Genomic DNA, 56,432 nt, shown 5'->3' on the forward strand with positions numbered 1-56,432 from the left:
GAGATAAAGATGGTCTATTTAATCATAGGGATACTCTTATTACTACTCTATGTATTTGCGACACCCCAAAGTATCAAAGGAACAGTCAACATCGTTATCTTGGTCTTTGTAGTTGTTGCACTCTTGATTTTGCTGATGTTGTCCATCTTGCAAATCTTCCAATTACCGACAGAATTCTTTGTCACAATCGCCATGCTTGCCCTTGCCTACTTTAGCTTGAGAGATATTACACTCATGCCTGTAAAAAAGGGTAAAAGAAGATAAATAGAAAGAGAGCTGCGGCTCTCTTTTTCGATTTAAAATAAGATTTTTAAGACTTTCCTTAGGTGATTACGGACGGTAGCGACTTTCTTCGAAATTCCATACCTAAACTTTGAGCCTATAGTCTCAAAGTTTCCGAATGCCTGAAATCTATTGTTTTCAGGCATTTTTATCACAACGGAAAGTCTAAGATTCCGTTTCTTGCAAAAAGGAATAAACCTAAAAATATTTTGTTCAAGTGAGTTTTTTTCCACATTTTAAGAGCTCTATATTGTTATAGAAGTTTAAAAAGTTAGTCCAAAAAAATATAATTATATTTTGCTAAAATCTATTGACAATTTATCATAATGGTAATAAATTTGCGATAATAGAAACCGATTTCATACTCTGAAATCTTACCTCCTGAAATCAATTTTCACCACAAGGAGTCTACTATGAAGAAACTATTCATATTATTATCAACTTTTTTTCTCAGCTTCTTCCTTGCTTGGATTATTGTCCTACGTGCGCCACAATATTTATATGCAAGCTATGATTCCGTTTCTTTGCTTCGTGTCAAAAAAGATATTCAGGAACCGACGCGTGAGGTATTTGAACAGGAATTGGAGAAGTTTGTAAACTCAGAACAGAGTTTAATAGCTAGAAGAATCGTAGAGCCGAGTAAGGATGGGACGACTCACTTTACTTATGCAACTTATGGTAAGGGAACATTACCAAAAGAATTCCAAGAAGCTAGCCAAGAAAGTCGTGAACGTAGTGATCCACTAAATAGTTATCTCATTTTATCAGGCTCCTTGACGAAAGAAAAGCTAGCCGATAAATTAGGAGATTTGGGTTATAAAGCAATTCCTGACCGAAAGACACCGCCCTATACTCTTGCTTTTAGAATGTTACTAATTCCCCTTATTTTAATTAGTTTAGCGATATTTGGCTTATCTTTCTTTGCTCTGGTGATTATTACTCGGATTAAGGAAATGAGAGCAGCAGGTATAAAACTCTTTTCTGGTCAGACTCTCTTATCCATCATGGGGCATTCTTTATCTACTGATATCAAATGGCTCCTTCTATCAGCCCTCCTTTCCTTCCTAGGTGGGGGAGTCGTTCTTTTTAGTCAAGGTTTGTTTTATCCTATCTTGTTAGCTACCTATGGTTTTGGGATTAGTTTCTATCTGTTGTTTTTATTGGCGATTTCAATTTTACTAATGCTTCTTTATCTAATGAGTTTGAGTTACAAAACATTAGTTCCTGTTATTAAGGGAAGATTACCCCTTAAACGCTTGATGACTTTAACCCTATTGTGTCAGTTAGTAGCTGTTTTTACAGTAGGCTACGCTGTTAAGACAGGTTTGACGTCTTACCAACGATTGAAAGAACTTGAAATTTCAAAACAAGCATGGAAGGATAGAGCAGACTATTACCAGATTTCTTTTGGCTTAGGTGATAGAGTAAAAGATACAGAAAATCAGAGCAAGTGGTATGCCTTTGCCAAGGAAGCAATCGAAGAAGAACAGGCTCTATTTGTAAAAGATAATCTCATTCATTTTGCAAATCCTCAAGGAAAAAATGAAAAAGGGGAAACACTGGATACCTATAGTCCAGATGCTAATGTTCTCTATGTCAGTCCAAGTTATTTGGACAAGGAAAATGTGTCTGTCAATAATGAGACTAGACAGAAACTAGCTCATCTTCAAAAAGGGGAATTTGGACTCTTATTACCAGAATCTCTTCGTTCACAGGAAGCAGAACTTAAGAAAGTTTTTGAAGAAAGTTTGAACTACTACGGAAAATCAAGCGAGGACCAAGACGCTCCTTTAGAGTATGAAATGAGAGCGATTGTTAGCTATCTTCCAACAGGAGAAAAGCGGTTTGTTTATAATAACGGTGAAAGTCCAGTATCCGTCCAGTACTTAACCGATCCGATTTTAGTTGTGTTCACTCCTACATCTACAGGTGATAGTTTCATTTCAAAATCTGTTTGGTCTATTAATGCTGGAAATCGACTCTTTATCAAAGGATATGAGAGTGGACTAGCTCTCTTGAAGGAAGCTGGAATTTATGAGCAAGTATCCTATCTTAAAGAAGGAAGAAGTGTTTATCTAACTCGTTATAATGAAGTGCAAACTGAAACAGCAACTTTAATCTTAGGAGCTATTGTGGGGATAGCCAGTTCCTTGTTACTCTTTTATTCTGTCAATCTTCTATATTTCGAGCAATTCCGTCGAGATATCTTGATTAAACGAATTTCAGGTTTACGATTTTTTGAAACGCATGCTCAGTATATGGTTAGTCAATTTGCCAGTTTTGTATTTGGTGCTAGTCTCTTTATTTTACGCAGCAGAGACTGGGTAATTGGCTTGCTCACTTTATTAGTCTTTCTAGTTAGTGCAGTTCTGACGCTTTACCGTCAAGCGCAGAAAGAATCTCGTGTTTCTATGACAATTATGAAAGGAAAATAGGATGATTGAACTAAAGAATATATCTAAAAAATTTGGAAGCCGTCAGCTATTTTCAGATACTAATCTTCATTTTGAAGGTGGGAAAATTTATGCCTTAATCGGTACAAGTGGCTGTGGTAAGACAACACTCTTGAATATGATTGGACGATTAGAGCCATATGACAAAGGGCAAATCATCTATGATGGCACCTCTCTTAAAGACATTAAGCCCTCTGTTTTCTTTAGAGATTACTTGGGATATTTATTTCAAGATTTTGGCTTAATTGAAAGCCAAACGGTTAAAGAGAATCTCAATCTGGGTTTAGTTGGTAAAAAGTTGAAAGAAAAAGAGAAAATCTCTTTGATGAAACAAGCTCTAAACCGTGTAAACCTATCCTATTTGGACTTAAAGCAACCTATATTTGAGTTATCAGGAGGAGAAGCACAACGTGTTGCACTAGCGAAGATAATTTTAAAGGATCCACCTTTGATTCTCGCAGATGAACCAACCGCTTCCTTAGACCCCAAAAACTCTGAGAAATTACTTTCTATCCTAGAATCTTTAAAAAATCCGAATCGAACTATTATTATTGCGACCCACAATCCTCTGATTTGGGAACAAGTGGACCAAGTTATTCGAGTTACCGATTTATCACATAGATGATAAAAGAATATTAAGTTAGAAGAAAGAGCCACAAATACACTTTGTGGCTTTTTTATTTCCATAAAAATGGTAAAATAGTAGAAGTAGAAATGGAGTTTGAGACATGAAAGTAATCGATCAATTTAAAAATAAGAAAGTACTTGTTTTAGGTTTGGCTAAGTCTGGTGAGTCTGCAGCCCGTTTATTGGACAAGCTAGGTGCCATTGTGACAGTAAATGACAGCAAACCTTTTGAGGAAAATCCTGCTGCTCAAAGCTTGCTAGAAGAGGGAATCAAGGTTGTCACTGGTGGGCATCCTTTGGAATTGTTGGATGAAGATTTCGCTCTGATGGTGAAAAATCCAGGTATTCCGTATAGCAATCCCATGATTGAAAAGGCATTGGCAAAGGGAATTCCAGTCTTGACTGAGGTGGAGTTGGCTTACTTGATCTCGGAAGCGTCAATTATCGGTATCACAGGTTCAAATGGGAAAACAACCACAACGACTATGATTGGGGAAGTTTTGACTGCTGCCGGTCAACATGGTCTCTTGTCAGGGAACATCGGCTATCCTGCCAGTCAAGTGGCTCAAACTGCAACAGCCAAGGACACACTTGTCATGGAACTTTCTTCTTTCCAACTGATGGGTGTTCAAGAATTTCATCCTGAGATTGCGGTTATTACCAACCTCATGCCCACTCATATCGACTACCATGGTTCTTTTGAGGCCTATGTGGCAGCTAAGTGGAATATCCAAAATAATATGACAGCAGCTGATTTCCTTGTCTTGAACTTTAACCAAGACTTGGCAAAAGAATTGGCTACCAAAACACAGGCTACTGTTGTACCATTTTCAACAAAGGAAAAGGTTGATGGGGCCTATTTGGAAAATGGTCAACTCTACTTCCGTGGGGAAGTGGTCATGACAGCTAGTGAAATCGGTGTTCCAGGTAGCCACAATGTGGAAAATGCCCTTGCGACCATTGCAGTAGCCAAGCTACGTGGTGTAGATAACCAAATCATCAAGGAAACTCTTTCAGCCTTTGGTGGTGTCAAGCACCGTCTCCAGTTTGTGGATGAAATCAAGGGGGTCAAATTCTATAACGATAGCAAGTCAACCAATATCTTAGCGACTCAAAAAGCCTTGTCAGGATTTGACAATAGTAAGGTCATCTTAATTGCAGGTGGTTTGGACCGTGGGAATGAGTTTGATGAATTGGTGCCAGATATTATTGGACTCAAGAAGATGGTCATCCTTGGTCAATCTGCTGAGCGTGTCAAACGGGCAGCGGATAAGGCTGGTGTGACTTATGTAGATGCGACAGATATTGCTGATGCGACCTGCAAGGCCTATGAGCTTGCGACTCAAGGAGATGTAGTCCTTCTCAGTCCTGCAAATGCTAGCTGGGATATGTATGCTAACTTTGAAGTACGTGGAGACCTCTTTATCGACACAGTAGCGGAGTTAAAGGAATAATATGAAAAAAATTGTCTTTACAGGCGGGGGGACGGTTGGGCATGTCACCCTCAACCTTTTGTTAATGCCTAAGTTCATCGAAGACGGCTGGGAAGTTCACTACATTGGTGATAAACACGGAATCGAACACCAAGAAATCCTCAAGTCAGGTTTGGATGTTACTTTCCATTCTATTGCGACTGGGAAGTTGCGTCGCTATTTTTCTTGGCAAAATATGCTGGATGTCTTCAAAGTTGGTTGGGGAATTGTCCAATCCCTCTTTATCATGTTACGACTGCGTCCACAGGCTCTTTTTTCTAAGGGAGGATTTGTCTCAGTACCGCCGGTTATCGCAGCGCGTGTGTCAGGAGTACCTGTCTTTATTCACGAATCGGACCTATCTATGGGTTTGGCTAATAAAATTGCCTACAAATTCGCAACCAAGATGTATTCAACATTTGAGCAGGCTGCTGGTCTCGCAAAAGTCGAGCATGTGGGAGCAGTAACAAAGGTTTCGGAGCAAAAAACTTCAGAACCAGATGAATTGGTCGATATCCAAACCCACTTTGATCTTAAATTGCCAACCGTATTGTTTGTTGGTGGTTCTGCAGGAGCTCGTGTTTTTAACCAATTGGTGACTGACCATAAGAAAGAACTGACAGAGCGCTACAACATTATTAATCTCACTGGAGATTCAAGCCTCAATGAATTGAGTCAAAATCTCTTTCGTGTTGACTATGTGACGGATCTCTATCAACCCTTGATGGAGATGGCAGATGTGGTGGTGACGCGTGGCGGTGCCAATACGATTTTTGAGCTCTTAGCCATGGCGAAACTCCATCTCATCGTACCATTGGGTCGTGAAGCAAGTCGAGGAGACCAGATTGAAAATGCAGCCTACTTTGTTAAGAAAGGCTATGCAGAAGAACTTCAAGAAAGTGACTTGACCTTGGAAAGCTTGGAGGCGAAACTCAGTCACTTGCTTAGTCACAAGGATCAGTACCAAGCTAGCATGAAAGCTTCGACTGAATTGAAATCTCTTGCAGATTTTTACGATTTACTAAGAAAAGACCTATCATAAGGAATATCAATGTCAAAGGATAAGAAAAAAGAATCAAACCAGAAGCAAGAATTGTCTGAATGGCAGAAACGAAACCAGGAATACCTGAAAAAAAAAGCTGAGGAAGAAGCTGCCCTAGCTGAGGAGAAGGAAAAGGAAAAACAAGCTCGAATGGGGAAAAACTCTAAGTCGTTAGAGGAAAGTAAGAAGTCATCAAGTGATTCCGACCAGAACGAAACTGTTCCAGACGAAGAATCATCCGAAAAAGAAGAAAAATCTAAAAAAGATGATCCTAAAGTCAAAGAAGAAAAAGAAAAGAAGAAACAAGAAAAACCAGAGAAACCAGCCAAACCTAAAATTGCGCCTGTTCATATTTGGCGAGCTGTGAGTATCTTGGTACCCAGTGTCCTAGTCCTCCTTTTTTCAGTCTATCTGTTGACTCCACTTTCGACCATCAAAAATATCGAGGTTAAGGGAAATAGTAACACGCAGGCGGATGACATCAAACAGGCTTCTGGAATTCAAGATAGTGACTATACTTTAGCTCTATTGTTGGATAAGGAAACATACGCTGAGCGAATCAAGTCCAACCATTGGATAGAATCAGCGAAGATTAACTATCAATTTCCGACTAACTTTACGATTGAGGTTAAGGAGTTTGATATTGTCGGTTATTATGTGTCTGGTGAAGAGTATTATCCAATTCTTTCTAGTGGTGCGGTTGAGTCAACTCCTGTAAATCGCTTAAACTTGCCTGAGACTTATCTGACAGTTACCTTTAATGATGAGCAGCAGGTGAAAGAGCTGATCACAGGATTATCTACTATCAGTGAGGATATCAAGAGTCAAATCCAGAAAATCGAATTAGCGCCAAGCAAGGCAACAGCAGATCTTTTAAAAATTACTATGCTGGACACAGATGAGATTTTGGTTCCCTTGTCAGAATTGAGCAAGAAATTGCCTTATTACAGCAAAATCAAGCCCCAATTGACAGAGCCGAGTGTAGTCGATATGGAAGCTGGAGTATACAGCTATACGATAGCGGATAAATTGATAGAAGAGGCTGAGGAAAAAGCCAAACAAGAGGCTAAGGAAGCTGAGAAGAAAAAACAGGAAGAAGAAAAGAAAAAACAAGAAGAACAGGGAAATCAAAGCCAAACGAACCAGCAATCACAGAGTCGTTAGACTAACTTTTCCTCTTGATTTTGAATGGTATAGAAGTCCAGTTTCGAGTTTTTGCTTGACAAGTCCTACTATAAATAATAGAATAGAAAAAAACCTTTAAAGCAGTCCAGAGAGGCAGCTAAGGTTAGACGGTGAAAGGGTGGAGACTACCCATTTTTCGTGGAACCTTGCTGTTGGCAGGTTCCTTTTTTCGTGGTTTGTTTTTGACCATACTCTCTTGCTCGCAAAGGTAAAAGGAGAAAAGTATGCGTGAACATCGTCCAGTTATTGCTCTTGATTTTCCTAGTTTTGAGGCAGTCAAGGAATTTTTAACTCTCTTCCCGGCAGAAGAAAGCCTTTATCTAAAAGTGGGAATGGAGCTTTATTATGCGGAGGGTCCGGGAGTTGTCCTTTATTTGAAGTCATTGGGGCATAGTGTCTTTCTGGATCTCAAGCTACATGACATTCCAAATACAGTCAAATCTGCCATGAAGGTCTTGTCTCAGCTTGGTGTGGACATGACCAATGTTCATGCTGCAGGTGGTGTGGAGATGATGAAGGCTGCGCGTGAAGGTCTTGGAAGTCAAGCCAAATTGATTGCTGTCACTCAGCTCACATCAACATCAGAAGCTCAGATGCAGGATTTTCAAAATATCCAAACCAGCCTGCAAGAGTCTGTGATTCACTATGCCAAGAAGACAGCTGAAGCGGGCTTGGATGGTGTCGTTTGCTCGGCTCAGGAAGTGCAACTCATCAAGCAGGCCACCAATCCAGATTTTATCTGTCTGACACCAGGAATTCGTCCAGCGGGAGCTGCGGTTGGAGACCAAAAACGTGTCATGACACCTGCTGACGCCTATCAAATCGGTAGTGACTATATCGTAGTGGGACGTCCCATTACCCAAGCTGAGGATCCTGTTGCAGCTTATCATGCTATCAAAGATGAATGGAACCAAGACTGAAATGAAAGAAATAGATTATAAAAACAAAAGGAGAATACTATGACACTTGCTAAAGATATCGCTAGCCACCTCTTGAAAATCCAAGCCGTTTACCTCAAACCAGAGGAGCCTTTCACTTGGGCATCTGGTATCAAGTCACCGATTTATACTGACAACCGTGTGACGCTTGCCTATCCAGAAACTCGTAGCTTGATTGAGAATGGTTTTGTGGAAGCTATTAAAGCAGAATTTCCAGAAGTAGAAGTGATTGCAGGAACTGCGACAGCAGGAATTCCACACGGAGCTATCATCGCTGACAAGATGAACTTGCCATTTGCCTACATCCGTAGCAAACCAAAAGACCACGGAGCTGGTAATCAAATCGAAGGCCGCGTAGCTCAGGGTCAAAAAATGGTAGTGGTTGAAGACCTTATTTCAACAGGTGGTTCTGTTCTTGAAGCAGTAGCAGCTGCTAAACGAGAAGGAGCAGATGTGCTTGGAGTTGTAGCGATTTTCAGTTACCAATTGCCAAAAGCAGATAAGAACTTCTCAGACGCAGGTGTCAAACTTGTGACGCTTTCTAACTACAGTGAACTCATTCACCTAGCCCAAGAAGAAGGATATATCACACCAGAAGGACTCGACCTTCTAAAACGCTTTAAAGAAGACCAAGAAAATTGGCAAAACGCTTAAAACATAGAAAATCAGGTAGTCGCTAGGATTACCTGATTTTGTTTTTAATACTAAAGTTGAGCGATAACTTCCTCAGTTGTCAAAACTTGGTTGGCAATGTAGCCATAGTTTGTCAGGGCAGCTTGGTAGGCTTCTTCACCTGGAGCACCGACAGCATCGTTAACAACAATGACATTGTAGCCTAATTCTATGAGTTCACGCATATGTGAATCCACGCAGAGATTAGCATTCATACCAGCCAAGATGACGGTGTCGATACCATTTTTGCGGAGTTGAAGGTTAAGGTCGTTGCTTTCTGGGCCAAAGATTTTATGTCCGTTGACAACAATAGTATCTTCATCCAAAAATGGTTTAATCTCTTCAATCATATCTGCTCCAGAGCCTTCTGGAATTGCTGAATACTGGCTATCACGCCAAAACATTTCGTTTTCAATCATCATCGTTTCACCAGCAGCTTTAAATTGCCACTTGTGATCGTGTGGATAGAAGTAGTGCGGTGAGATAAAACGCTTGTAGCCACGCTCTTGAGCAAGAGCGAAAAGCTTTGTCAGATTTTCAATAGTATTAACTTTTTCAAGAACGTCTTTAGTTGCTCCGAATCCTTTACCAGTATGTTTTAGGAATTCAACTTGTGGGTCTGTGATAACAAATGCGACATTTTTCTGATTGAACATGAGGTTCCTCCTAATATGATTTGATTAACAGCCAATAGGAATTTAGACTGTTAGTTTGATGATTTTCCAAATGGTAGTTTTAGTTATATACTGACCATTCGGTACAATTATAATAACATCTAAAATTGAATTTGTAAATTAATTTGCTCAGAACAAAAATTTTAATGATAAAACAGTGGCAAAAGGAGGTGGTTTCAATTGTTTGGTTTCAGGCTCTGAATCTGCTATAATAGGAAAAAGAGAGGTGAGCAGATGAGTGTTAAAGAGCGTATTTTACAAAGTGCTGAGAAATTGATTTATCAGAAGGGTTATGTGGCCACCTCCATCAGTGACATCATGGAGGCAGCTGATGTTGGCAAGGGGCAGCTTTATTATTATTTCAAATCTAAGAAGGAAATTGGTTTGACGGTCATTCAAGATATTTTAGCAAATTGGCGAAAAGAGCTTTTTGAAGATATTTTTGAAGCAGACAAGTCTGACAGTGACAAGTTTTCGGATATGATTGACTGGGTTTGTCAATTTCATGAAAGTCAGACGGTCTTTTATGGTTGCCCAATTGGTAATCTGATTGTGGAATTGTCCACAGAAGATGAGAACTTCCGCTTTCCTCTCAATGATTTTATGACCCAGTGGACAGAGAAGTTAGCCAGCCTCTTGCAAGACCTGCATGCTGACTGGTCAGAAGAGCGGGCGCAGTTGCAGGCCCGTCAAGTCATCTCCAGTATTCAAGGAAGCATTGTCATTCTCAAAGTCAGCCAAGACATCCAAGTTTTGGAAAATAATATGACGGATTTGAAAAAGAATTATTGTTAATTTTTAGCCGAAGAATTAAAAGTATGTTAATTTATGGATTGTGGTTAAGAGGTAAGAATGACAACAGATATTAAAACTGAAATTGGTCATAGAGTAAGACAGGAACATGAACGTCACAAATTGACGAGAGAAGAGGTCTGTGGACAGAAGCTGACTTAATAATCAAACAGCTGATGCGTACTGAGCTTGGGCAATCCTTGCCAACAATTACTAAGTTACAATATTTATCTAAGCGATTAGAAGTTCCGATAGATACTTTTCTTGAAAATAAAGAACTAGCTCTTCCTGAGGAAGAGTTGCTGAGTCTAGACTTGATTGAAAGAATATTAGACTTGATAAGGACAGGGACAGGTAGTTTCGCTGAAGATATTTTTGATGATTATTTTAAGCAAGTAACACTAAAGCAAGTTTACACATTCAATGATTTACTATTAATTGATTATTTTGCTATGCAATGTCAAGACTTGATTTATAGAAGAGAGCATTAGATGATTTTCGGATTAAGTTGTTGAAACAGCAATTAGTTAGTGATGAAATGTATAATGTAGAGCTACTATCAGTTCTTTGTGCCATAGCGGGTGTTTATGTTGTTCATAGTGACTATAAGCATATGATATCTCTAGTAAAAAAGATGAATGAAATTTTATCAGTAACAATGTTGCAAGTCTATAAATCTGGAATTTCAGTATTTGAAGCTAAGTGCTATCTTTATTTTGAAAATGATAAAAATAAAGCAAAGGAACTTTATCACTCAGCAACTATACTAGTTGAACAATTTGATGATAAAGTATTAGAAAATGAAAAGATTATTTGAATTTCCATAACTTAAGAAAGTTCATCATTTTTAATTATCTCTGTAAAATGATTGAAAGCATGAAATTTCCAAACAAAATATTTGAAAAATTTTGAAAAAAGAGTTAGAATATTTTTTGTAATATACAAAGTAAACGCTTACTTATCAAGGAGGACATTTTATGTCATACAAAACAAGCAATGCAGAAGGTCATGTAGATTTCATCAATACCTATGATTTGGAGCCAATGGCGCAACAAGTTATTCCTAAAGCAGCATTTGGCTATATCGCTAGTGGGGCGGAGGATACTTTCACTTTGCGTGAGAATATTCGTGCCTTTAACCACAAACTCATCGTTCCTCATACACTTTGCAATGTAGAAAATCCAAGTACAGAGATTGAATTTGCAGGCGAAAAATTGTCTTCACCAATCATTATGGCGCCTGTTGCGGCTCATAAATTGGCAAATGAACAGGGTGAAGTGGCGACTGCGCGTGGTGTGCATGAGTTTGGTTCTCTCTATACAACCAGCTCTTACTCTACTGTCGACCTTCCAGAAATTACGGAAGCCCTTCAAGGGACACCTCATTGGTTCCAGTTTTACTTTAGTAAAGATGATGGTATCAATCGCCACATCATGGACCGTGTGAAGGCTGAAGGTTATAAAGCGATTGTCTTGACGGCTGATGCTACGGTAGGGGGCAATCGTGAGGTCGATAAGCGTAATGGTTTTGTCTTCCCAGTTGGCATGCCGATTGTTGAAGAATACCTGCCAGAAGGTGCTGGTAAATCAATGGACTTTGTTTACAAATCAGCTAAACAGCGCCTATCTCCACGAGATGTAGAATTTATCGCTGAATACTCAGGACTTCCTGTTTATGTCAAGGGGCCACAATGCCGTGAGGACGTTGAACGTTCGCTTGCTGCTGGAGCTTCTGGTATCTGGGTAACCAACCATGGTGGCCGTCAAATCGACGGTGGGCCAGCTGCCTTTGACTCACTTCAAGAAGTAGCAGAAGCAGTTGATAAACGTGTGCCAATTGTCTTTGACTCTGGTGTTCGTCGCGGTCAACACGTCTTTAAAGCCTTGGCTTCAGGAGCAGACTTGGTAGCTATTGGTCGCCCTGTGATCTATGGTTTGGCTCTCGGCGGTAGTGTTGGTGTGCGTCAAGTCTTTGAACACTTGAATGCAGAATTGAAGACAGTTATGCAGTTATCTGGAACTCAGACTATTGAAGATGTCAAACACTTCAAACTCCGTCACAACCCATACAATCCAACCTTCCCAGTTGACCCTCGTGACTTAAAATTGTATTGATAAAATAGCTTGCCTCCACTTGATGTGGAGGTTTTTCTTCGTCTATAGGAAGAATAAATCACCATTGAAATCTATATAAATATATTTTTCAGTCAAATATCTTGCTAGGGCTTTCATTTTTTGCTATACTGGTGCAGTAATTAAATAATAAAGACATTTGGGGTGCTTTAGGCTGAGATGATACCCATTGAACCTGATACAGTTAAGACTGGCGAAGGGAAATGTGAAACGTTTTTTCGTATGGCGAAATGAACGATCTAATCTTGTAAGCTAAACTCTAATTCTTGATTATAATTGGAGTTTTTTTGTTTATATAAACTGGATGAAGGTGATACAAAGCATTTAGGTAGCTTTTCTTGAACGCCCTTGATTTTCTTTAAAAAGGTCAAGTAAAACTAGGATTTTCTTGATGTTTTGTTGATTACGAACGAGTAAAGAGAGGAAAAGTAAATATGGAAAGACAAGACTATGCATTTCAGCCAGGTTTGACTGTTGGAGAATTATTAAAAAGCAGTCAGAAGGATTGGCAGGCTGCAATCAATCATCGTTTTGTTAAGGAACTTTTTGCGGGGACAATTGAGAATAAGGTCTTAAAAGACTACCTAATTCAAGATTATCACTTCTTTGATGCCTTCTTATCCATGCTGGGTGCTTGCGTAGCCCACGCAGACCAGCTTGAATCCAAGCTTCGTTTTGCCAAGCAACTAGGCTTTCTTGAAGCAGATGAAGACGGTTATTTCCAAAAAGCTTTCAAAGATTTAAAAGTATCTGAGAATGACTATCTGGAAGTGACCTTGCATCCTGTAACAAAAGCCTTTCAGGAGCTTATGTATTCTGCTGTATCATCATCAGACTATGCCCATCTTTTAGTCATGCTGGTCATTGCAGAAGGTCTCTATTTAGACTGGGGTTCTAAAGATTTGGCTCTACCTGAAGCCTATATTCATTCGGAATGGATTAATCTCCACAGAGGTCCTTTCTTTGCAGAGTGGGTTCAATTTCTGGTTGACGAACTCAATCGTGTCGGAAAAGGTCGAGAAGATTTGACAGAACTTAAGCAACGCTGGAACCAAGCAGTCGCTTTAGAATTAGCCTTTTTTGATATTGGTTATGATGCTTAGGGAAAGTTCAGGATACTGACAAATTTGATGAGGTAAATCATTCAATGTAACTGAAAAATTTCTTAACGAAAGATAGAGATAAATCGAAATCAGTAGATCGTATAAAGTGAAAAGGAAGGATTTCAATATGACAAGTTTAAAATTATTAAAAGAAAAAGCACCATTAGTAATCTGTATCACCAATGATGTTGTAAAAAACTTTACAGCAAATGGATTAGTAGCACTGGGTGCCTCACCAGCTATGAGCGAGTACCCAGCAGACTTAGAAGATCTATTAAAATATGCTGGAGGATTATTGATTAACATTGGGACTTTAACGGATAATAATTGGAAGCTGTACCAAGAGGCACTAAAAATTGCTGAAAAATATAATGTTCCTGCAGTTTTAGATCCTGTAGCCTGTGGAGCAGGAGAATATAGAAAAAAAGTAGCAGATGATCTAATCAATAATTACAAACTGGCAGCGATTAGGGGAAATGCTGGCGAGATTGCCTCTTTAGTAGGAATAAATGTGGCATCTAAAGGAGTAGATAGTGCAGGCGTAGATAATATTGATGAAATTGCTCTAGCAGCAAATGAGAAGTTCAATATTCCAATAGTAGTAACAGGTGAAGTGGATGCCATTGCGGTTAATGGAGAAGTTGTAACGATTCATAATGGTAGTGCCATGATGCCAAAAGTTATTGGGACAGGATGCTTATTAGGTGCTGTAGTAGCAAGCTTTATCGGACTTGAAAAAGGTCAAGAATTGAAATCATTAGAAACAGCAATGTTGGTTTACAATATCGCTGGAGAAATGGCAGAAAAACGTCCAAATGGGCATCTTCCTGGAACATTTAAAGTTGAATTTATAAATGCCTTATACGAGATTACAGACGAAGATGTAAAGGAATTCAAAAGAGTGAAGTAAGATGTTTCATAAAGAATTACTAAAACTATATTTTATTTGTGGAACGACTACTTGCCAAGGAAAAGATATATATAGAGTCGTTGAGGAAGCCTTAAAAGGTGGTATAACCTTATTTCAATTCCGTGAAAAAGGTGAGGGAGCCTTAGAAGGTAAAGAAAAAGTCGAATTAGCAATTAAACTACAGGATCTTTGTAAAAAATACAATGTTCCGTTTATTGTTAATGATGATATTGATTTGGCAATGGAAATTGATGCTGATGGTGTACATGTAGGACAGGATGATCTTGGTGTTGATGAAATTAGAAAATTGATGCCAGATAAAATAATTGGTCTTTCTATAAAAAACGAGGAAGAATTTCAACAATCAAAAGTTGAATATGTAGATTATGTTGGTGTTGGTCCTGTATTTGATACCCAGTCAAAAGATGATGCTGGTGGTGCTATAGGTTATGAAGGTCTTAAATTGATGAGAAAACTATTGCCACAAATTCCCTTAGTTGCAATTGGTGGGATACAGACGCAACATATTAAAGATATTATGAAGACCAATGTTGACGGCGTTTCAATCATTTCAGCAATATCGTATGCAAAAAATATAGAAAAAACTGTTCGGGAAATGAGTGAACAATAGGCATCAATTTTTCCTTGGATTCTGAGGGAGTAGGATTTTCTTTTTTCTAAAAAGATATGTCCAGATTCAGTTCAAATAGCTAATCCATCAAATAAGTCATTTATTTTTTGCAAAAGAAAGATCTGCTGTCTTTTTGAGTACAAGGCTGTATTTCCAGTTCAATTCCTTGAACTAGAATAAATCGTCTGTTAAAATAATTATATAATTAAATAATAAAGACATTTGGGGTGCTTTAGGCTGAGATGATACCCATTGAACCTGATACAGTTAGTACTGTCGAAGGGAAATGTGAAAAGGTTTTTTTCGTATGTCGAAAAGAACTGTCTAATCTTGTAAGGTAAACTCTAATTCTCGTTTGTAATTGGAGTTTTTTTGTTTATCAAAAGAGGATAGGCTGGACGTTAAGCCTTTCGGTAGCTCACCTTGAATACCCCACTTTTCTTTAAAAAAGGAGTTTTTTATGTTGAAAAAATGGCAGTTAAAAGATGTTATTTTACTTGCTTTCTTGTCTATCTTTTTTGGTGGCGTTTTTGTGGGTTCAGGCTATCTGTTTGATATCCTCACCCTGATTTTAGCACCTCTTGGTTTACAGGCCTTTGCCAATGAAATCCTCTTTGGTCTCTGGTGTATGGCTGCACCCATTGCTGCCATCTTTGTTCCAAGAGTGGGAAGCGCAACGATTGGAGAAGGGCTAGCTGCGCTTGCTGAAGTTCTTTATGGTAGCCAATTTGGTCTAGGTGCCCTTTTGTCTGGCTTGGTTCAAGGTTTGGGAAGTGAACTTGGTTTTATCGTAACCAAGAATCGCTATGAAAGTTGGCTCTCTCTAACTGCCAATAGTATTGGGATTACGCTTGTTAGCTTTGTCTATGAATACATTAAGTTAGGTTACTATGCCTTCTCCCTTCCTTTTGTCCTTTCCTTGCTAGTGGTACGTTTTATTTCCGTCTTTTTCTTCTGTACTATCTTGGTTCGTACCATTGTCAAACTCTATCATCAGTTTGCAACTGGAGGAAAAGCATAGATGGGGCTGGAATTACGGGAGATTCAGTCCCCAATTTTTTCAGAACCGATTGATTTTACCTTTCATGGGCAAGCCTTTACCTTGTTAGTTGGGAGCAGTGGTTCTGGAAAATCAAGCCTCTTTCAATTGATTGCCCAAGTCAGTTCTCTTCCCTATAGCGGTCAAGTCCTGATAGATGGGAGCGAGGTTAGTCAGCTTTCTACCGTTGAACGTGTCCAGACGGTTGGCATTCTCTTTCAAAATCCCAATCATCAATTTACCATGGAGAACTTGTTTGAGGAGCTGATTTTTACCTTGGAGAATATCGGCCATCCCGTTCAGAAAATTGATTCTAAAATAGCTGAGGTGGTCCGGCAATGTCGTTGCGAGCTAATCTTGCACCGTCCTATTCATCACCTATCAGGTGGGGAAAAGCAAAAGGCTGCATTGGCAGTTCTCTTTGCTATGAATCCTAGGGTCTATCTCTTGGATGAGCCCTTCGCTTCCATTGATCGTAAGAGTAGGATAGAGATATTGGAGATTCTAAAAGAGTTGGTCTCTGATGGGAAGACAGTTATCCTGTGTGACCATGATTTAACGGACTATGAAGCCTATATCGACCATATGGTGGAGCTAAGAGACGGTCAACTAAGAGAAGTGTTTCAAAACCCTTCCTCTGAGATGATACAGGTCGCTTCAAAGGAAGTTGCTTCTAGCCCAGAACTATTTCATATGGACCGTTTGACTTGTGAGCTGGATCATCGCCCCCTCTTTTCGATTGCGGATTTCACATTTTACCAAGGGATTTCCTGTATCTTGGGTGACAATGGTGTCGGGAAATCAACCCTCTTTCGGTCTATTCTTCAATTTCAAAAGTATAAGGGGCGCATTACTTGGAAGAGTTGTGTTCTAAAAAAGAAAAAAAGTTTGTATCGCGATCTGACTGGTGTTGTTCAGGAAGCTGAGAAGCAGTTTATCCGAGGCAGTCTGAGAGAGGAACTGCAACTAGATAGCCCAGACTCTGAAAGAAATCAGCGGATTCTCCAAGCTTTAGGATATTTTGATCTGGAGCAGGCGCTTGATAGGAGTCCCTATCAATTAAGTGGTGGTCAGCAAAAGATACTTCAGCTTTTGTCCATCTTGACCAGCAAGGCTTCTGTGATCTTGCTAGATGAGCCATTTGCTGGTTTGGATGATAGAGCCTGCCATTATTTTTGTCAGTGGATGTTGGAGGATAGAAATCAAGGAAGAAGTTTTTTGATCATTAGCCATCGTTTAGATCCCTTGATCTCTGTGGTTGATTATTGGATTGAGATGACTAGTCAGGGTCTTAGTCATGTGAAAGAAGTGACCATCAGCAAACCTCTCCCATCTCTGAAAAATGATACTCTAGGGGAGGTGAGGTAGTATGACCAAAGTAGCAACTAAGACACCGGTTATCAGTCTCTTCTTTCTAGTTTTATCCTTGGAAACATCTTTCATTCCTTCGATTAGTCTTAATCTTTCGGTAGTCGCATTTTGCATACTCTTTTTACTCTATTACCGTCGATTTAAAATATTGGCTTGGATGATTTTGCTCGCCATTTTACCTTCTTTCGCCAACTACTGGGCAGTTCAGTTACATGGGGATGCTTCGCAGGCAGTCATGCTTGGAACGAGGGCTTTTGTGACGGTTTGTATCGGTCTTGTCTTTGTTTCTAGTATTTCCCTAAAAGAGCTTCTCCTCTACTTGGCTCAAAAGGGGTTATCGCGTTCTTGGGCCTATGCCTTGATAGTTGTATTCAATGCCTTTCCCCTCATTCAGCAGGAAATCAAGTCCCTCAAAGAAGCTTGCCTATTACGTGGTCAAGAACTGCATGTTTGGTCTCCCTTGATTTACAGCAAGGTTCTGATGACAGTCTTTAGGTGGCGCCATCTTTATCTGAGAGCTCTATCTGCGCACGGATATGACGAACATGCACAGGTGGAGAATAGCTATCGGACTTTTTATATTCCTAAAAAAACAAAATTAATCTACCTGCTTTTCTTTTTATTGCTTCAAAGCAGTTTATTTCTATAAAGGAGTTATTATGGAATTTACAGATATTGCGATGGAATTATCCAAGGAAGCTTGGCAGGCTTCTTTTCATCATCCCTTTATTTTACAATTACAAGAGGGAAATTTAGAACCTGATATTTTCCGCTATTACCTGATTCAAGATGCCTACTATCTGAAGGCCTTCTCAGAAATCTATCACCTCTTGGCTGATAAGACTTCGAATCAAGAGATGAAAAGACTCTTGAAACAAAATGCTCAGAGTCTAGTGGAGGGTGAGTTGTTTATCCGCCAACAATTTTTCAAGGAATTGGAAATCAGTGACCAGGAAATGGAGGAGCAACCGATTGCTCCAACCTGTTATCATTACATTTCTCACATTTATCGTCAATTTGAAGAAGCAAATCTAGCCATTGCTTTTGCTAGTTTGCTCCCATGTCCTTGGTTATACCATGATTTGGGCAAGGCACTGAATCGCAAACCATCCCCGAATCCTCTTTATCAACAGTGGATTGAAACCTATATCACCGATGAATTAGAACAGCAGATTAAAGAGGAAGAAGCACTGGTCAATCAGCTCTATCGAGAAAGCAATGAGACGGACAAACAAAAAATGCTAGAGGCCTTCCACCGAAGTGTCCACATGGAAGCCAAGTTTTGGGAGATGGCTTACCAACATCAAACATGGACGAGTGATTTGCAGTCCTTAGAAAAAGAGAAGAAATAGAAAATGAGAAACCACCAACTTCAAGTTCACAAATTAACCATTTTATCCATGATGATTGCCCTTGACGTAGTTCTTACACCCATTTTTCGAATTGAAGGAATGGCACCAATGTCCAGTGTAGTCAACATTCTTGCAGGGATCTTGATGGGGCCTGTTTATGCCTTGGTCATGGCTACAGTCACAGCCTTTATCCGTATGTCTACTCAGGGCATTCCCCCTTTGGCCCTAACAGGAGCTACTTTTGGAGCCCTCCTCGCAGGTCTCTTTTATAAGTTTGGTAGAAAATTTTACTTCTCTGCCCTAGGAGAAATTTTGGGAACAGGGATTATCGGATCCATTGTTTCCTATCCTGTTATGGTACTTTTTACAGGATCGGCTGCTAAGCTCAGCTGGTTTATCTACACTCCGCGATTTTTCGGAGCGACCTTGATTGGTACAGCCATAGCTTTTCTTGCCTTTCGATTTTTGATCAAGCAGGAATTCTTTAAAAAAGTGCAGGGATATTTCTTTGGAGAAAGGATAGAATGATGCAGAAATTGACAAATCCTTTCCCTCTGGCAACCAGTTCCTTGATTCACTGTATTACCAATGAGATTTCTTGTGAGATGCTGGCTAATGGCATTTTGGCTCTGGGATGCAAACCAGTCATGGCAGATGATCCTCGTGAGGTTCTTGATTTTACTAAGCAAAGTCAGGCTCTCTTCATCAATTTGGGGCATTTGTCAGCTGAGAAGGAGAAAGCAATCCGTATGGCAGCTACTTATGCAAACCAAACTTGTCTTCCAATGGTAGTAGATGCGGTTGGTGTAGCAGCGTCACCCATTCGTAAGGGGCTAGTCAGAGAGCTTTTAGAATACAAGCCCACGGTCCTTAAAGGAAATATGTCGGAAATCCGAAGTCTTGTTGGTTTAAAGCACCACGGAGTGGGAGTTGATGCTAGTGCTAAAGATCAAGAAACTGAGGATTTGCTTCAAGTCTTGAAAGACTGGTGTCAACTTTATCCTGGTATGTCGTTCCTAGTCACTGGACCCAAGGATCTCATCGTTTCGGAGAATCAGGTTGCAATATTGGGAAATGGCTGTGCAGAATTGGACTGGATGACAGGGACAGGAGACTTGGTTGGAGCCTTGACAGCCGTTTTTCTCAGCCAAGGAAAGACTGCCTTTGAAGCTTCGTGCCTAGCAGTTTCTTATTTCAATATCTCTGCTGAGAGAATAGTTGTTCAAGGAATGGGATTGGAAGATTTTCGTTACCAAGTTCTCAATCAACTCTCTCTCCTAAAAAGAGACGAAGACTGGCTAGAAGCCATCAAAGGAGATGTTTATGAATAGAGAAGCACTTAGACTGTATCTAGTAACCAATCGCTACCAAGATTCCTTGGAAAACTTTCTTGAAAAAGTTGAGACAGCCTGCCGTTCAGGTGTTACCATTGTCCAACTACGAGAAAAAAATCTCACCACCAATCAATACTATCAACTGGCAAAACAAGTCAAGGAAATAACAGATGCCTATCAGGTACCCTTGATTATAGATGATCGGTTGGATATCTGTCTTGCAGTCGATGCTGCTGGTCTGCATATCGGAGACGATGAACTACCAGTTTCAGTTGCCCGCAAAGTACTAGGTTCTGAAAAAATCCTAGGTGTTACTGCTAAAACAGTTAAAAGAGCTCTCAAGGCAGAAGAAGGTGGAGCAGATTACTTGGGAACAGGAGCCATTTTCCCGACTACGACCAAAGAAAATGCCCCCATCACCCTGATTTCAACCTTGAAAACAATTTGCCAAACGGTCGCCATTCCAGTAGTTGCTATCGGAGGATTGACGTCAGAGAATATTGACAAACTTATCGGCACTGGTATAGCTGGAGTCGCTGTCGTCAGGGATCTGATGCAGGCAGAAGACATTGAGGCAAAAACGCAAGCTTTTTTAACAAAGTTGGATGACATGATTTCCTAATCAAAAACTCTCTAACTCCCTTAAAGTGGGAACTAGAGAGTTTTTTCTTAATCTTTAAAACTTGTATGGTTGACTGGACCTGAACCATGACCGAGTTGAGGAGCGTCTTGGATGGCTTTTGTGATAAAGGCCTTGGCCTTATCGACTGCCTGATAAAGACTTCTGCCCTTGGCTAGTTCAGCCGTAATCACTGCAGCAAAAGTACATCCAGTACCATGGGTGTGACAGGTTTGAATTCTTGGGCTTTCCCAGACAAATTGCTCCTCCTTGGTAAAGAGGAAATCCTTGGCACCGCCTTCAAGATGACCACCTTTGATAACCACAGACTGAGGACCAAATTCTTTTAAAATCAGGCGACCAGCACGTTGCATGTCTTCTGGATCATGGATTGAAAAACCAACAATCTCTTCTGCCTCAGGAAGATTGGGGGTGATGATGGTAGCAAGGGGAAGCAGGTTTGTTTTTAGGTAGCTTCTCGCACTAGTATCTATCAGGGTATCACCGCTTGTTGCGACCATAACAGGGTCAAGGACATAGGGACAGTCCAGCTTTTGAAGATAGGGTTGGATGATCTCCATGATTTCAGTAGTTGCCAACATACCAGTTTTTACAGCCTGAGGCTTGATATCCGAAAAGACACTCTCCAATTGAGCTTCCAACATTTGGTTGGAGACGTGCTCGATTAATTGAACGCCTCTGGTATTTTGAGCGACAAGGCTGGTCACAACGGCCATTCCATAAACATCTCTAGCTTGGAACGACTTTAAGTCGGCCATAATGCCAGCACCGCCACTAGGGTCAGTCCCAGCAATGGTTAGAGCAACGGGTAAATAAGTCATCTAAAACCTCCCAACCAACTGAAGTTTGTATTCTTAAGAACAAGCTAGTCTGTTTCAGGAAAGCAATAGAAGACCAGCTAGTCCTCATTATCATTTCCACTTCCATCAGCTAGCATTACCTAGATTGAGTCAAAGGGATCTAACAGTCGTTAATCTCAGCTTTACGCACCCCTAGTGGTTGTTTTCTTTTTTCTTCAGTATAGCATATTTTTATAGTTTATATAGTAAAATTTGACTGTAAATCTCTCGTTACATGATTAGAATTCTATTTTCGAAAAAATAATAAACATTATAATTGACAAATGTAGATTTTGAGAGTATACTAAGAGTCGTAATTGACAAATGTAGATTTTGGAGGTGTGCTGATGCAGATTTCAGATGCAGAATGGCAGGTCATGAAGATTGTTTGGATGCAGGGGGAGCAGACCAGTAGCGATTTGATCAGGGTTCTGGCGGAGCGGTTCGACTGGTCCAAGTCAACCATTCAAACTCTTTTGGCTCGTTTGGTTGAGAAAGAGTGCCTGACTAGGAAAAAAGAGGGCAAGTCCTTTGTCTATTCAGCCCTTTTAACTCTGGATCAAAGCCGAGACTTGCTTGTCCGAGATATTAAAGACAAGGTTTGTTCTCGTAGGATGAAGCAGTTAGTGTCTGATTTGATTATGGAATGTGATTTTACTTTGGCTGATTTGGCAGACTTGGAAGCTGTGATTTCTGAGAAAAAAGCTAGCGCAGTTGCTGAAGTAAAATGTAATTGTATGTAAAGGAGATGTCATGTTAAATAGTATTGTAACCATTGTTTGTATTGCCCTTGTTGCCTTTATCTGGTTCTGGTTTTTCAAAAAACCTGAAAAATCTGGGCAAAAGGCCCAGCAAAAAAAGGGCTACCAAGAGATTCGAGTGGAAGTCAAGGGAGGTTATACGCCTGACTTGATTATCCTCAAGAAATCAGTGCCAGCTCGTATTATCTTTGATCGTAAGGATCCTTCACCCTGTCTGGATCAAATTGTTTTTCCAGATTTTGGAGTACATGCGGACCTGCCTATGGGGGAAGAGTATGTAGTGGAAATCACGCCTGAGCAAGCTGGAGAGTTTGGCTTTGCTTGTGGTATGAACATGATGCACGGCAAGATGATTGTAGAGTAGGAGGAAACTATGACAGAAATTGTGAAAGCCAGCCTAGAAAATGGCATTCAAAAAATCCGTATCACAGCTGAAAAAGGCTATCACCCAGCCCATATCCAGCTCCAAAAAGGGATTCCCGCTGAGATTACCTTTCATCGTGCAACCCCTTCAAACTGTTACAAGGAAATTCTTTTTGAAGAAGAAGGAATCTTGGAACCAATCGGAGTAGACGAGGAAAAGGTGATTCGTTTTACACCTCAAGAGTTGGGTGATCATGAATTCTCATGTGGCATGAAGATGCAAAAGGGAAGTTATACAGTTGTTGAGAAGACTCGAAAATCTTTATCACTTTTACAGCGTTTTTGGATTACTAGTATCTTTACTGTGCCTCTTGTGATTCTCATGATTGGGATGTTGACAGGTAGTATCAGTCACCAAGTCATGCATTGGGGAACCTTTCTAGCCACAACGCCTATCATGTTAGTAGCAGGTGGTCCTTATATCCAGAGTGCTTGGGCCAGCTTTAAAAAACACAATGCCAACATGGATACCTTGGTTGCTTTGGGAACTCTAGTGGCCTATTTCTATAGTTTAGTTGCCCTCTTCGCTGGTCTCCCCGTTTACTTTGAAAGTGCTGGATTTATCCTCTTCTTCGTTCTTTTGGGGGCAGTTTTTGAAGAGAAAATGAGGAAAAATACTTCCCAAGCTGTGGAGAAACTACTGGATTTGCAGGCTAAAACAGCAGAAGTCTTGCGAGATGATAGCTATGTCCAAGTTCCCTTGGACCAAGTCAAGGTAGGTGACCTGGTTCGAGTACGACCAGGTGAAAAGATTGCGGTTGATGGTGTCGTAGTGGAAGGTGTGTCCAGCATAGATGAATCCATGGTGACAGGAGAGAGCCTGCCGGTAGACAAGACAGTTGGAGATACTGTCATTGGCTCAACCATCAATAATAGCGGAACGCTTGTTTTTAGGGCAGAAAAGGTTGGTTCAGAGACTGTCTTGGCACAGATTGTAGACTTTGTGAAGAAAGCCCAGACCAGCCGCGCACCGATTCAGGACTTGACGGATAAGATTTCAGGGATTTTTGTCCCAGCAGTTGTCATTTTAGGAATCGTGACCTTTTGGGTTTGGTTCGTCTTGCTCAGGGATAGTGTAGTCGTGCTTGGAGCTAGCTTCGTGTCTTCTCTTCTCTATGGAGTTGCGGTTTTGATTATTGCCTGCCCTTGTGCCTTGGGTCTTGCAACACCGACAGCTCTTATGGTAGGGACAGGACGCAGTGCCAAAATGGGGGTTCTTCTCAAAAATGGAACAGTCTTACAGGAAATTCAGAAAGTCCAAACTATTGTGTTTGACAAGACAGGGACTTTGACGGAAGGAAAACCAGTGGTCACTGATATCATTGGCGATGAGACAGAAGTGCTCGGCTTAGCTGCCTCTTTAGAAGAAGCTTCCCAACATCCACTGGCTGAGGCCATTGTTAAGCGAGCGACAGAAACTGGAATTGAGTTTCAAACTGTTGAAAATTTCCAAGCCTTGCATGGAAAAGGTGTTTCAGGGCAAATAGCTGGAAAACAAGTTCTGCTTGGAAATGCTAAAATGCTGGATAGTATGGATATTTCTAGAGCTTATCAAGAAAAACTAGAAGAACTAGAAAAAGAAGCTAAGACAGTTGTTTTCTTGGCTGTGGACAATGAAATCAAAGGTTTGCTTGCTTTGCAAGACATTCCCAAGGGAAATGCCAAGCTGGCCATCAGTCAGCTGAAAAAACGTGGTCTTAAAACAGTCATGCTGACAGGAGACAATGCAGGTGTGGCGCGTGCTATTGCCGATCAGATTGGTATTGAAGAGGTCATTGCAGGTGTCTTGCCAGAAGAAAAAGCCCATGAAATCCATCAACTTCAACAGACTGGTAAAGTAGCCTTTGTTGGGGACGGTATTAATGATGCGCCAGCCCTCAGTGTAGCAGATGTGGGGATTGCTATGGGAGCTGGAACAGATATCGCCATCGAGTCAGCAGATTTGGTGTTAACAACCAATAACCTCCTAGGAGTGGTTCGTGCTTTTGATATGAGTAAGAAAACCTTCAATCGAATTCTTCTCAACCTCTTCTGGGCCTTTATTTACAATGTCGTCGGAATTCCGATAGCGGCAGGAGTCTTTTCAGGTGTTGGACTGGCCCTCAATCCAGAACTGGCAGGTCTAGCCATGGCCTTTAGTTCTGTATCTGTTTTGACCAGTTCACTCATGTTAAACTTTACTAAAATAGACTAAAAGCGAGCTTACTCGCTTTTTATTATAAAACAGTCACATAAAACATTTTCAAACTGTACTGCAATAGAGTATAAAAACTTCTGAGCAGATTCTTAGTAAAGTCAAAATAATTGTGATAAATTAGTAGAGTAAAAATTTGCTGAAACGTTTCCAAATAATATATGAAAACGGATGAATCAAGTTTTAAAAATATTTGAAGGAGAGTTATCATTATGACTCAAGGAAAAATTACTGCATCTGCAGCAATGCTCAACGTATTGAAAACATGGGGCGTAGACACAATCTACGGTATCCCATCAGGAACACTCAGCTCATTGATGGACGCTTTGGCTGAAGACAAAGATATCCGCTTCTTGCAAGTTCGCCATGAAGAAACAGGTGCTCTTGCAGCGGTAATGCAAGCTAAATTCGGTGGCTCAATCGGGGTTGCAGTTGGTTCAGGTGGTCCAGGTGCGACTCACTTGATTAACGGTGTTTACGATGCAGCTATGGATAACACTCCATTCCTTGCTATCCTTGGATCACGTCCAGTTAACGAACTCAACATGGATGCCTTCCAAGAATTGAACCAAAACCCAATGTACAACGGTATCGCTGTCTACAACAAACGTGTAGCTTACGCTGAGCAATTGCCAAAAGTAATTGACGAAGCTTGCCGTGCTGCAGTTTCTAAAAAAGGTCCAGCTGTTGTTGAAATCCCAGTAAACTTCGGTTTCCAAGAAATCGACGAAAACTCATACTACGGATCAGGTTCTTACGAACGTCGCTTCATCGCTCCTGCTTTGAACGAAGTTGAAATTGACAAAGCAGTTGAAATCTTGAACAATGCGGAACGTCCAGTTATCTACGCTGGTTTCGGTGGAGTTGGTGCTGGTGATGTCATCACTGAATTGTCACGTAAGATCAAAGCACCAATCATCACAACTGGTAAAAACTTCGAAGCCTTTGAATGGGACTACGAAGGTTTGACAGGTTCTGCTTACCGTGTTGGTTGGAAACCAGCCAACGAAGTGGTCTTTGAAGCAGACACCGTTCTTTTCCTTGGTTCAAACTTCCCATTTGCTGAAGTTTACGAAGCCTTCAAGAACACTGAAAAATTCATCCAAGTTGATATTGACCCTTACAAACTTGGTAAACGTCATGCCCTTGATGCTTCTATCCTTGGTGATGCAGGTCAAGCAGCGAAAGCAATCCTTGACAAAGTAAACCCAGTAGAATCTACTCCATGGTGGCGTGCAAACGTTAAGAACAACCAAAACTGGCGTGATTACATGAACAAACTCGAAGGTAAAACTGAGGGTGAATTGCAATTGTACCAAGTTTACAATGCTATCAATAAACATGCTGATCAAGACGCTATCTACTCAATCGACGTAGGTGACACTACTCAAACATCTACTCGTCACCTTCACATGACACCTAAGAACATGTGGCGTACATCTCCACTCTTTGCGACAATGGGTATTGCCCTTCCTGGTGGTATCGCTGCTAAGAAAGACAATCCAGATCGCCAAGTATGGAACATCATGGGTGACGGTGCATTCAACATGTGCTACCCAGACGTGATCACAAACGTTCAATACGACCTTCCAGTTATCAACGTTGTCTTCTCAAATGGTAAATATGCCTTCATCAAGGACAAATACGAAGACACAAACAAACACTTGTTTGGTTGTGATTTCACTAACGCGGACTATGCGAAAATCGCTGAAGCTCAAGGAGCTGTTGGATTTACAGTTGACCGTATCGAAGATATCGATGCAGTTGTTGCAGAAGCTGTTAAATTGAACAAAGAAGGTAAAACTGTTGTTATTGATGCTCGCATCACTCAACACCGTCCACTTCCAGTAGAAGTCCTTGAACTCGATCCAAAACTTCACTCAGAAGAAGCAATTAAAGCCTTCAAGGAAAAATACGAAGCAGAAGAACTCGTACCATTCCGTCTCTTCTTGGAAGAAGAAGGATTACAATCACGCGCAATTAAATAATTCCTCTCGTCGAAAATCAAATTTTAAATTTGTAGACTTTATTCTTTGATTTTCAGAGAGAGGAACTTGAAAAGATCGGAGTAATCCGGTCTTTTTCTGGAGGATAGTAAATGAATTTAAATCAATTAGATATCATCGTTTCAAATGTTCCTCAAGTCTGTGCCGACTTGGAGCGTATTTTGGATAAAAAAGCCGATTATGTTGACGACAGTTTTGCACAGTTCACGATTGGCAGTCACTGCCTGATGCTGTCTCAAAATCATTTGATTCCTTTGGAAAACTTTCAGTCAGGAATCATTCTTCATATCGAGGTTGAGGATGTAGATCAGAACTACCAACGGTTGAAAGAAATTGGTGTCGAGATTTTAAATGGCCAAGCTGTAACCGATTGGGGAACAGAAAGCCTGCTAGTTGAAGGGCCTGCCGGTCTAGTGATTGATTTTTATCGTATGAAGTAGGTAATTCAATTATCAAATTTTTTATCTAAACATTCTTGGAGTGAAACTTAAAAAGATCGGAGCAATCCGGTCTTTTTCTTATCACAAGATTGTGATAGTTTACATCTTCATAACAAAAGCTTCAAAGTCTTGATTGTTTTGAAAAAAGATTATAAAATATGATTCATAAAAATGAAAGAGGTTTTGAAAATGTCTGAAAAACAAATGAAAATTTTGGGTTGGGTAGCGACCTTCATGTCTGTTATGATGTACGTGTCTTACTTCCCACAAATTATGAATAACCTGGCTGGTCAAAAAGGAAACTTCATCCAACCCTTAGTCGCAGCCATCAACTGTAGTCTCTGGGTTTACTACGGTCTTTTCAAGAAAGAAAGAGATATTCCCCTCGCGGCTGCTAATGCACCAGGTATCGTTTTTGGACTAGTAACGGCTATCACAGCTTTAATTTAAAAAGAAGACTGGTTTCAGTCTTTTTTTCGTATATATAAAAGTAAGTTTAGTGCTATCATTATCCAGAGAGTTCAAAACTTTTTGCCTCCTTTTTAGTATAATAGAAGTAATAAATCAATCGAGGTAAAGTGATGACAGAAATACTACAATTTCCAGAAGGATTTCTCTGGGGTGGTGCAACGGCGGCTAATCAATGTGAGGGTGCTTATAATCAAGATGGTCGAGGTCTTGCTAATGTCGATGTGGTACCGATTGGTCCAGACCGTGAGGCCATTATCACAGGTCAGAAAAAGATGTTTTCGTTTGAGGAGGGCTATTTTTACCCAGCAAAGGAAGCCATTGATATGTACCATCATTATAAGGAAGATATCGCGCTTTTTGCAGAAATGGGCTTTAAAACCTATCGACTTTCCATTGCTTGGACTCGGATTTTTCCTCAAGGTGACGAAGCAGAGCCAAATGAAGCTGGTCTAGCCTTTTATGAGGATTTGTTTAAGGAATGCCACAAGTATGGGATTGAACCTCTGGTGACCATCACGCATTTCGATTGCCCCATGCACTTAATCAGGGAGTACGGTGGTTGGCGCAATCGTCGCATGTTGGACTTTTACGCAAATCTCTGTCGTAGCCTCTTTACCCGTTACAAGGGCTTGGTCAAGTACTGGCTCACCTTCAACGAAATCAATATGATTCTGCATGCCCCCTTTTTAGGAGCTGGGATTTGTTTTGAAGAAGGAGAAAATCACGAGCAAGTCAAATACCAAGCAGCCCACCACGAGTTAGTAGCCTCGGCTATGGCGACTAAAATTGCTCACGAAATTGATCCAGAAAACAAGGTGGGATGTATGTTGGCAGCAGGGCAATATTATCCTAACACTGTCCATCCGAGAGACTACTGGGCAGCCATGGAAGAAGACCGCAAGAGTTACTTCTTCATTGACGTCCAAGCGCGTGGGGAATATCCAAACTATGCCAAGAAGCAGTGGGAGCGTGAGGGAGTTGAGATAGAAATGACGGCAGAGGATTTGGACTTGTTAAAGAATTACACTGTTGATTTTGTTTCCTTCTCTTATTATGCGAGTCGAGTGGCTTCAGGCGATCCAGAAGTGAGGAATCTGACAGCTGGAAATGTCTTTGCCTCTATCAAAAATCCCTATCTGAAATCCTCTGAATGGGGTTGGCAGATTGACCCACTGGGGCTTCGTATCACTCTCAATGCCATCTGGGATCGTTATCAAAAACCTATGTTCATCGTAGAAAATGGCCTCGGTGCTATGGATACGCCAGATGAAAATGGCTATGTAGCGGATGACTATCGGATTGCTTATCTAGAAGCCCACATCAAGGCTATGCGAGATGCTATTTACCAAGATGGCGTTGAATTGCTTGGTTATACGACTTGGGGTTGTATAGATCTGGTTTCAGCTGGAACAGGCGAAATGAACAAGCGCTATGGTTTTATCTATGTGGATCGTGATAATGCAGGTCAAGGAAGTCTCAAACGGAGCAAGAAGAAATCCTTCTACTGGTACAAGGATGTCATTGCCAGCAATGGTGCAAGTATTAAGTAGAGAACATTTGTTCACTATTTTTATAAAATCTTCTCCCTACTTTATAAGATGTGAAAAAGAGTTCAATTAGATCTAGCTTTTTGCTATAATGAGGTGAGAAAAACAGACAGGAGAATAAGATGTCAGAACCATTATTTTTACAATCAGTTATGCAAGAAAAAATCTGGGGTGGAACCAAGCTACGTGATGAGTTTGGCTATGACATTCCAAGTGAAAAAATCGGAGAATACTGGGCTATTTCAGCCCACCCAAATGGGGTTTCAAAGGTTGCTAATGGTCGCTTTGAAGGAATAGACCTTGCTACTTTGTATGCGGAACACCGTGAATTGTTTGGCAATCGTCCAGAACCTGTATTTCCACTCTTGACCAAGATACTCGATGCCAACGATTGGCTCAGCGTCCAAGTTCATCCAGACGATGCTTACGGGCTCGAGCATGAAGGCGAACTTGGAAAAACAGAATGCTGGTATATCATCGCTGCAGATGAAGGATCAGAGATTATCTATGGCCACAATGCCAAGTCAAAAGAAGAACTCCGCCAGCAAATCGAGGACAAAAACTGGGATGCGCTGTTGACAAAAGTGCCAGTTAAAGCAGGAGATTTCTTCTATGTACCAAGTGGTACCATGCACGCTATCGGTGCAGGGATCTTGATTCTTGAAACCCAGCAGTCTAGTGACACTACCTACCGTGTCTATGACTTTGACCGCAAGGATGACAAGGGCAACTTGCGTGAACTTCACCTTGAAAAATCCATTGATGTTTTGAACATTGGCGAGCCTGCAAATAGCCGTCCTGTGACTGTCAAAGCTGATGACCTGCGTTCTACACTCCTCGTTTCCAGCGAGTTCTTCGCAGTTTACAAGTGGGAAATCACTGGCAAAGTTGACTTTGAAAAGACAGCTGACTACAGCCTGTTCAGTGTCTTAGCTGGTCAAGGCCAACTAACTGTTGACGGGAAAAACTATCCAATCCAAAAAGGTAGCCACTTTATCCTACCAAGTGATGTTGAAGCTTGGGTCTTGGAAGGGCAAGGTTTGGAATTGATTGTTAGCCATCCATAAAAAAGAAAGGGCCTGAGTTTACTACTCAAGTCCTTTTTGATTACATAAATTGGGCGATAAAAACCACAATGATGATAATAGGAATGATGAAACGAAGAAGGAAGAGCCAGACTTGGAAAAGTCCTTGTTTCCATGCTCTTTCATCAAGATGGAGTTCCTCCTTAGCAAGAGCCTTCTTAAAGATATAGCCTGTAAAAAGTGAAAGGCAGAGGGCTCCAAATGGCATGAGGAGATTGGAAACCAAGAAGTCCATAGCATCAAAGAAGGTCTTCCCAAAGATGTGAACATCCGCCATAACACCGTAAGAAAGGGCTGAAGGAATTCCGAAGATAAAGTTTAAAATCCCTAAAATAGCACTCCATTTGCCACGCTTGCGGTTGTCCTGGTTGGTGATATTGCCCACATTGATTTCCAGCATCACGACAGAGGAAGTGACCGTCGCAAAGAGGAAGAATAAGAGGAAAAGGATGTAGAAAATGGTTCCAAAAGGCATCTTGTCAAAGAGTTGAGGCAAGACGATAAAGAGCAGGCTTGGTCCCCCTTCAGACTGGATATTGAAGGCTGACATGGCTGGGAAAATGGCTAGTCCCGCCATGATGGAAACCGAGATGTTCATGGCTACGATGGAAATCCCTGACCGGACCAGATTGGTTTTCTTGTCCAAGTAGGATGCATAGGTCAGCATGGCTGTAACCCCTAGTGAGAGTGCAAAGAAAGATTGTCCCAGAGCATAAAGGAGACCAGCGCTAGTTAGTTTTGAAAAGTCTGGTTTGAGGAAGTAGAGAACCCCTTCCATGGCGTTTGGCAAGCTGAGAGAGCGCCCGATGATGACAACAAAGATGATAAAGAGTAGCGGCATCATGACTTTTGAGGCTCTTTCAATCCCTTTTTGAACCCCACGTGATACAATAAAGATATTCAACAAGATAAAGGCAGCTTGTGCGCCAAGGGCAATGGCTGGATTTGAAATGATTGAAGTAAATAACTGAGCATAATCACCCGTTCCACCAAGTTGGAGCAATTTTCCAAACTCAATACCTAGATAGACTAGAATCCATCCACCGATAACACTGTAAAAGGAGAGGAGGATAAAGAGGGCAAAGGCACCAATCCAACCGATAAAGTTGTACTTGTTATTGTTGCCCAGTTTTCCAAAGGTTTTGATAGCGGAAACGCCAGCACTACGGCCGAGGGCAAATTCAGCCAGCAGGAGCGGGAAACCGATTAAAATGGTGGAAATGAGAAAGACCAACAAAAAGCCTCCCCCGCCATTAGCGGCAGTCATGTAGGGGAACTTCCAAACGGCTCCAAGTCCGATGGCTGAACCAGCAGATGCTAAGATAAAGCCTAGTTTCGAGCCCCATTGCGATTTTTCTGACATAGTTGAAACTCCGATCTCCTTTTTTAAAATAAGAAAAGGCTACTTGAGTTGTCAAATAGCCTTCTCTCAATGGCTCTTTATGAGCCTTCTGCTTGATTGATAGACTTGACTATCCTATCATGTTTTCTAGGGTCTGTCAAGAAAACCATTTTCAAGTTTTCACACCTTTATCAAAAAGTCAAAAATTTTTTTCAAAAACACTTGACTCTGACCTAAGGGGAGGGGGTATACTATTTCTTGTAAGGAGGAAATCATGTATCATATAAAAGAAGCTGCGCAGCTTTCAGGTGTCTCTGTCAAGACCCTGCACCATTACGATAAGATAGGGCTCTTGGTTCCCTTAAAGTTGGGAAACGGATATCGAACCTACAGTCAAGAGGATTTGGAACGACTTCAGGTCATTCTGTACTACAAATATCTAGGCTTTTCTTTAGAAAAAATAGCAGAGCTGTTAAAGGAAGAAAGGACAGATTTATTGCCCCATTTGACCAGGCAGTTGGACTATCTAACTCGAGAAAGGCAACATCTGGATACCTTGATTTCCACCTTGCAAAAAACCATTCAAGAACAAAAAGGAGAAAGAAAAATGACGATTGAGGAAAAATTCACTGGATTCAGCTATCAAGACAATCAAAAATACCACCAAGAGGCGGTAGAGAAATATGGTCAAGAAGTCATGGACCAGGCTCTCGAACGCCAAAGTGGTAGAGAAGATGAGGCTACGGCTGCCTTTAACCAAGTTTTTCAAGCCTTGGCACAAAACCTTAAAAATGGACTAGCTGCAACAGCGGTCGAAAACCAGGAAGAGGCAGCTAAGCTCTTGCAAGCCCTTCGTACTTATGGATTTGACTGCTCTATTGAGGTATTCGGTCATATCGGCAAAGGCTACGTCTACAACCCAGAGTTTAAGCAAAACATTGACAAGTTTGGACCTGGTACAGCTCAATACACATCAGATGTTATTGCTGCTTACGTTCAGACAAATGCAGAATAAATAGGCTAGGAATTTCCTAGCCTATTTTTTACTTCAAATCGTAAAGCCAGTCGTCACCGTCTTTGTAGTAAAAAAATTCACTGAGATTCTCTTCTAAAAAAACACGAAGCATATCAGACATATCATCGGTTGCAAGTTTTAGTTGAGAGAGATTTTCAAACTCTTCCCACCAAACTTTCCCTTCGTCTGAAGACTGGAGTTCACCAGTAAAGTGTTCTGTCTTGTAAAAAAGGACGACATAACGATAATCCTTGTCATCGTACCAGTTTTTGATACCACAGAGTTGGGGTTTGGAAATGGTCAGACCAGTTTCTTCTTTCACTTCACGAATGACAGCATCGACAAAGGATTCGCCACGTTCAACATGACCACCAGGAAAAGTAATGCCAGGCCAGTCAGGATTAACTCGATCTTGAACCAGAACCTGGTCTCCATTTTGAATCATACACATATTGACAAATTCGACTGTTTCTCTTCTGTTCATATTGTTTTTCCTATTTTGTTAGTAACTTTTCCACGACGTTTAACTTTCGCATGGTCAGAACCACGCCAAACAATTTTTCAAGATAGTTGGTATTGAGCTTTTTTTGTTTTGCAGTTCTAGGAAGATAGAGGTAGAGACAGTAATCGACTACACAGATTTCTTCCTCGCCGTAGTCAGTTTTCAATTTTTCTAGTGGCAGACTTTGGATAAGTCCTTGATAAAGAATCACATGTACACGATCATGAAGATAGTCTTCTTTAAATGGATTCTCATGAACAATCTTTTCAAAATCGTTCTTATTCTTGATAACCATTTTTAAGTCGGCCCCAATTTTTTCCTTTATCAAAGTATGAACGCGTTCTCGTATTTCTTCTAAATCTGAGTCACTCTCAAGAATAATATTCCCACTTTGAATATAGGTTCGAACGTGTTGAAAACCAGCTTCTGTCAAAATATCTACCAAATAAGACATTTTCGGGATAGCATTTTTTCCATTAGGAGTAACGCCTCTTAGTAAAATAATATGTTCCAAAGGACTTCCTTTCTTATTTGGTATTTATTGGATTGGAGCCTGCCACCCAGCCGGTGCAGAGGGCAGAAGTGATGTTGAAACCGCCCGTGTGGGCATTGATATCCAGGACCTCGCCAGCAAAGTGGAGCCCAGGTACCAGCTTACTTTCGAGGGTTTTGGGATTGATTTCCTTGAGACTGACACCGCCTTTAGTTACAAAGGATTTGGCAAGAGACATTTTGCCAGTCACAGGAATTTTGAGAGCCTTGATAGACTGGAGTAGTTGCTCGCGTTCTTTTTCAGTTAGCTGTTTAACTTTGTCAGGATAGCCTTGCACAAAAAATTCTGCCAAGCGTTCTGGAAGCAAAGTTTTTAAAGCATTTTTCAAGGATTTTTCCCGATTTTCTTCTAGAAATGTCATCAAGTCCCTCTCAGAAAGTTGAGGCAAAACATCTAGCGAGAGAACCTCCCCGCCCTTGACAAAGCTGGACATACGCAGAGCAGCAGGACCAGATAAACCAAAGTGAGTAAAGAGCAGATCATGAGTAATGACATGCTTGCCATAGTTTAAGGTCACATCGTCTAGTGAAATCCCCTGAAGCGCTTTATGCGGGAAATCAGTCAACAAAGGACTCTCAGCAGCCTCAAGCTCAGTAATGGTATGCTTAAAATGACGGGCAATCTCATGTCCAAAACCAGTCGAACCAGTAGAAGGATAGGATTTACCACCAGTTGTAACAATCAGTTTATTACAAGTGAAGCTTTGGTCTGCGGACTTAAGGACAAACTGGTCGTCTATCTTTTTAACCGAAACAATTTCTGTTTGAGTGAGAACTTGTCCGCCTAGCTCAGCGATTTTCTTATCCAAGGCTTCAATAATGGTCCGAGATTTGTCGCTGGCAGGAAAGACACGACCGTGGTCTTCAACCTTAAGTTTAACACCGTTTTCCGTAAAAAAGTTGATGATATCATGGTTATCAAACTGGGAAAAGACACTGTATAGAAAGCGTCCATTTCCAGGGATACCAGCTAGTAGGTCATCTAGAGTTCCGTTGTTGGTTACATTACAACGGCCACCACCCGTTCCAGCTAATTTTTTTCCGAGTTTTCGATTTTTTTCGATGAGAAGGGTTTTCTGACCATAAAAGCTACTGGAAATCGTAGCCATCATACCAGCAGGACCTCCACCGATGACAATAGTATCAAAATGTTTCATAGCTCTATTGTACCACAAAAAACAAGAGATGCTTGGCATCTCTTGTTGCTCATAATCTTAGTTGATTTCATATCCCATCAACAAACCGCCATCTTCTGCATAGAAACTGCAGAGACCAGACGTCGGGATGATTTTGATATTGGCTTGTGGGAAGGTTTCCAGCAAGCGTTCTGACAATTGCTGACAGAATTTTTCATTGCTGCGATGAGCCATGACGATACGGCCACCAGCGTAGCCAGCTTTGATGAGTTCTTCATAGGCTGCTTGAAGGGATTTTTTTGGTCCACGCGCTTTCTGGAGCAGTTCTAAAGTTCCAGTTTCACTTGCTTCCCCAACCATACGGATGTTGAGAAGCCCAACAACTGCACCGATAAGCTTACTCAAACGGCCATTTTTGACTAAGTTATCAACTTTAGCAAGAACAAAGAGTAACTTCGTTTTTTTTTGGTAGGCTGTAATAGCTTCAACAATTTCTTCAAAAGAAAGTCCTTGATCAATCAAGTCATTGATTTTTTCTACAATTAGGTCAACTTCCCCACCAGCAGATAAACTATCAATCACATGAATCTGAGTGTCAGGGTGTTCTTCAAGGTAGATGTTCTTAGCGAGCTGAGCACTATTATGGCTACCTGAAAGAGTACCAGTAATGGTAACGACAAAGATATGCTTTGCACCTTCAAATGCACGCAAGTAATCATCAGGGCTAGGACAAGCTGATTTTGAAGCCTCAGAAGTCGCATACATGGTTTCCATCATGTGGTCAATGTCGAGATTGGCATCATCAATAAAGACCTGATCAGCTACTTGAATGGTTAAAGGAACACTGATAAATTCAGTATCGATAGCGGGAGTTACCAATTGACGATAATCACAACCAGAGTCAGCTACAATCTTCCAAGTCATAGAAATTCTCCATCTTTGTCACTTATACATTGACAAAGGTTCTGTCTTTTTTTACAATTATATCATGAAAGCCCTTGAAACAAAAGTACCACCTCTCTGTTGTCACAAGTAGAAAGAAATTGTTATGTCTGAACGTAAAATATCTGAAAAATCTCTTGAAAATCTCAGAAAATCAAATCAAGAATCCAATTTTTTAACTAGGGAAGCAATCGAGACGGCTCTTTTGCAACTTCTAGAGAAAAAAGACTTGGCCAAGATCAGTATTTCGGAGCTGGTCAAACGGGCGGGCGTCTCTCGTGCTGCCTTCTATCGTAACTATGACTCCAAAGAAGAGATTTTGGAAAGTGTTTTTAAACGCAGTGTCCATAACATTATGGAACAGTTGAGCCACTATGATGTCAAAACCGATCTTTATCTAGTCTGGGTACACCTTTTCCGCGCAGCTAAGAAAGAAGCCAAGGTTATCCAACTTGCTCTGGACTATCATTTGGAAAAGATTTTTGTCCAAGCCATGCAGGAATTTCTAGAAAAATACCACGGAAAGTCAAAAGGCGTTAGCAGCTACCTTCATTCCTTTTGGAGTTCTGCCATCGTATCGGTTCTGCTCAAATGGATCAAGGATGGCATGAAGGTTCCGGCTGAAAAGATTGCAGATTTACGCTTGCCATTTTTCAAAAAATAGAGGACAAGGAGAAGACTTATGACAGAAAAAAGACTGGCTTGGGATGAGTACTTTGCAGCCCAGGCTTTACTGATTGCCAATCGTTCGACCTGCAAACGTGCCAAGGTGGGAGCTGTCCTAGTCAAGGATAATAAAGTCATTTCAACAGGCTATAATGGTTCCGTATCAGGAACGGAGCACTGTATTGACCACGAATGTCTGGTCATTGAAGGACACTGTGTTCGAACCCTTCACGCGGAGGTCAACGCCATCTTGCAAGGGGCTGAACGAGGGGTTCCAAGAGGATTTACAGCCTATGTGACCCATTTCCCGTGTCTGAACTGCACCAAACAACTGCTACAAGTTGGTTGTAAGCGTGTGGTTTATATCAACCAGTACCGAATGGATGACTATGCCCAGTACCTTTATCATGAAAAAGGCACCAAGTTGACCCATTTACCATTAGAGACTGTTCAGACGGCTCTTCAAGAGGCAGATTTGATTTAAAAATTAATAAAAATAAATGGTTTAGAAAGCTTTTTAAACCATTTTTTGATATAATAAGAAGAATAAATTGAAAGAAGGAATTCAGAAAATGGGAAAAATTGAAGTCATTAATCATCCACTCATTCAACACAAATTGTCAATCTTGCGTCGTACAGACACTTCTACAAAAGCTTTTCGTGAGCTAGTAGATGAGATTGCGATGTTGATGGGATATGAAGTACTTCGTGATCTTCCACTTGAAGACGTTGAAATTGAAACACCTATCACAAAGACCGTTCAAAAACAATTGGCTGGTAAAAAATTGGCGATTGTCCCAATTTTGCGTGCAGGTATCGGGATGGTAGATGGTCTCTTGAATCTGGTTCCAGCAGCAAAAGTTGGACACATCGGTATGTACCGTGATGAAGAAACCCTTCAACCAGTTGAATACTTGGTGAAATTGCCTGAAGATATTGACCAACGTCAAATCTTTGTTGTTGACCCAATGCTTGCAACAGGTGGCTCAGCAATCTTGGCTGTAGATTCACTTAAAAAACGTGGCGCTTCAAATATCAAGTTTGTCTGCCTAGTATCTGCTCCAGAAGGAGTGAAAGCTCTTCAAGAAGCACATCCAGATGTAGAAATCTTTACAGCAGCCTTGGATGAACGCTTGAACGAACATGGTTATATCGTTCCAGGTCTTGGAGATGCTGGAGACCGCTTGTTCGGTACTAAATAAAATCCCAAAGTAAATATTGAAACTAGAAGTTTGTTTTTGACTTGAAAGGAGGTTGAGTTTTTGTTTCTGTTTAGAGAATAGAGCAAAAATTTGACCTTTTTTGACCAAAAAGATATAATAGTTCTGTATTGAAGTCGTATGACTAAGAAAATTCAACATTAAAAGGAGAAATGAATGATTCCTGTAGTTATTGAACAAACAAGCCGTGGAGAACGTTCATATGATATTTACTCACGTCTACTAAAAGATCGTATCATCATGTTGACTGGACCAGTTGAAGACAACATGGCCAATTCCGTTATTGCCCAATTGCTCTTCTTGGATGCCCAAGACAGTACAAAAGATATTTACCTTTATGTCAACACACCTGGAGGCTCTGTTTCAGCTGGTTTGGCAATCGTTGATACTATGAACTTTATCAAGGCAGATGTCCAAACCATCGTGATGGGGATGGCAGCCTCAATGGGGACTATCATTGCATCAAGTGGAGCAAAAGGCAAACGTTTCATGCTTCCAAATGCAGAGTACATGATTCACCAACCAATGGGTGGTACAGGTGGTGGTACCCAACAAACAGATATGGCAATCGCTGCAGAGCACTTGCTTAAAACTCGTAAGACTTTGGAGCAAATTCTTGCAGATAACTCTGGTAAAACAGTTGAGCAAATTCATGTAGACGCAGAACGTGATTACTGGATGAGCGCCCAAGAAACACTTGAGTATGGCTTTATCGATGAAATCATGGCCAACAATTCTTTGAGCTAACCAACCTAAAAAGCAAACTCGACGGGGTTTGCTTTTTTTGATATAATAGGAGAAGATTTCTTAGAAAGAGGATTCATCATGTTTGAAAAGGTCAATCGATCAGGATTAATCATCTATCTTTACTATAATCGGGATGCAAAGAAACTTCAGGAATACGGTGACATCTGTTACCATTCTAAGAAGCATCGCTATTTGCAACTCTATGTTCCAACTGAGGAGTTAGATGACTTAGTAGAGAGATTAGGTAAGGAAAGATTTATCAAGAAAATTAGACGGTGCCACATTCAAGAGTTAGAAACTCCCTTCGTTGGCAATCTCTATCGAAACGAAGAAAACGTTATCATTTAAAAAAGTGAATAAAAAGGTTGACAATTTTCTGATAATTCGGTATATTCTTAACATACTATTTTGGAACAATATTATAAGGAGATAAAAAATGAAGAAAAAATTTGCCCTATCTTTTGTGGCCCTTGCTAGCGTAGCCTTTCTCGCCGCTTGTGGAGAGGTCAAATCAGGAGCCTCAAACGCTGCTGGTAACTCAGTCGATGAAAAGACAATTAAAGTTGGATTTAACTTTGAAGAAACTGGTGCCGTAGCAGCCTACGGAACATCTGAACAAAAAGGAGCTCAACTTGCCGTTGATGAAATCAATGCAGCAGGTGGTATCGATGGAAAACAAATCGAAGTTGTAGACAAAGACAACAAGTCAGAAACTGCCGAAGCAGCTTCTGTTACAACGAACCTTGTTACCCAATCAAAAGTAGCAGCTATTGTAGGACCTGCGACCTCTGGTGCAACTGCTGCAGCTGTGGCTAACGCTACCAAAGCTGGAGTGCCATTGATCTCACCAAGTGCCACTCAAGATGGATTAACCAAAGGTCAAGATTACCTATTTATTGGAACATTCCAAGATAGCTTCCAAGGGAAGATTATTTCAAACTATGTGACAAACAAATTGAATGCTAAGAAGGTTGTTCTTTATACTGACAATGCTAGTGACTATGCTAAAGGTATTGCTAAATCTTTCCGCGAAACCTACAAGGGTGAGATTGTAGCAGATGAAACGTTTGTAGCAGGTGATACAGACTTCCAAGCAGCCCTTACTAAAATGAAAGGGAAAGAGTTTGACGCTATCGTTGTTCCAGGCTACTACACAGAAGCAGGTAAAATTGTAAACCAAGCCCGTGGTATGGGAATTGATAAACCAATCGTTGGTGGTGATGGATTTAATGGTGAAGAATTTGTTCAACAAGCAACAGCTGAAAAAGCATCAAACATTTACTTCATCTCAGGATTCTCAACTACAGTTGATGTTTCTGAAAAAGCTAAAGCCTTCCTTGAAGCATACCGTGCTAAATACAATGAAGAACCTTCAACCTTCTCAGCCTTGGCTTATGACTCAGTTTACCTAGTAGCCAATGCTGCAAAAGGTGCTAAAAATTCAGGTGAAATCAAGGACAACCTTGCTAAAACAAAAGATTTTGATGGTGTAACTGGTCAAACGAGCTTTGATGCTGACCACAATACAGTGAAAACTGCTTACATGATGACCATGAACAATGGTAAAGTAGAAGCAGCAGAAGTTGTAAAACCATAACATTAGAATAGTAGTTGAAATAGGGAATGAGCCTTTGACTCACTCCCTGTTTCGGTGTTTATGAACTTGTGAAAATGATGAAATTTTCTAAAAAATAACGATAGAAAAGAGTGAATGCTATGCTCCAACAACTTGTGAATGGTTTAATTCTGGGTAGTGTTTATGCACTTTTGGCCTTGGGTTATACCATGGTTTATGGAATTATCAAACTCATCAACTTCGCCCACGGTGATATTTATATGATAGGTGCCTTTATTGGTTACTTTTTGATTAATTCCTTCCAAATGGATTTCTTTTTAGCTTTGATTATTTCAATGGCAGGAACCGCACTACTTGGTGTTGTGATTGAATTTCTTGCCTACCGTCCTTTGCGACACTCTACACGTATTGCCGTATTGATTACTGCCATCGGAGTGTCTTTCCTACTGGAATACGGAATGGTTTATCTAGTAGGTGCCAATACTCGTGCCTTCCCTCAAGCAATTGAAACAGTCCGCTTTGACTTGGGACCAATTAGCTTGACAAATGTTCAATTGATGATTTTAGCAGTTTCTGTACTCTTGATGGTTTTATTGCAATTAATCGTCCAAAAAACAAAAATGGGGAAAGCCATGCGTGCGGTATCAGTTGATAGTGACGCAGCTCAATTGATGGGAATTAATGTAAATCGTACAATCAGCTTTACTTTTGCTTTGGGTTCAGCCCTTGCTGGTGCGGCAGGTGTCCTCATTGCCCTTTACTACAACTCTCTTGAACCTTTGATGGGCGTGACTCCAGGTCTAAAATCATTCGTTGCAGCCGTACTTGGTGGTATCGGGATTATTCCTGGTGCAGCTCTAGGGGGATTTGTGATTGGCTTGTTGGAAACTTTTGCTACTGCCTTTGGTATGTCTGATTTCCGTGATGCTATCGTTTATGGAATCTTGCTTTTGATTCTGATTATTCGTCCTGCAGGTATCCTTGGTAAGAATGTGAAAGAGAAGGTGTAAACAATGAAGACAAATCTTAAAGTAAATATTCTCTGGTTATTCCTTCTGTTAGCGGGTTATGGATTGATTAGCGTACTGGTTTCTGCTGGTGTTCTCAATCTATTCCATGTCCAAATTTTAGAACAAATTGGGATTAATATCATCCTTGCAGTAGGTTTGAACTTAATTGTCGGTTTTTCAGGACAATTCTCACTTGGTCATGCAGGTTTTATGGCGATTGGGGCTTATGCAGCAGCGATTATTGGTTCAAAATCACCAACCTATGGTGCCTTCTTTGGAGCAATGGTCTTGGGTGCCTTGATTTCTGGTGCAGTTGCTTTGCTCGTTGGGATTCCAACACTACGTTTGAAGGGTGACTACTTGGCTGTTGCAACACTAGGTGTCTCAGAAATCATTCGTATCTTTATCATTAATGGTGGAAGTTTGACCAACGGTGCTGCTGGTATCTTGGGTATTCCAAACTTTACCAACTGGCAAATGGTTTATCTTTTTGTGGTGATCACAACTATTGCAACTCTCAACTTCCTACGTAGTCCAATTGGACGCTCTACTCTATCTGTTCGTGAGGATGAGATTGCTGCAGAGTCCGTTGGGGTAAACACTACAAAGATCAAGATTATCGCTTTTGTCTTTGGTGCTATTACAGCAAGTATTGCTGGTTCACTTCAGGCTGGTTTTATCGGATCTGTTGTTCCAAAAGATTACACCTTTATTAATTCCATCAATGTGTTGATTATCGTTGTATTTGGTGGACTTGGATCGATTACTGGTACCATCGTTTCAGCGATTGTTTTAGGAATTTTAAATATGCTCCTTCAAGATGTTGCTAGCGTACGTATGATTATCTACGCCTTGGCTCTTGTATTGGTCATGATTTTCAGACCAGGTGGACTTCTTGGGACATGGGAATTGAGTCTATCACGTTTCTTTAAAAAATCGAAGAAGGAGGGACAAAACTAATGGCATTACTTGAAGTTAAACAGTTAACCAAACATTTTGGCGGTCTAACAGCTGTTGGAGATGTCACTCTTGAATTGAACGAGGGAGAATTGGTTGGTCTGATTGGACCAAATGGTGCTGGTAAAACAACCCTTTTCAATCTCTTGACCGGTGTTTATGAACCAAGCGAAGGTACTGTGACACTAGATGGACATCTCCTAAATGGGAAAACTCCCTATAAGATTGCCTCACTTGGTCTCAGTCGTACCTTCCAAAATATTCGTTTGTTCAAGGACTTGACAGTTTTGGAAAATGTTTTGATTGCATTTAGCAATCATCATAAACAACATGTCCTTGCGAGCTTTCTACGTCTACCAGCTTTTTATAAGAATGAGGAAGAATTAAAAAGCAAAGCTTTGGACTTGCTGAAGATTTTTGATTTGGATAGTGACGCAGATACTCTTGCTAAGAATCTGGCCTATGGTCAACAACGCCGATTAGAAATCGTTCGTGCTCTGGCAACTGAACCTAAAATCCTCTTTTTGGATGAACCGGCAGCTGGGATGAATCCTCAAGAAACAGCTGAATTGACAGAACTGATCCGTCGTATCAAAGATGAATTTAAAATTACTATCATGCTCATCGAACACGACATGAATTTGGTTATGGAAGTCACTGAGCGTATCTATGTTCTGGAATATGGTCGCTTGATTGCTCAGGGAACTCCTGACGAAATTAAGACGAATAAACGTGTTATCGAAGCTTATCTAGGAGGTGAAGCCTAATGCCTATGTTAAAAGTTGAAAACCTCTCTGTACATTATGGTATGATCCAAGCAGTTCGTGATGTGAGTTTCGAGGTTAATGAAGGAGAAGTTGTTTCCCTTATCGGTGCCAATGGTGCTGGTAAAACAACCATTCTTCGTACCCTTTCAGGTTTGGTTCGCCCAAGTGCTGGTAAAATTCAGTTTTTAGGAAAAGAAATTCAAAAGTTGCCAGCACAAAAAATCGTGGCAGGTGGCCTTTCACAAGTTCCTGAGGGACGCCATGTTTTCCCAGGTTTGACTGTTATGGAAAACTTGGAAATGGGAGCTTTCTTGAAGAAAAATCGTGAAGAAAATCAAGCCAACTTGAAAAAAGTCTTTTCACGTTTCCCTCGTCTGGAAGAACGAAAAAACCAAGATGCGGCAACTCTTTCAGGCGGTGAACAGCAGATGCTGGCTATGGGACGCGCGCTCATGTCTACACCTAAACTTCTCCTCTTGGATGAGCCGTCAATGGGACTTGCCCCTATCTTTATCCAAGAAATTTTTGATATCATTCAAGATATTCAGAAGCAAGGAACGACAGTTCTCCTAATTGAACAGAACGCTAACAAGGCCCTTGCTATCTCTGACCGTGGTTATGTACTTGAAACAGGCAAGATCGTCCTATCAGGAACAGGAAAAGAACTCGCCTCATCAGAAGAAGTCAGAAAAGCATATCTAGGTGGCTAAAACAGTCCAGTGGATTGTTTTAGTCGGTGGATGAGAGTTGCGAAAGCAATTCCCCTATAGACCCGGGGGACCTTTTTAGTCGGCGGATAAAAATTGCGCAAGCAATCCCTCTATAGACCGGGGGACCTTTTTAGTCGGCAGATAAGGATTGCGTAAGTAATCATCCAATCCAGTGGATTGTTTTAGTCGGCGGATGAGAGTTGCGGAAGCAATTCTCCTCTAGTCTGGGAGACTAGTTTAGGTTGTCGATAGAGATGATAATAGGTTTCCAATACTAGTTGCTAGTATCCTTAACAACTGAAAGAAATATAAATAATGTTTGCTAACTTGCACATAGAGAGCTCTAGATTAGAGCTCTTTTTTGTAAAAGACTCAGATTATTCAAAATCTTGAAAAAGAGATGAAAGCGTTTGATAGATTTTCTAAGAAAGTGTATAATAAAAGTAGCAATATAGAAGGAGAAGTCCCATGGCAGTTAAAGATTTCATGACCCGTAAGGTAGTTTATATCAGTCCAGATACGACTGTAGCACACGCAGCAGATTTGATGCGCGAGCAAGGTTTGCACCGTTTACCTGTTATCGAAAATGATCAATTAGTCGGATTGGTAACAGAAGGAACCATTGCGGAAGCCAGCCCATCTAAAGCAACCAGTCTATCTATCTACGAGATGAATTATCTTTTGAATAAAACCAAAGTAAAAGATGTAATGATTCGAGATGTCGTGACTGTTTCTGGCTATGCTAGTCTAGAAGATGCGACCTATCTGATGCTGAAAAATAAAATTGGAATATTACCAGTCGTAGACAACCATCAAGTTTATGGAGTAATTACAGATCGCGATGTCTTTAGGGCATTCTTGGAAATTGCCGGATACGGAGAAGAGGGGATTCGTGTTCGTTTTATCACAGAAAATGAAGTCGGTGTACTGGGAAAAATTGTAGCTCTAATCGTAGAAGAAAATCTAAATATCTCGCACACAGTTAACATTCCACGTAAGGATGGCAAGGTCGTCATCGAAGTTCAAATTGATGGAAAAATCGATTTGACTTCATTAAAGGATAAGTTTGAAAAAGAAGGAATTCAAGTGGAGGAAATCACTCAGACCTCTGCCAAAGTCCTTTAAACCAGAGGCTTTCGGGCCTCTTTTCTTCTGCCACAAAAAGCGATGAAAAGCAAAATATGGAAAGAAATAAGAGATTATGGTATAATAAAACGATATGAAAAGGAGTATCTATGGACATTTCAGAAATTCGTCAAAAAATTGACGCAAATCGTGAAAAATTAGCTTCTTTTAGGGGGTCTCTTTGACCTCGAAGGCTTAGAGGAAGAGATTGCCATCTTGGAAAACAAGATGACAGAACCTGATTTTTGGAACGATAATATCGCGGCCCAAAAAACGTCGCAAGAATTAAATGAATTAAAAAACACCTACAACACCTTCCGTAAAATGGAAGAGTTGCAGGATGAAGTTGAGATTTTATTGGACTTTTTAGCAGAAGACGAGTCAGTCCATGATGAACTGGTCGAGCAGCTAACCGAGTTGGATAAGATGATGACCAGCTACGAGATGACCCTTCTCTTGTCAGAACCTTATGACCATAATAATGCCATCTTGGAAATCCATCCAGGATCTGGTGGTACTGAGGCACAGGACTGGGGTGATATGTTGCTTCGTATGTATACTCGTTATGGAAATGCCAAAGGCTTTAAAGTAGAAGTCTTGGATTACCAGGCAGGTGATGAAGCAGGTATCAAGTCTGTGACCTTGTCTTTTGAAGGACCCAATGCATACGGCCTACTTAAATCAGAAATGGGTGTTCACCGTTTGGTCCGTATTTCGCCATTTGACTCTGCTAAACGTCGCCATACTTCATTTACATCCGTAGAGGTTATGCCTGAGCTGGATGATACCATTGAAGTAGAAATTCGTGAAGATGATATCAAAATGGATACCTTCCGTTCAGGTGGTGCTGGTGGACAAAACGTCAATAAAGTTTCAACAGGTGTGCGTTTGACACACATTCCTACAGGAACTGTCGTCCAATCAACGGTCGATCGTACCCAGTATGGAAATAGAGATCGTGCCATGAAGATGTTGCAGGCTAAGCTCTATCAGATGGAGCAAGAAAAGAAAGCTGCGGAAGTTGATTCTCTCAAAGGTGAGAAAAAAGAAATCACATGGGGAAGTCAGATCCGTTCTTATGTCTTCACACCTTATACTATGGTAAAAGATCACCGTACAAGCTTTGAAGTTGCTCAGGTAGATAAGGTCATGGATGGAGACCTTGATGGTTTTATCGATGCCTACCTCAAGTGGCGAATCAGCTAAGATAGAAAGGAACTCATATGTCAATCATTGAAATGAGAGATGTTGTCAAAAAGTATGATAATGGAACGACTGCCCTGCGTGGTGTCTCTGTCACCATTGAACCAGGAGAGTTTGCCTATATCGTAGGACCTTCTGGGGCAGGTAAGTCAACCTTTATTCGAGCTTTATACCGAGAAGTAAAGATCGAAAAAGGAAACCTATCAGTTGCAGGCTTTAATTTAGTTAAAATTAAGAAGAAAGATATCCCGCTTCTACGTCGTAGTGTTGGGGTTGTCTTTCAAGATTACAAACTCTTGCCTAAGAAAACGGTTTATGAGAATATTGCCTACGCAATGGAAGTTATCGGAGAGAATCGCCGTAACATCAAAAAACGTGTTATGGAAGTATTGGACCTAGTAGGTTTGAAACACAAGGTTCGTTCTTTCCCGAATGAACTCTCAGGTGGAGAACAGCAACGGATTGCGATTGCCCGTGCGATTGTCAACAATCCTAAAGTATTGATTGCTGATGAACCAACAGGAAACTTGGACCCAGATAATTCGTGGGAAATTATGAATCTGTTGGAACGCATCAATCTTCAAGGTACAACTGTTTTGATGGCGACCCACAACAGCCAAATCGTAAATACCTTGCGCCACCGTGTCATTGCCATTGAAAATGGCCGTGTCGTTCGTGACGAAGCTAAAGGAGAATATGGATACGATGATTAGTAGATTTTTTCGCCATTTATTTGAATCATTAAAAAGTTTAAAACGAAATGGCTGGATGACAGTAGCAGCAGTGAGTTCGGTTATGATTACCTTAACACTCGTTGCCTTGTTTGCATCTGTAATTTTTAATACAGCAAAACTGGCTACCGATATTGAAAACAACGTTCGTGTTATGGTCTACATTCGTAAGGATGTAGCAGATAACAGTGAAACGATTGAAAAAGAAGGTCAGACAGTTACCAATAATGACTACCACAAGGTCTATGATGCTTTGAAGGCGATGCCTGCTGTAAAAAGTGTTACCTTCTCAAGTAAAGAAGAACAATACGAGAAACTGACGGAAACCATGGGTGACGATTGGAAGGTCTTTGAAGGGGATGCAAATCCTCTCTATGATGCCTATATCGTCGATACAAATTCTCCAAGTGATGTTAAAACAGTAGCTGAAGAAGCGAAGAAAATTGAGGGAGTATCAGAAGTTCAAGATGGTGGAGCCAACACTCAACGACTTTTCGAACTGGCTTCCTTTATCCGTGTTTGGGGATTGGTTATTGCAGGACTCTTGATTTTTATCGCAGTCTTCCTCATTTCCAATACCATCCGTATTACCATTATTTCACGTAGTCGTGAGATTCAGATCATGCGTCTTGTTGGAGCGAGAAATGGTTATATCCGTGGCCCATTCTTGCTAGAAGGTGCTTTTATTGGCTTGCTTGGCGCAGCGATTCCCTCAGTTCTTGTATTCTTTGTTTACAATATCGTTTATCAATCGGTCAATAAATCCTTGGTAGGTCAAAACTTATCAATGATTACGCCAGATGTGTTTGTCCCTTTGATGACAGTTCTACTATTTGTAATCGGAATTTTCATTGGTTCAATTGGTTCAGGAATTTCGATGCGTCGATTCTTGAAAATCTAATTGGATATAAATGCAAATTGCAGAACAAATCAGAAAAATGATACATTTTTAAAAGAGAAGTTTTCGTAAACTTCTCTTTTTTCTTCTAAAAATTAAAAAAAGTAGACAATTTTTTTATAAAAGCCTTTACAAAAAAAAATAAAGTGGTATAATTGAATTATAAATAAGTGCAAACGTTTTCGTAAAACGTTTGCCTAAAAAATATAAAGGAGATTTGAATGATGAAAGATACATTCAAAAATGTCTTGTCTTTCGAATTTTGGCAAAAATTCGGTAAGGCATTGATGGTGGTTATCGCTGTTATGCCAGCGGCTGGATTGATGATTTCAATCGGTAAGTCGCTTGCATTGATTGACCCAAATCTTGCCCCACTTGTTATTACAGGTGGAATTCTTGAGCAAATCGGTTGGGGAGTTATCGGTAACCTTCATATTTTGTTTGCTCTTGCTATCGGTGGTAGCTGGGCTAAAGAACGTGCAGGCGGTGCATTTGCAGCAGGACTTGCCTTTATCTTAATCAACCGTATCACTGGTACTATCTTTGGAGTTACAAGTGATATGCTGAAAAACCCTGAGGCTATGGTCACTACCCTCTTTGGAGGCTCAATCAAAGTTTCTGATTACTTCATCAGTGTTCTTGAAGCACCAGCATTGAACATGGGTGTTTTTGTAGGGATTATCTCTGGTTTTGTAGGGGCAACTGCCTTTAACAAATACTACAACTACCGTAAACTTCCTGATGCGCTTTCATTCTTCAATGGGAAACGCTTCGTACCATTCGTTGTCATCCTTCGTTCAGCTATTGCAGCAATTGTACTTGCAGCTTTCTGGCCAGTTGTTCAAACAGGTATCAACAACTTTGGTATCTGGATTGCCAATTCACAAGAAACAGCACCTGTTCTTGCACCATTCTTGTATGGTACTTTGGAACGTTTGCTCTTGCCATTTGGTCTTCACCACATGTTGACTATCCCAATGAACTATACAGCTCTTGGTGGTACTTATGACATTTTAACTGGTGCAGCTAAAGGTACTCAAGTATTCGGTCAAGACCCACTATGGCTTGCATGGGTAACAGACCTTGTAAACCTTAAAGGTACTGATGCTAGTCAATACCAACACTTGTTAGATACTGTTCACCCAGCTCGTTTCAAAGTTGGTCAAATGATCGGTTCATTCGGTATCTTGATGGGTGTCATCGTTGCTATCTACCGCAATGTTGAAGCAGACAAGAAACACCAATACAAAGGAATGATGATTGCAACAGCTCTTGCAACTTTCTTGACAGGGGTTACTGAACCAATCGAATACATGTTCATGTTTGTTGCAACACCTCTTTATCTTGTATATTCTGTTGTTCAAGGTGCTGCCTTCGCTATGGCTGATATTGTTCACCTTCGTGTGCACTCATTCGGTTCAATTGAATTCTTGACTCGTACTCCGCTAGCTATCAACGCTGGTCTTGGTATGGATATCATTAACTTTATCTGGGTAACTGTCCTCTTTGCAGTCATCATGTACTTCATTGCCAACTTCATGATTAAGAAATTCAACTATGCAACTCCAGGACGTAACGGAAACTATGAAACTGCTGAAGGAGCATCAGAAGATGCAACTCCAGGAGAAACAAAAGTTGCAGCAGCTTCTCAAGCTGTAAATATCATTAACCTTCTTGGTGGTCGTGCAAACATCGTAGATGTAGATGCATGTATGACTCGTCTTCGTGTAACTGTTAAGGATGCAGATCGTGTTGGTACTGAGGAACAATGGAAAGCAGAAGGCGCTATGGGTCTTGTCATGAAAGGACAAGGTGTCCAAGCTATCTACGGACCAAAAGCTGACGTATTGAAATCTGATATCCAAGACATCCTTGACTCAGGTGAAGTAATTCCTGAAACTCTTCCAAGCCAAATGACAGAAGCTCAAAAAAATACTGTACATTTTAAAGGTGTAACTGAGGAAGTTTACTCAGTAGCTGACGGTCAAGTTATTGCCTTGGAACAAGTGAAAGATCCAGTCTTTGCTCAAAAAATGATGGGTGATGGTTTTGCAGTAGAACCAGCAAATGGAAACATTGTATCTCCAGTTACAGGTACTGTATCAAGTATCTTCCCAACAAAACATGCACTTGGACTTGTTACTGAATCAGGTCTTGAAGTACTTGTTCATATTGGTTTGGATACTGTAAGCCTTGAAGGAAAACCATTTACTGTTCACGTTTCTGAAGGGCAAAAGGTTGCAGCAGGTGATCTTCTTGTTACAGCTGACTTGGATGCTATCCGTGCAGCAGGTCGTGAAACATCAACAGTGGTTGTCTTTACAAATGGTGATGCTATCAAATCAGTTAAATTAGAACAAACAGGTTCTCTTGCAGCTAAAACAGCAGTTGCTAAAGTAGAATTGTAATATACTCGAGGTTGGAAGCTGTTTTCCAACCTCTTGTTTTAGGAGAAAAGCATGAAATTTTTAACACTCAATACTCATAGTTGGATGGAAAAAGAAGCAGAGGAAAAATTCCAGCTCTTGCTCCAAGATATTCTTGACAAAGATTATGATTTGATCTGTTTTCAAGAAATTAATCAAGAAATGACTTCGCCGGAGGTAGAGGTTAACAATCACTATCAAGCTTTGCCATCAGCAGAACCTATTCATCAGGATCACTATGTACGACTTCTGGTTGAAAAATTGGCTGAGAAAGGGAAAAACTACTACTGGACTTGGGCTTATAATCATATTGGCTATGACCGCTACCATGAAGGTGTAGCTATCTTATCCAAAACACCTATTAAGGCGCGTGAGATTTTAGTATCAGATGTAGATGATCCAACGGACTACCATACTCGCCGTGTTGTCTTAACTGAGACAGAGGTTGAAGGCAAGGAACTTGCTCTTGCAAGTGTCCATCTCTCTTGGTGGAATAAAGGTTTCCAAGAAGAATGGGCACGATTTGAGGCTGTATTAAAAGAGTTGAACAAACCTCTGATTTTAGCTGGAGATTTCAACAACCCAGCTGGTCAGGAAGGCTATCAAGCGATTTTAGCTAGCCCATTAGGATTACAAGACGCGTTTGAAGTTGCGAAAGAAAGAAGTGGTAGCTATACCGTTCCACCAGAAATTGATGGCTGGAAAGGCAATACCGAATCACTACGAATCGACTATGTCTTTACGACAAAAGACTTAGAAGTGGAAAGTTTGCATGTAGTTTTTGATGGCCAAAATGGTCCACAAGTCAGTGACCACTATGGTTTGAATGCTGTATTGACCTGGAAATAATGAAAGAGGTTGGAATCAGAGGTTCCAACCTTTTAAGCTACTTGAATCTTTAATACAGGACTGAGATTCAAATGAAGCTACTGAAATAGGACAAAATATGGTATAATTGAAAGGATAGAATCGAGGATAGTATGTCATTTAAGAAATTTCAATTTAAAAATTATATAGCAGAAGCCTTGGAGGAGTTGAAGTTTACGACTCCTACCGAAGTTCAGGAAAAGTTGATTCCTATTGTCTTGGCAGGTCGTGACTTGGTGGGCGAGTCAAAAACAGGTTCAGGAAAGACCCACACTTTCTTACTACCCATTTTTCAGCAATTAGATGAAACTAGCGATAGTGTGCAGGCGGTCATTACTGCACCAAGTCGTGAGTTGGCTACTCAAATTTACCAAGCAGCTCGTCAGATTGCAGCTCACTCAGATGTCGAAGTTCGTGTGGTTAATTATGTGGGTGGTACGGATAAGGCGCGTCAGATTGAAAAACTGGCCAGCAACCAACCACATATCGTTATCGGAACGCCAGGTCGCATCTATGACTTGGTCAAATCTGGTGATTTGGCTATTCACAAGGCTAAGACATTTGTAGTTGATGAAGCCGATATGACCTTGGATATGGGATTCTTGGAGACAGTCGATAAGATTGCAGGGAGCCTTCCAAAAGACTTGCAATTCATGGTCTTTTCAGCGACCATTCCACAAAAATTGCAACCGTTCTTGAAAAAATACTTGTCAAATCCTGTCATGGAAAAAATCAAGACCAAGACAGTCATCTCAGATACGATTGATAACTGGTTGATTTCGACCAAGGGTCGCGACAAGAATGCTCAAATTTATCAGTTGACTCAGTTGATGCAACCGTATTTGGCAATGATTTTTGTTAACACTAAAACGCGTGCTGATGAATTGCATGCATATTTGACTGCTCAAGGATTGAAGGTAGCAAAGATTCATGGAGATATTGCCCCTCGTGAACGCAAGCGGATTATGAATCAGGTGAAAAATCTAGATTTTGAGTATATTGTCGCAACGGACTTGGCAGCGCGTGGAATTGACATTGAAGGTGTCAGCCATGTTATCAATGACGCCATTCCGCAAGACTTGTCCTTCTTTGTTCACCGTGTTGGACGAACTGGGCGCAACGGACTGTCTGGTACGGCTATTACCCTTTACCAGCCTAGTGATGACTCGGATATCCGTGAGTTGGAAAAATTAGGTATCAAGTTTACTCCTAAGATGGTCAAAGACGGAGAGTTTCAAGATACCTATGACCGTGATCGTCGTGCCAATCGTGAAAAGAAGCAGGATAAGCTTGATATCGAAATGATTGGCTTGGTCAAGAAGAAAAAGAAAAAAGTCAAACCAGGCTACAAGAAGAAGATTCAATGGGCGGTGGATGAAAAACGTCGCAAAACCAAGCGTGCTGAAAATCGTGCTCGTGGCCGTGCCGAGCGTAAAGCCAAACGCCAAACATTTTAAGGACAAAATTGGAGCTGCATAGCTCCTTTTTTTAACTTCTTTTAATGAATTTTCAAAAACACTGCAAAAAAAAGTAAAAAGTGGTATAATGATAAGGTTATATAGTCCCGATAAGATGGTAGAAATATCTATCAGTACTTTGTAACTCGCAAAGAATGATGGCTCCAAAGTCGCTCGTCATTCTACGGTTGCCGCTATCATGCGGTCACCCTATGCGCCTTACTAGCTTCAGAAATAAAAAAGTATCGTTTTTATTTCTTTCGCGTCGTAACTCTTAGACAATAGAAAATTTCTATCAGTACTTTGTAACTCTATAACAATATTTTTTAAGGGGGGACATTTTTATGTCAGAACGTAAATTATTCACGTCTGAATCTGTATCTGAGGGGCATCCGGATAAGATTGCAGACCAAATTTCAGATGCGATTTTGGATGCTATTTTAGCAAAGGATCCAGAGGCGCACGTTGCTGCTGAGACAGCTGTATACACTGGTTCTGTCCATGTTTTTGGTGAAATTTCTACAAATGCTTATGTGGATATCAACCGTGTGGTTCGTGATACCATTGCAGAGATTGGTTATACGAATGCAGAATATGGTTTTTCTGCGGAAACAGTTGGAGTTCATCCATCGCTTGTTGAGCAGTCGCCGGATATCGCCCAAGGTGTTAACGAAGCCTTGGAAGTCCGTGGAAGTGCAGATCAAGATCCGCTTGACTTGATTGGTGCTGGTGACCAAGGTCTCATGTTTGGATTTGCAGTGGATGAGACAGAAGAACTCATGCCATTGCCAATCTCACTCAGCCACAAGTTGGTTCGTCGTTTGGCAGAACTTCGTAAGTCTGGTGAAATCAGTTATCTTCGTCCAGATGCCAAATCACAAGTTACAGTTGAGTACGATGAAAATGATCGTCCAGTACGTGTGGACACAGTCGTTATTTCAACTCAGCACGATCCAGAAGCTACTAATGAACAAATCCATCAAGATGTGATTAACAAGGTTATCAAAGAAGTTATTCCAGCTTCTTACTTGGATGAGCAAACAAAATTCTTCATCAATCCGACTGGCCGCTTTGTAATCGGTGGACCTCAAGGAGACTCAGGTTTGACTGGTCGTAAGATCATCGTGGATACCTATGGTGGCTATTCTCGTCATGGTGGCGGTGCCTTCTCTGGTAAGGATGCGACTAAGGTGGATCGTTCTGCGTCATATGCAGCTCGCTACATTGCCAAGAATATCGTGGCAGCAGGTCTTGCTAAGAAAGTAGAAGTGCAATTGGCCTATGCCATCGGTGTGGCACAGCCTGTTTCTGTTCGTATCGATACTTTCGGTACAGGAACAGTAGCTGAAAGCAAACTTGAAAAAGCAGCGCGTCAAACCTTTGATCTTCGCCCTGCAGGAATTATCCAAATGCTGGATCTTAAACGTCCAATTTACCGTCAAACAGCGGCTTATGGACACATGGGACGTACAGATATTGACCTTCCATGGGAACGTTTGGACAAGGTAGAGGCTTTGAAAGAAGCTGTGAAATAAAATAAAAAAGATTGGTAGTACACAACTACCAATCTTTTTTGCAAGTGAAAACCAGCTTAAAAGCTGGTCTTCTTATTTTATAGGGATTGAGATCTCAATCAATTTATCCGAATAGAGGGTTTTGATATTTGCTTCATCGATACTTTCTTTGTCGATTTTACGTTTCAAGAAGAAGTCTTGGATGGTTTCAATTTCGGGTTCACGAATAGCACGGTGTTTGTTCGAAATGAGGATTTCATAGTGAAGCGGGGCTTGTGTGAAAACCACATCTGTATTTCCGGCCGAATAGACCTCAACAAGAGTTGCGTCAGTACTTTCTAATTGGCTTTTAACAAGTTGCGAGTGTGAATTAGTCGTGTTGATAAGCTTCATAACAGTTCCTCCGATTTTCTAACTCTATTATAGCACTTTTTGGATAAAATCGTGCAATTTAGTCAATTCCATGTTGGATTTTCCAAGCTTCAATTCCCCATTTATGGCTACCACGTTTGAGTTTTTCAATTGCTTCATCAATAGGAAACCAAGCAATATGATTAAAATCTTCCAATGGTTTTTGTACTTCTTGGAAAGAAGTAGCTTCATAGAGATAAGCGGGGTTGTAGTAGTAGGTATCACGGTGGCGAGAGTAGAAATACTCATCAGCTTGCCCATAATAGGTTCCAATCTCAGCTGTAAAGCCAAGTTCTTCGATTAGTTCTCTTTTCAGTGCATCTTGATGATCTTCGCCTGCCTCAATCTCTCCACCTGGCAAGAACCAAGCACCATTGGGGGCTTGAACTAGGACAATTTGTTTTTTCTCCGCATCCGGAATAACTGCGTACACACCATAGCGGGACTGGTAGGTCACATTCTCTTTTTTTTCACCAAAAGTTGGGTTTGCCATTGCATTTTCCTCATTCTCTAGTATCTTTATTATTATCATAATGGACGAGGCGCTAGCTGTCAAGAATAAACCAACGAACTTGTGTAGAAATAGCTACTTTGTCTTGATCAATACTTGTCTCGTTAAACTTTCCAGCCCTAGCACTATAACTGGTATAATAAAAGAGAGGTGATTTTATGGCAGAATCAAGACTATTTCGTATCCTATATCTACTTTTAGAAAAAGGCAGTACAACAGCTCCTGAATTAGCTCGATTGTTTGAAGTATCTGTACGAACGATTTATCGTGATATTGAGCGGTTGAGTATGGCGGGAATCCCTCTATATTCAGTACCTGGAAAGGCGGGCGGAATCTTTTTAATGAAGGACTTTGTTCTGGATCGTACTCTCGTATCGGAGGATGAAAAATTAGAACTTCTGTCAGCTTTGCAAGGGATTCAATCCCTGACCGATGATAGGCAAGACCTGTTGCTTGAAAAATTGGAATCTATTTTTCAAGTTTCTACCAGCCCTTGGATAGAGGTAGACTTGACTGACTGGAGAAAGCGAGAAGGTCAAAAAGAATTATTTGATAACATCAAACAAGCTATTCTAGAGAAGAGGCGACTGGTGGTCACTTATCTGGGTGGGAGTGGTCAGAAAACGGTTCGTATAGTTGAACCTTTTAAACTCATATTTAAAAAGAGAGATTGGTATCTTCATGCCTACTGTTGTTTGAAAGAAGAGTGGCGTTTTTTCAAATTATCCAGAATTAGGAATTATCACCTAACAACTGAAACTGTGAAGCAGAAAAATGTGCTGGATTGCGTTGATGGTTCAGATCAAGTGGCAAATCAAATCGAAGTTTCCTTGAAGTTTAGTCCCAATCTTGCTTTCCGGGTTTATGAAGATTTTTCAGAAGATGCGATTAGCTTGGGGAAAGATGGCTACTACTATGTCAAGACAGTCTTACCAGAGCACGAAAGCATGTATACTTACCTCCTGTCTTATTTAGATGGAGTGGAAATACTCGAACCCGATTATGTGAAGAAGGAACTACTTTCTAGAGTAGAAAAAATCCAAAAACTTTACAAACCTTGACAAAAGATGTCAGGGTTTTAATGCTATACTAGAGACAGAAAGGAGAAGAACCAAATGAAATACGAATGGAGAAAAGAAGCGAAAGATCTTTATCAAGTGAAGGCTAGACCCAGCATTTTGCGGGTGCCAGATCAATCCTATATCGTGATTGAGGGTAAAGGAGATCCGATTTTTCAGAACGCGTAGGGGCCTTATATGCCTTAGCCTATGCGATAAAGATGAAGTATAAAAAAGCTCCTCTGGATGATGTTTACACTGATTTTACTGTCTTTCCTTTAGAAGGTGTATGGAGAAAGGAGAAGGAGGGAGAACTGGTAAAAAGTGAGCTTTCTTATAGTATTATGATTGGGCAACCCGATTTTATTACGAGAGAACTATTTGAGGAAGCTCTGGAAGAGGTCAAAATCAAGAAGCCAAATCCTCTCTATGAGGCTGTTCGTTTTGAAAAGATAGAAGAAGGCCAAATCCTTGCTATGCTTCATGTAGGACCTTTTGATACTGAAAATGAGACTTTTGCAGAGATGGAGCATTTTTGTCAACTTCATAAGCTCAAAAGAACTTCGGAAGTCCACCGAGAAATTTATCTCAATAATCTTCATCGAACGGAGCCAAGCAAATTAAAAACAATTCTTCGCTATCAAGTTCAAGAAGAGAATTAAAAAAGAACAGGA

The 56,432-nt window shown here is 40.7% G+C and carries 59 protein-coding genes, 1 pseudogene and 3 riboswitches; of the genes and pseudogenes, 51 read left to right on the top strand and 9 right to left on the bottom strand.

What is annotated here, in order from left to right:
• The first annotated feature begins 9 nt into the window (after window positions 1–9).
• The 8 genes from M1F74_RS01330 (at window position 10) to pyrE (ending at window position 8,653) form a co-directional block, all read left to right on the top strand.
• Window positions 10–264, top strand: a complete 255-nt coding sequence (locus M1F74_RS01330; RefSeq protein WP_000262659.1) for a DUF3165 family protein — start codon at window positions 10–12, stop codon at window positions 262–264.
• Window positions 265–695: 431 nt separating this feature from the next.
• Window positions 696–2,717 (top strand): bacteriocin-associated integral membrane family protein, encoded by a 2,022-nt coding sequence (locus tag M1F74_RS01335; RefSeq protein ID WP_061588330.1) that lies wholly within the window; start codon window positions 696–698, stop codon window positions 2,715–2,717.
• Window position 2,718: 1 nt separating this feature from the next.
• Window positions 2,719–3,360: an ABC transporter ATP-binding protein gene (locus tag M1F74_RS01340; RefSeq protein WP_007520404.1), complete on the top strand. Its 642-nt coding sequence runs from the start codon at window positions 2,719–2,721 to the stop codon at window positions 3,358–3,360.
• A 103-nt stretch (window positions 3,361–3,463) separates the two neighbouring features.
• Window positions 3,464–4,816: a UDP-N-acetylmuramoyl-L-alanine--D-glutamate ligase gene (murD, locus tag M1F74_RS01345; RefSeq protein ID WP_061588329.1), complete on the top strand. Its 1,353-nt coding sequence runs from the start codon at window positions 3,464–3,466 to the stop codon at window positions 4,814–4,816.
• Window position 4,817: 1 nt separating this feature from the next.
• Window positions 4,818–5,876 (top strand): UDP-N-acetylglucosamine--N-acetylmuramyl-(pentapeptide) pyrophosphoryl-undecaprenol N-acetylglucosamine transferase, encoded by a 1,059-nt coding sequence (locus M1F74_RS01350; protein WP_000724793.1) that lies wholly within the window; start codon window positions 4,818–4,820, stop codon window positions 5,874–5,876.
• A gap of 9 nt (window positions 5,877–5,885) precedes the next feature.
• Window positions 5,886–7,040 carry a cell division protein FtsQ/DivIB gene (locus M1F74_RS01355; RefSeq protein WP_247946080.1) on the top strand — a complete coding sequence of 385 codons (1,155 nt, stop codon included), beginning with the start codon at window positions 5,886–5,888 and terminating at the stop codon, window positions 7,038–7,040.
• A gap of 245 nt (window positions 7,041–7,285) precedes the next feature.
• Complete coding sequence (gene pyrF, locus M1F74_RS01360) at window positions 7,286–7,981, top strand: orotidine-5'-phosphate decarboxylase (RefSeq protein WP_247946081.1); 696 nt, start codon at window positions 7,286–7,288, stop codon at window positions 7,979–7,981.
• A gap of 39 nt (window positions 7,982–8,020) precedes the next feature.
• Window positions 8,021–8,653, top strand: coding sequence for an orotate phosphoribosyltransferase (gene pyrE / locus M1F74_RS01365; protein WP_111466777.1), 633 nt, complete (start codon window positions 8,021–8,023; stop codon window positions 8,651–8,653).
• A gap of 50 nt (window positions 8,654–8,703) precedes the next feature.
• Here pyrE and M1F74_RS01370 read toward each other — a convergent pair whose 3' ends face one another.
• Window positions 8,704–9,327: a cysteine hydrolase gene (locus M1F74_RS01370; RefSeq protein ID WP_033605931.1), complete on the bottom strand. Its 624-nt coding sequence runs from the start codon at window positions 9,325–9,327 to the stop codon at window positions 8,704–8,706.
• 252 nt (window positions 9,328–9,579) lie between these two features.
• Here M1F74_RS01370 and M1F74_RS01375 point away from each other — a divergent pair, with 252 nt between their 5' ends.
• From M1F74_RS01375 to thiE (M1F74_RS01435), 14 genes are all read left to right on the top strand, one after another.
• Entirely contained in the window at window positions 9,580–10,140 is a 561-nt protein-coding gene (locus tag M1F74_RS01375) for a TetR/AcrR family transcriptional regulator (protein WP_033605930.1), read from the top strand.
• A 197-nt stretch (window positions 10,141–10,337) separates the two neighbouring features.
• The gene (locus M1F74_RS10065) at window positions 10,338–10,628 is read left to right on the top strand and encodes a hypothetical protein (protein WP_258010505.1); all 291 of its coding nucleotides are present in this window, start codon (window positions 10,338–10,340) and stop codon (window positions 10,626–10,628) included.
• 20 nt (window positions 10,629–10,648) lie between these two features.
• On the top strand, window positions 10,649–10,954 hold the full coding sequence (locus M1F74_RS10070; RefSeq protein ID WP_282184730.1) for a hypothetical protein: 306 nt from the start codon (window positions 10,649–10,651) through the stop codon (window positions 10,952–10,954).
• A gap of 160 nt (window positions 10,955–11,114) precedes the next feature.
• On the top strand, window positions 11,115–12,251 hold the full coding sequence (gene lctO / locus M1F74_RS01385; RefSeq protein WP_049524544.1) for an L-lactate oxidase: 1,137 nt from the start codon (window positions 11,115–11,117) through the stop codon (window positions 12,249–12,251).
• A 148-nt stretch (window positions 12,252–12,399) separates the two neighbouring features.
• A riboswitch (TPP riboswitch) is annotated at window positions 12,400–12,488 on the top strand.
• A 215-nt stretch (window positions 12,489–12,703) separates the two neighbouring features.
• On the top strand, window positions 12,704–13,372 hold the full coding sequence (locus M1F74_RS01390; protein WP_033605928.1) for a TenA family protein: 669 nt from the start codon (window positions 12,704–12,706) through the stop codon (window positions 13,370–13,372).
• Between the two features lie 127 nt (window positions 13,373–13,499).
• Entirely contained in the window at window positions 13,500–14,282 is a 783-nt protein-coding gene (gene thiM / locus M1F74_RS01395; RefSeq protein ID WP_192855127.1) for a hydroxyethylthiazole kinase, read from the top strand.
• A 1-nt stretch (window position 14,283) separates the two neighbouring features.
• On the top strand, window positions 14,284–14,913 hold the full coding sequence (thiE, locus tag M1F74_RS01400) for a thiamine phosphate synthase (protein WP_033605926.1): 630 nt from the start codon (window positions 14,284–14,286) through the stop codon (window positions 14,911–14,913).
• 213 nt (window positions 14,914–15,126) lie between these two features.
• Window positions 15,127–15,215, top strand: a riboswitch (TPP riboswitch).
• Between the two features lie 158 nt (window positions 15,216–15,373).
• The gene (locus tag M1F74_RS01405) at window positions 15,374–15,934 is read left to right on the top strand and encodes an ECF transporter S component (RefSeq protein ID WP_061588320.1); all 561 of its coding nucleotides are present in this window, start codon (window positions 15,374–15,376) and stop codon (window positions 15,932–15,934) included.
• A complete protein-coding gene (locus M1F74_RS01410; RefSeq protein ID WP_247946082.1) occupies window positions 15,935–17,320 on the top strand; it encodes an ATP-binding cassette domain-containing protein in 1,386 nt (461 codons plus the stop codon).
• A 1-nt stretch (window position 17,321) separates the two neighbouring features.
• A complete protein-coding gene (locus M1F74_RS01415) occupies window positions 17,322–17,972 on the top strand; it encodes an energy-coupling factor transporter transmembrane component T (protein ID WP_084939187.1) in 651 nt (216 codons plus the stop codon).
• 10 nt (window positions 17,973–17,982) lie between these two features.
• On the top strand, window positions 17,983–18,675 hold the full coding sequence (tenA, locus tag M1F74_RS01420) for a thiaminase II (protein ID WP_084939186.1): 693 nt from the start codon (window positions 17,983–17,985) through the stop codon (window positions 18,673–18,675).
• 3 nt (window positions 18,676–18,678) lie between these two features.
• Window positions 18,679–19,203, top strand: coding sequence for an energy coupling factor transporter S component ThiW (thiW, locus tag M1F74_RS01425; RefSeq protein ID WP_033584924.1), 525 nt, complete (start codon window positions 18,679–18,681; stop codon window positions 19,201–19,203).
• Window positions 19,203–20,006, top strand: coding sequence for a hydroxyethylthiazole kinase (locus M1F74_RS01430; protein WP_247941648.1), 804 nt, complete (start codon window positions 19,203–19,205; stop codon window positions 20,004–20,006). Before thiW ends, M1F74_RS01430 begins: the two co-directional genes overlap by 1 nt.
• Window positions 19,999–20,631, top strand: a complete 633-nt coding sequence (gene thiE / locus M1F74_RS01435) for a thiamine phosphate synthase (protein WP_057488599.1) — start codon at window positions 19,999–20,001, stop codon at window positions 20,629–20,631. Before M1F74_RS01430 ends, thiE (M1F74_RS01435) begins: the two co-directional genes overlap by 8 nt.
• Window positions 20,632–20,678: 47 nt before the next feature.
• Here the strand turns inward: thiE (M1F74_RS01435) and thiD are convergent, their stop codons facing one another.
• Window positions 20,679–21,470 (bottom strand): bifunctional hydroxymethylpyrimidine kinase/phosphomethylpyrimidine kinase, encoded by a 792-nt coding sequence (gene thiD / locus M1F74_RS01440; RefSeq protein WP_247946083.1) that lies wholly within the window; start codon window positions 21,468–21,470, stop codon window positions 20,679–20,681.
• An 84-nt stretch (window positions 21,471–21,554) separates the two neighbouring features.
• Window positions 21,555–21,653: riboswitch (TPP riboswitch) on the bottom strand.
• A 182-nt stretch (window positions 21,654–21,835) separates the two neighbouring features.
• On the opposite strand from thiD, the gene M1F74_RS01445 reads away from it, so the two are divergent.
• The 8 genes from M1F74_RS01445 to manA all read left to right on the top strand — a co-directional run bounded on the left by M1F74_RS01445 (window position 21,836) and on the right by manA (window position 30,397).
• Window positions 21,836–22,231: a CopY/TcrY family copper transport repressor gene (locus tag M1F74_RS01445; protein ID WP_247946213.1), complete on the top strand. Its 396-nt coding sequence runs from the start codon at window positions 21,836–21,838 to the stop codon at window positions 22,229–22,231.
• A gap of 10 nt (window positions 22,232–22,241) precedes the next feature.
• Window positions 22,242–22,613, top strand: a complete 372-nt coding sequence (locus M1F74_RS01450; protein ID WP_247946084.1) for a cupredoxin domain-containing protein — start codon at window positions 22,242–22,244, stop codon at window positions 22,611–22,613.
• A 9-nt stretch (window positions 22,614–22,622) separates the two neighbouring features.
• Window positions 22,623–24,866 carry a heavy metal translocating P-type ATPase gene (locus M1F74_RS01455; RefSeq protein WP_247946085.1) on the top strand — a complete coding sequence of 748 codons (2,244 nt, stop codon included), beginning with the start codon at window positions 22,623–22,625 and terminating at the stop codon, window positions 24,864–24,866.
• A gap of 212 nt (window positions 24,867–25,078) precedes the next feature.
• On the top strand, window positions 25,079–26,854 hold the full coding sequence (gene spxB / locus M1F74_RS01460; RefSeq protein ID WP_057488594.1) for a pyruvate oxidase: 1,776 nt from the start codon (window positions 25,079–25,081) through the stop codon (window positions 26,852–26,854).
• Between the two features lie 110 nt (window positions 26,855–26,964).
• The gene (locus tag M1F74_RS01465; protein ID WP_247946086.1) at window positions 26,965–27,312 is read left to right on the top strand and encodes a VOC family protein; all 348 of its coding nucleotides are present in this window, start codon (window positions 26,965–26,967) and stop codon (window positions 27,310–27,312) included.
• A gap of 189 nt (window positions 27,313–27,501) precedes the next feature.
• Window positions 27,502–27,762, top strand: a complete 261-nt coding sequence (locus M1F74_RS01470; RefSeq protein WP_001291473.1) for a SemiSWEET family transporter — start codon at window positions 27,502–27,504, stop codon at window positions 27,760–27,762.
• Window positions 27,763–27,893: 131 nt separating this feature from the next.
• Window positions 27,894–29,333, top strand: coding sequence for a 6-phospho-beta-glucosidase (locus tag M1F74_RS01475; RefSeq protein WP_247946087.1), 1,440 nt, complete (start codon window positions 27,894–27,896; stop codon window positions 29,331–29,333).
• A gap of 119 nt (window positions 29,334–29,452) precedes the next feature.
• The gene (gene manA / locus M1F74_RS01480; protein WP_247946088.1) at window positions 29,453–30,397 is read left to right on the top strand and encodes a mannose-6-phosphate isomerase, class I; all 945 of its coding nucleotides are present in this window, start codon (window positions 29,453–29,455) and stop codon (window positions 30,395–30,397) included.
• 40 nt (window positions 30,398–30,437) lie between these two features.
• Here the strand turns inward: manA and M1F74_RS01485 are convergent, their stop codons facing one another.
• Window positions 30,438–31,778 (bottom strand): sodium-dependent transporter, encoded by a 1,341-nt coding sequence (locus M1F74_RS01485; RefSeq protein ID WP_247946089.1) that lies wholly within the window; start codon window positions 31,776–31,778, stop codon window positions 30,438–30,440.
• A gap of 253 nt (window positions 31,779–32,031) precedes the next feature.
• Here M1F74_RS01485 and M1F74_RS01490 point away from each other — a divergent pair, with 253 nt between their 5' ends.
• Complete coding sequence (locus M1F74_RS01490) at window positions 32,032–32,772, top strand: MerR family transcriptional regulator (RefSeq protein ID WP_247946090.1); 741 nt, start codon at window positions 32,032–32,034, stop codon at window positions 32,770–32,772.
• A gap of 28 nt (window positions 32,773–32,800) precedes the next feature.
• Here the strand turns inward: M1F74_RS01490 and M1F74_RS01495 are convergent, their stop codons facing one another.
• The 4 genes from M1F74_RS01495 to M1F74_RS01510 are packed head-to-tail and all read right to left on the bottom strand — an operon-like array spanning window position 32,801 to window position 35,886.
• Window positions 32,801–33,256 carry an 8-oxo-dGTP diphosphatase gene (locus M1F74_RS01495; RefSeq protein ID WP_247946091.1) on the bottom strand — a complete coding sequence of 152 codons (456 nt, stop codon included), beginning with the start codon at window positions 33,254–33,256 and terminating at the stop codon, window positions 32,801–32,803.
• Window positions 33,257–33,266: 10 nt separating this feature from the next.
• The gene (locus M1F74_RS01500) at window positions 33,267–33,788 is read right to left on the bottom strand and encodes a DUF1697 domain-containing protein (protein ID WP_247946092.1); all 522 of its coding nucleotides are present in this window, start codon (window positions 33,786–33,788) and stop codon (window positions 33,267–33,269) included.
• Window positions 33,789–33,801: 13 nt separating this feature from the next.
• A complete protein-coding gene (locus M1F74_RS01505) occupies window positions 33,802–34,983 on the bottom strand; it encodes an NAD(P)/FAD-dependent oxidoreductase (protein WP_348771750.1) in 1,182 nt (393 codons plus the stop codon).
• A 57-nt stretch (window positions 34,984–35,040) separates the two neighbouring features.
• On the bottom strand, window positions 35,041–35,886 hold the full coding sequence (locus tag M1F74_RS01510) for a DegV family protein (RefSeq protein ID WP_247946094.1): 846 nt from the start codon (window positions 35,884–35,886) through the stop codon (window positions 35,041–35,043).
• A gap of 124 nt (window positions 35,887–36,010) precedes the next feature.
• On the opposite strand from M1F74_RS01510, the gene M1F74_RS01515 reads away from it, so the two are divergent.
• From M1F74_RS01515 to metK, 18 genes are all read left to right on the top strand, one after another.
• On the top strand, window positions 36,011–36,568 hold the full coding sequence (locus M1F74_RS01515; RefSeq protein WP_000003897.1) for a TetR/AcrR family transcriptional regulator: 558 nt from the start codon (window positions 36,011–36,013) through the stop codon (window positions 36,566–36,568).
• Between the two features lie 18 nt (window positions 36,569–36,586).
• Window positions 36,587–37,054: a deoxycytidylate deaminase gene (locus tag M1F74_RS01520; protein WP_247946095.1), complete on the top strand. Its 468-nt coding sequence runs from the start codon at window positions 36,587–36,589 to the stop codon at window positions 37,052–37,054.
• Window positions 37,055–37,142: 88 nt separating this feature from the next.
• Window positions 37,143–37,772, top strand: coding sequence for a uracil phosphoribosyltransferase (gene upp / locus M1F74_RS01525; protein WP_000515972.1), 630 nt, complete (start codon window positions 37,143–37,145; stop codon window positions 37,770–37,772).
• Window positions 37,773–37,946: 174 nt separating this feature from the next.
• Complete coding sequence (locus M1F74_RS01530) at window positions 37,947–38,537, top strand: ATP-dependent Clp protease proteolytic subunit (RefSeq protein WP_000613462.1); 591 nt, start codon at window positions 37,947–37,949, stop codon at window positions 38,535–38,537.
• A 78-nt stretch (window positions 38,538–38,615) separates the two neighbouring features.
• Complete coding sequence (locus M1F74_RS01535) at window positions 38,616–38,885, top strand: YlbG family protein (RefSeq protein WP_000462130.1); 270 nt, start codon at window positions 38,616–38,618, stop codon at window positions 38,883–38,885.
• 88 nt (window positions 38,886–38,973) lie between these two features.
• Entirely contained in the window at window positions 38,974–40,134 is a 1,161-nt protein-coding gene (locus M1F74_RS01540) for an ABC transporter substrate-binding protein (protein WP_247946096.1), read from the top strand.
• Window positions 40,135–40,253: 119 nt separating this feature from the next.
• The gene (locus M1F74_RS01545) at window positions 40,254–41,123 is read left to right on the top strand and encodes a branched-chain amino acid ABC transporter permease (RefSeq protein ID WP_007517552.1); all 870 of its coding nucleotides are present in this window, start codon (window positions 40,254–40,256) and stop codon (window positions 41,121–41,123) included.
• 3 nt (window positions 41,124–41,126) lie between these two features.
• Window positions 41,127–42,083 (top strand): branched-chain amino acid ABC transporter permease, encoded by a 957-nt coding sequence (locus M1F74_RS01550; protein WP_000856262.1) that lies wholly within the window; start codon window positions 41,127–41,129, stop codon window positions 42,081–42,083.
• Entirely contained in the window at window positions 42,083–42,847 is a 765-nt protein-coding gene (locus tag M1F74_RS01555) for an ABC transporter ATP-binding protein (protein ID WP_001186017.1), read from the top strand. Before M1F74_RS01550 ends, M1F74_RS01555 begins: the two co-directional genes overlap by 1 nt.
• Complete coding sequence (locus M1F74_RS01560) at window positions 42,847–43,557, top strand: ABC transporter ATP-binding protein (RefSeq protein WP_033584957.1); 711 nt, start codon at window positions 42,847–42,849, stop codon at window positions 43,555–43,557. The genes M1F74_RS01555 and M1F74_RS01560 overlap by 1 nt, the downstream gene beginning before the upstream one ends.
• A gap of 468 nt (window positions 43,558–44,025) precedes the next feature.
• Window positions 44,026–44,682, top strand: a complete 657-nt coding sequence (locus M1F74_RS01565; RefSeq protein ID WP_000268650.1) for a CBS domain-containing protein — start codon at window positions 44,026–44,028, stop codon at window positions 44,680–44,682.
• A gap of 110 nt (window positions 44,683–44,792) precedes the next feature.
• Window positions 44,793–45,888, top strand: a protein-coding gene (gene prfB / locus M1F74_RS01570) for a peptide chain release factor 2 (protein WP_096753628.1) whose coding sequence is annotated in 2 segments (ribosomal slippage) — window positions 44,793–44,864 and window positions 44,866–45,888 — 1,095 coding nt in all. Because the reading frame shifts where the segments join, the coding sequence is not laid out codon by codon here.
• A 17-nt stretch (window positions 45,889–45,905) separates the two neighbouring features.
• Window positions 45,906–46,598 (top strand): cell division ATP-binding protein FtsE, encoded by a 693-nt coding sequence (gene ftsE / locus M1F74_RS01575; protein WP_247946097.1) that lies wholly within the window; start codon window positions 45,906–45,908, stop codon window positions 46,596–46,598.
• A complete protein-coding gene (ftsX, locus tag M1F74_RS01580) occupies window positions 46,591–47,517 on the top strand; it encodes a permease-like cell division protein FtsX (RefSeq protein WP_000625557.1) in 927 nt (308 codons plus the stop codon). Before ftsE ends, ftsX begins: the two co-directional genes overlap by 8 nt.
• Before the next feature lie 218 nt (window positions 47,518–47,735).
• Window positions 47,736–49,922: a PTS transporter subunit IIBC gene (locus M1F74_RS01585; protein WP_000974084.1), complete on the top strand. Its 2,187-nt coding sequence runs from the start codon at window positions 47,736–47,738 to the stop codon at window positions 49,920–49,922.
• 51 nt (window positions 49,923–49,973) lie between these two features.
• Window positions 49,974–50,789 (top strand): endonuclease/exonuclease/phosphatase family protein, encoded by an 816-nt coding sequence (locus M1F74_RS01590; RefSeq protein WP_247946098.1) that lies wholly within the window; start codon window positions 49,974–49,976, stop codon window positions 50,787–50,789.
• A gap of 131 nt (window positions 50,790–50,920) precedes the next feature.
• Window positions 50,921–52,264, top strand: a complete 1,344-nt coding sequence (locus tag M1F74_RS01595) for a DEAD/DEAH box helicase (RefSeq protein WP_002875957.1) — start codon at window positions 50,921–50,923, stop codon at window positions 52,262–52,264.
• Between the two features lie 344 nt (window positions 52,265–52,608).
• On the top strand, window positions 52,609–53,799 hold the full coding sequence (metK, locus tag M1F74_RS01600; protein WP_000003926.1) for a methionine adenosyltransferase: 1,191 nt from the start codon (window positions 52,609–52,611) through the stop codon (window positions 53,797–53,799).
• A gap of 72 nt (window positions 53,800–53,871) precedes the next feature.
• Here metK and M1F74_RS01605 read toward each other — a convergent pair whose 3' ends face one another.
• Together M1F74_RS01605 and M1F74_RS01610 are read right to left on the bottom strand one after the other, a co-directional pair.
• On the bottom strand, window positions 53,872–54,171 hold the full coding sequence (locus M1F74_RS01605; protein WP_000767203.1) for a DUF1827 family protein: 300 nt from the start codon (window positions 54,169–54,171) through the stop codon (window positions 53,872–53,874).
• Between the two features lie 58 nt (window positions 54,172–54,229).
• Window positions 54,230–54,682 (bottom strand): NUDIX hydrolase, encoded by a 453-nt coding sequence (locus M1F74_RS01610; protein WP_247946099.1) that lies wholly within the window; start codon window positions 54,680–54,682, stop codon window positions 54,230–54,232.
• A gap of 176 nt (window positions 54,683–54,858) precedes the next feature.
• Between M1F74_RS01610 and M1F74_RS01615 the strand changes: the two genes are divergently transcribed.
• A complete protein-coding gene (locus tag M1F74_RS01615) occupies window positions 54,859–55,761 on the top strand; it encodes a helix-turn-helix transcriptional regulator (protein ID WP_247946100.1) in 903 nt (300 codons plus the stop codon).
• A 54-nt stretch (window positions 55,762–55,815) separates the two neighbouring features.
• Window positions 55,816–56,420, top strand: a pseudogene (locus tag M1F74_RS01620) (GyrI-like domain-containing protein).
• Window positions 56,421–56,432 lie beyond the last annotated feature (12 nt).

This window comes from Streptococcus oralis, from assembly GCF_023109315.1.
GTDB classification, from domain to species: Bacteria; Bacillota; Bacilli; order Lactobacillales; family Streptococcaceae; genus Streptococcus; species Streptococcus oralis_BS.

What these genes read in the sequence shown, in the direction of transcription:
- thiD (WP_247946083.1), bottom strand. Translation starts at nt 21,470, where the DNA reads ATGACTTATTTACCCGTTGCTCTAACCATTGCTGGGACTGACCCTAGT.
- M1F74_RS01540 (WP_247946096.1), top strand. Translation starts at nt 38,974, where the DNA reads ATGAAGAAAAAATTTGCCCTATCTTTTGTGGCCCTTGCTAGCGTAGCC.
- M1F74_RS01485 (WP_247946089.1), bottom strand. Translation starts at nt 31,778, where the DNA reads ATGTCAGAAAAATCGCAATGGGGCTCGAAACTAGGCTTTATCTTAGCA.
- M1F74_RS01530 (WP_000613462.1), top strand. Translation starts at nt 37,947, where the DNA reads ATGATTCCTGTAGTTATTGAACAAACAAGCCGTGGAGAACGTTCATAT.
- thiW (WP_033584924.1), top strand. Translation starts at nt 18,679, where the DNA reads ATGAGAAACCACCAACTTCAAGTTCACAAATTAACCATTTTATCCATG.
- M1F74_RS01415 (WP_084939187.1), top strand. Translation starts at nt 17,322, where the DNA reads ATGACCAAAGTAGCAACTAAGACACCGGTTATCAGTCTCTTCTTTCTA.
- M1F74_RS01515 (WP_000003897.1), top strand. Translation starts at nt 36,011, where the DNA reads ATGTCTGAACGTAAAATATCTGAAAAATCTCTTGAAAATCTCAGAAAA.
- M1F74_RS01605 (WP_000767203.1), bottom strand. Translation starts at nt 54,171, where the DNA reads ATGAAGCTTATCAACACGACTAATTCACACTCGCAACTTGTTAAAAGC.
- M1F74_RS01545 (WP_007517552.1), top strand. Translation starts at nt 40,254, where the DNA reads ATGCTCCAACAACTTGTGAATGGTTTAATTCTGGGTAGTGTTTATGCA.
- M1F74_RS01330 (WP_000262659.1), top strand. Translation starts at nt 10, where the DNA reads ATGGTCTATTTAATCATAGGGATACTCTTATTACTACTCTATGTATTT.
- ftsE (WP_247946097.1), top strand. Translation starts at nt 45,906, where the DNA reads ATGTCAATCATTGAAATGAGAGATGTTGTCAAAAAGTATGATAATGGA.
- tenA (WP_084939186.1), top strand. Translation starts at nt 17,983, where the DNA reads ATGGAATTTACAGATATTGCGATGGAATTATCCAAGGAAGCTTGGCAG.
- metK (WP_000003926.1), top strand. Translation starts at nt 52,609, where the DNA reads ATGTCAGAACGTAAATTATTCACGTCTGAATCTGTATCTGAGGGGCAT.
- M1F74_RS01375 (WP_033605930.1), top strand. Translation starts at nt 9,580, where the DNA reads ATGAGTGTTAAAGAGCGTATTTTACAAAGTGCTGAGAAATTGATTTAT.
- M1F74_RS01520 (WP_247946095.1), top strand. Translation starts at nt 36,587, where the DNA reads ATGACAGAAAAAAGACTGGCTTGGGATGAGTACTTTGCAGCCCAGGCT.
- M1F74_RS01370 (WP_033605931.1), bottom strand. Translation starts at nt 9,327, where the DNA reads ATGTTCAATCAGAAAAATGTCGCATTTGTTATCACAGACCCACAAGTT.
- M1F74_RS01595 (WP_002875957.1), top strand. Translation starts at nt 50,921, where the DNA reads ATGTCATTTAAGAAATTTCAATTTAAAAATTATATAGCAGAAGCCTTG.
- M1F74_RS01455 (WP_247946085.1), top strand. Translation starts at nt 22,623, where the DNA reads ATGACAGAAATTGTGAAAGCCAGCCTAGAAAATGGCATTCAAAAAATC.
- murD (WP_061588329.1), top strand. Translation starts at nt 3,464, where the DNA reads ATGAAAGTAATCGATCAATTTAAAAATAAGAAAGTACTTGTTTTAGGT.
- thiE (WP_033605926.1), top strand. Translation starts at nt 14,284, where the DNA reads ATGTTTCATAAAGAATTACTAAAACTATATTTTATTTGTGGAACGACT.
- M1F74_RS01585 (WP_000974084.1), top strand. Translation starts at nt 47,736, where the DNA reads ATGATGAAAGATACATTCAAAAATGTCTTGTCTTTCGAATTTTGGCAA.
- M1F74_RS01430 (WP_247941648.1), top strand. Translation starts at nt 19,203, where the DNA reads ATGCAGAAATTGACAAATCCTTTCCCTCTGGCAACCAGTTCCTTGATT.
- M1F74_RS01355 (WP_247946080.1), top strand. Translation starts at nt 5,886, where the DNA reads ATGTCAAAGGATAAGAAAAAAGAATCAAACCAGAAGCAAGAATTGTCT.
- thiE (WP_057488599.1), top strand. Translation starts at nt 19,999, where the DNA reads ATGAATAGAGAAGCACTTAGACTGTATCTAGTAACCAATCGCTACCAA.
- M1F74_RS01405 (WP_061588320.1), top strand. Translation starts at nt 15,374, where the DNA reads ATGTTGAAAAAATGGCAGTTAAAAGATGTTATTTTACTTGCTTTCTTG.
- M1F74_RS01535 (WP_000462130.1), top strand. Translation starts at nt 38,616, where the DNA reads ATGTTTGAAAAGGTCAATCGATCAGGATTAATCATCTATCTTTACTAT.
- M1F74_RS01450 (WP_247946084.1), top strand. Translation starts at nt 22,242, where the DNA reads ATGTTAAATAGTATTGTAACCATTGTTTGTATTGCCCTTGTTGCCTTT.
- manA (WP_247946088.1), top strand. Translation starts at nt 29,453, where the DNA reads ATGTCAGAACCATTATTTTTACAATCAGTTATGCAAGAAAAAATCTGG.
- lctO (WP_049524544.1), top strand. Translation starts at nt 11,115, where the DNA reads ATGTCATACAAAACAAGCAATGCAGAAGGTCATGTAGATTTCATCAAT.
- M1F74_RS01390 (WP_033605928.1), top strand. Translation starts at nt 12,704, where the DNA reads ATGGAAAGACAAGACTATGCATTTCAGCCAGGTTTGACTGTTGGAGAA.
- M1F74_RS01550 (WP_000856262.1), top strand. Translation starts at nt 41,127, where the DNA reads ATGAAGACAAATCTTAAAGTAAATATTCTCTGGTTATTCCTTCTGTTA.
- thiM (WP_192855127.1), top strand. Translation starts at nt 13,500, where the DNA reads ATGACAAGTTTAAAATTATTAAAAGAAAAAGCACCATTAGTAATCTGT.
- upp (WP_000515972.1), top strand. Translation starts at nt 37,143, where the DNA reads ATGGGAAAAATTGAAGTCATTAATCATCCACTCATTCAACACAAATTG.
- M1F74_RS01340 (WP_007520404.1), top strand. Translation starts at nt 2,719, where the DNA reads ATGATTGAACTAAAGAATATATCTAAAAAATTTGGAAGCCGTCAGCTA.
- M1F74_RS01465 (WP_247946086.1), top strand. Translation starts at nt 26,965, where the DNA reads ATGAATTTAAATCAATTAGATATCATCGTTTCAAATGTTCCTCAAGTC.
- M1F74_RS01615 (WP_247946100.1), top strand. Translation starts at nt 54,859, where the DNA reads ATGGCAGAATCAAGACTATTTCGTATCCTATATCTACTTTTAGAAAAA.
- M1F74_RS01495 (WP_247946091.1), bottom strand. Translation starts at nt 33,256, where the DNA reads ATGAACAGAAGAGAAACAGTCGAATTTGTCAATATGTGTATGATTCAA.
- M1F74_RS01475 (WP_247946087.1), top strand. Translation starts at nt 27,894, where the DNA reads ATGACAGAAATACTACAATTTCCAGAAGGATTTCTCTGGGGTGGTGCA.
- pyrF (WP_247946081.1), top strand. Translation starts at nt 7,286, where the DNA reads ATGCGTGAACATCGTCCAGTTATTGCTCTTGATTTTCCTAGTTTTGAG.
- M1F74_RS01505 (WP_348771750.1), bottom strand. Translation starts at nt 34,983, where the DNA reads ATGAAACATTTTGATACTATTGTCATCGGTGGAGGTCCTGCTGGTATG.
- M1F74_RS01470 (WP_001291473.1), top strand. Translation starts at nt 27,502, where the DNA reads ATGTCTGAAAAACAAATGAAAATTTTGGGTTGGGTAGCGACCTTCATG.
- M1F74_RS01560 (WP_033584957.1), top strand. Translation starts at nt 42,847, where the DNA reads ATGCCTATGTTAAAAGTTGAAAACCTCTCTGTACATTATGGTATGATC.
- M1F74_RS01335 (WP_061588330.1), top strand. Translation starts at nt 696, where the DNA reads ATGAAGAAACTATTCATATTATTATCAACTTTTTTTCTCAGCTTCTTC.
- M1F74_RS01565 (WP_000268650.1), top strand. Translation starts at nt 44,026, where the DNA reads ATGGCAGTTAAAGATTTCATGACCCGTAAGGTAGTTTATATCAGTCCA.
- M1F74_RS01410 (WP_247946082.1), top strand. Translation starts at nt 15,935, where the DNA reads ATGGGGCTGGAATTACGGGAGATTCAGTCCCCAATTTTTTCAGAACCG.
- spxB (WP_057488594.1), top strand. Translation starts at nt 25,079, where the DNA reads ATGACTCAAGGAAAAATTACTGCATCTGCAGCAATGCTCAACGTATTG.
- M1F74_RS01590 (WP_247946098.1), top strand. Translation starts at nt 49,974, where the DNA reads ATGAAATTTTTAACACTCAATACTCATAGTTGGATGGAAAAAGAAGCA.
- M1F74_RS01445 (WP_247946213.1), top strand. Translation starts at nt 21,836, where the DNA reads ATGCAGATTTCAGATGCAGAATGGCAGGTCATGAAGATTGTTTGGATG.
- M1F74_RS01555 (WP_001186017.1), top strand. Translation starts at nt 42,083, where the DNA reads ATGGCATTACTTGAAGTTAAACAGTTAACCAAACATTTTGGCGGTCTA.
- M1F74_RS01510 (WP_247946094.1), bottom strand. Translation starts at nt 35,886, where the DNA reads ATGACTTGGAAGATTGTAGCTGACTCTGGTTGTGATTATCGTCAATTG.
- M1F74_RS01610 (WP_247946099.1), bottom strand. Translation starts at nt 54,682, where the DNA reads ATGGCAAACCCAACTTTTGGTGAAAAAAAAGAGAATGTGACCTACCAG.
- ftsX (WP_000625557.1), top strand. Translation starts at nt 46,591, where the DNA reads ATGATTAGTAGATTTTTTCGCCATTTATTTGAATCATTAAAAAGTTTA.
- M1F74_RS01350 (WP_000724793.1), top strand. Translation starts at nt 4,818, where the DNA reads ATGAAAAAAATTGTCTTTACAGGCGGGGGGACGGTTGGGCATGTCACC.
- pyrE (WP_111466777.1), top strand. Translation starts at nt 8,021, where the DNA reads ATGACACTTGCTAAAGATATCGCTAGCCACCTCTTGAAAATCCAAGCC.
- M1F74_RS01490 (WP_247946090.1), top strand. Translation starts at nt 32,032, where the DNA reads ATGTATCATATAAAAGAAGCTGCGCAGCTTTCAGGTGTCTCTGTCAAG.